General features: G+C 45.1%; 53 protein-coding genes and 1 other annotated feature (2 of these 54 only partly in view). Of the genes, 15 read left to right on the forward strand and 38 right to left on the reverse strand.

All coding sequences use genetic code 11. The annotated features are described in order from the left end of the window. Positions 1–517, reverse strand: the start of a protein-coding gene (locus NX903_RS14305) for a M42 family metallopeptidase (protein ID WP_015251442.1). It extends 557 nt beyond the left edge of the window; only the first 517 of its 1,074 coding nucleotides appear in the window; the start codon lies at positions 515–517; its stop codon lies off the left edge, out of view. A gap of 158 nt (positions 518–675) precedes the next feature. Here NX903_RS14305 and NX903_RS14310 point away from each other — a divergent pair, with 158 nt between their 5' ends. Beyond that, positions 676–993, forward strand: coding sequence for a PepSY domain-containing protein (locus tag NX903_RS14310; protein ID WP_014477682.1), 318 nt, complete (start codon positions 676–678; stop codon positions 991–993). A gap of 52 nt (positions 994–1,045) precedes the next feature. On the opposite strand, the gene NX903_RS14315 is transcribed toward NX903_RS14310, so the two are convergent. The 3 genes from NX903_RS14315 to trmB form a co-directional block, all read right to left on the reverse strand. Further along, a complete protein-coding gene (locus NX903_RS14315) occupies positions 1,046–2,746 on the reverse strand; it encodes an NAD-dependent malic enzyme (RefSeq protein WP_086344205.1) in 1,701 nt (566 codons plus the stop codon). Between the two features lie 82 nt (positions 2,747–2,828). Beyond that, positions 2,829–3,674, reverse strand: coding sequence for a YtnP family quorum-quenching lactonase (locus NX903_RS14320; RefSeq protein ID WP_024572201.1), 846 nt, complete (start codon positions 3,672–3,674; stop codon positions 2,829–2,831). Between the two features lie 69 nt (positions 3,675–3,743). Continuing rightward, complete coding sequence (gene trmB, locus NX903_RS14325) at positions 3,744–4,385, reverse strand: tRNA (guanosine(46)-N7)-methyltransferase TrmB (RefSeq protein ID WP_004398646.1); 642 nt, start codon at positions 4,383–4,385, stop codon at positions 3,744–3,746. Positions 4,386–4,591: 206 nt separating this feature from the next. Between trmB and NX903_RS14330 the strand changes: the two genes are divergently transcribed. Continuing rightward, complete coding sequence (locus NX903_RS14330; protein WP_003237926.1) at positions 4,592–4,870, forward strand: YtzH-like family protein; 279 nt, start codon at positions 4,592–4,594, stop codon at positions 4,868–4,870. On the opposite strand, the gene NX903_RS14335 is transcribed toward NX903_RS14330, so the two are convergent. The 5 genes from NX903_RS14335 to thpR form a co-directional block, all read right to left on the reverse strand. After that, positions 4,871–5,668, reverse strand: a complete 798-nt coding sequence (locus tag NX903_RS14335) for a phosphotransferase family protein (RefSeq protein WP_009967993.1) — start codon at positions 5,666–5,668, stop codon at positions 4,871–4,873. Positions 5,669–5,847: 179 nt separating this feature from the next. Then, positions 5,848–8,004, reverse strand: a complete 2,157-nt coding sequence (gene pulA, locus NX903_RS14340; protein ID WP_086344206.1) for a type I pullulanase — start codon at positions 8,002–8,004, stop codon at positions 5,848–5,850. 25 nt (positions 8,005–8,029) lie between these two features. Further along, positions 8,030–8,959, reverse strand: a complete 930-nt coding sequence (locus tag NX903_RS14345) for a diacylglycerol kinase family lipid kinase (protein ID WP_003229243.1) — start codon at positions 8,957–8,959, stop codon at positions 8,030–8,032. Positions 8,960–9,007: 48 nt separating this feature from the next. After that, positions 9,008–9,922, reverse strand: coding sequence for a hypothetical protein (locus NX903_RS14350; protein ID WP_086344207.1), 915 nt, complete (start codon positions 9,920–9,922; stop codon positions 9,008–9,010). Between the two features lie 25 nt (positions 9,923–9,947). Further along, complete coding sequence (gene thpR, locus NX903_RS14355; protein WP_029726422.1) at positions 9,948–10,499, reverse strand: RNA 2',3'-cyclic phosphodiesterase; 552 nt, start codon at positions 10,497–10,499, stop codon at positions 9,948–9,950. A gap of 148 nt (positions 10,500–10,647) precedes the next feature. Here thpR and cysK point away from each other — a divergent pair, with 148 nt between their 5' ends. After that, positions 10,648–11,583, forward strand: coding sequence for a cysteine synthase A (gene cysK, locus NX903_RS14360; protein WP_003229237.1), 936 nt, complete (start codon positions 10,648–10,650; stop codon positions 11,581–11,583). 33 nt (positions 11,584–11,616) lie between these two features. Here cysK and pepV read toward each other — a convergent pair whose 3' ends face one another. Further along, a complete protein-coding gene (gene pepV / locus NX903_RS14365; protein WP_086344208.1) occupies positions 11,617–13,008 on the reverse strand; it encodes a dipeptidase PepV in 1,392 nt (463 codons plus the stop codon). Between the two features lie 96 nt (positions 13,009–13,104). Here pepV and pbuO point away from each other — a divergent pair, with 96 nt between their 5' ends. After that, the gene (gene pbuO, locus NX903_RS14370; RefSeq protein WP_003229234.1) at positions 13,105–14,403 is read left to right on the forward strand and encodes a hypoxanthine/guanine permease PbuO; all 1,299 of its coding nucleotides are present in this window, start codon (positions 13,105–13,107) and stop codon (positions 14,401–14,403) included. 39 nt (positions 14,404–14,442) lie between these two features. Here pbuO and NX903_RS14375 read toward each other — a convergent pair whose 3' ends face one another. Together NX903_RS14375 and NX903_RS14380 are read right to left on the reverse strand one after the other, a co-directional pair. Beyond that, positions 14,443–15,600, reverse strand: coding sequence for an ABC transporter permease (locus tag NX903_RS14375; protein ID WP_086344209.1), 1,158 nt, complete (start codon positions 15,598–15,600; stop codon positions 14,443–14,445). Continuing rightward, positions 15,597–16,307 (reverse strand): ABC transporter ATP-binding protein, encoded by a 711-nt coding sequence (locus NX903_RS14380; protein ID WP_086344210.1) that lies wholly within the window; start codon positions 16,305–16,307, stop codon positions 15,597–15,599. Before NX903_RS14380 ends, NX903_RS14375 begins: the two co-directional genes overlap by 4 nt. A 290-nt stretch (positions 16,308–16,597) precedes the next feature. On the opposite strand from NX903_RS14380, the gene NX903_RS14385 reads away from it, so the two are divergent. Beyond that, complete coding sequence (locus tag NX903_RS14385) at positions 16,598–16,819, forward strand: DeoR family transcriptional regulator (RefSeq protein ID WP_003152337.1); 222 nt, start codon at positions 16,598–16,600, stop codon at positions 16,817–16,819. Between the two features lie 122 nt (positions 16,820–16,941). On the opposite strand, the gene NX903_RS14390 is transcribed toward NX903_RS14385, so the two are convergent. Further along, on the reverse strand, positions 16,942–17,661 hold the full coding sequence (locus NX903_RS14390; protein WP_017695479.1) for a pseudouridine synthase: 720 nt from the start codon (positions 17,659–17,661) through the stop codon (positions 16,942–16,944). Between the two features lie 68 nt (positions 17,662–17,729). Next, positions 17,730–19,364, reverse strand: coding sequence for a lipid II flippase MurJ (gene murJ, locus NX903_RS14395; RefSeq protein ID WP_014480588.1), 1,635 nt, complete (start codon positions 19,362–19,364; stop codon positions 17,730–17,732). Between the two features lie 202 nt (positions 19,365–19,566). On the opposite strand from murJ, the gene NX903_RS14400 reads away from it, so the two are divergent. Then, on the forward strand, positions 19,567–20,829 hold the full coding sequence (locus NX903_RS14400) for a BaiN/RdsA family NAD(P)/FAD-dependent oxidoreductase (RefSeq protein WP_086344618.1): 1,263 nt from the start codon (positions 19,567–19,569) through the stop codon (positions 20,827–20,829). A gap of 188 nt (positions 20,830–21,017) precedes the next feature. After that, positions 21,018–22,556 (forward strand): glycine betaine transporter OpuD, encoded by a 1,539-nt coding sequence (opuD, locus tag NX903_RS14405; RefSeq protein WP_015384403.1) that lies wholly within the window; start codon positions 21,018–21,020, stop codon positions 22,554–22,556. Between the two features lie 36 nt (positions 22,557–22,592). Here opuD and NX903_RS14410 read toward each other — a convergent pair whose 3' ends face one another. From NX903_RS14410 to rmgP, 6 genes are all read right to left on the reverse strand, one after another. Continuing rightward, entirely contained in the window at positions 22,593–22,775 is a 183-nt protein-coding gene (locus NX903_RS14410; protein WP_003223398.1) for a sporulation protein Cse60, read from the reverse strand. 67 nt (positions 22,776–22,842) lie between these two features. After that, positions 22,843–23,511, reverse strand: coding sequence for a YesL family protein (locus NX903_RS14415; protein WP_015251427.1), 669 nt, complete (start codon positions 23,509–23,511; stop codon positions 22,843–22,845). Positions 23,512–23,532: 21 nt separating this feature from the next. Continuing rightward, entirely contained in the window at positions 23,533–24,819 is a 1,287-nt protein-coding gene (locus NX903_RS14420) for a Gfo/Idh/MocA family protein (RefSeq protein WP_015251426.1), read from the reverse strand. A gap of 11 nt (positions 24,820–24,830) precedes the next feature. Next, positions 24,831–25,334, reverse strand: a complete 504-nt coding sequence (rmgS, locus tag NX903_RS14425; protein ID WP_086344211.1) for a rhamnogalaturonan transport/degradation protein RmgS — start codon at positions 25,332–25,334, stop codon at positions 24,831–24,833. Continuing rightward, entirely contained in the window at positions 25,331–26,452 is a 1,122-nt protein-coding gene (rmgQ, locus tag NX903_RS14430; protein WP_124058949.1) for an unsaturated rhamnogalacturonyl hydrolase, read from the reverse strand. Before rmgQ ends, rmgS begins: the two co-directional genes overlap by 4 nt. Positions 26,453–26,459: 7 nt before the next feature. After that, complete coding sequence (rmgP, locus tag NX903_RS14435) at positions 26,460–27,425, reverse strand: polygalacturonan/rhamnogalacturonan ABC transporter permease (RefSeq protein WP_014665041.1); 966 nt, start codon at positions 27,423–27,425, stop codon at positions 26,460–26,462. 215 nt (positions 27,426–27,640) lie between these two features. Between rmgP and NX903_RS14440 the strand changes: the two genes are divergently transcribed. Next, a complete protein-coding gene (locus NX903_RS14440) occupies positions 27,641–29,959 on the forward strand; it encodes a helix-turn-helix domain-containing protein (protein ID WP_086344213.1) in 2,319 nt (772 codons plus the stop codon). 40 nt (positions 29,960–29,999) lie between these two features. Here the strand turns inward: NX903_RS14440 and NX903_RS14445 are convergent, their stop codons facing one another. The 10 genes from NX903_RS14445 to NX903_RS14490 all read right to left on the reverse strand — a co-directional run bounded on the left by NX903_RS14445 (position 30,000) and on the right by NX903_RS14490 (position 40,764). Continuing rightward, positions 30,000–31,496 (reverse strand): extracellular solute-binding protein, encoded by a 1,497-nt coding sequence (locus NX903_RS14445; protein WP_024573266.1) that lies wholly within the window; start codon positions 31,494–31,496, stop codon positions 30,000–30,002. Between the two features lie 24 nt (positions 31,497–31,520). Then, entirely contained in the window at positions 31,521–32,381 is an 861-nt protein-coding gene (locus tag NX903_RS14450; RefSeq protein WP_015251420.1) for a carbohydrate ABC transporter permease, read from the reverse strand. 206 nt (positions 32,382–32,587) lie between these two features. Further along, positions 32,588–33,349: an NAD-dependent epimerase/dehydratase family protein gene (locus NX903_RS14455; RefSeq protein ID WP_041351158.1), complete on the reverse strand. Its 762-nt coding sequence runs from the start codon at positions 33,347–33,349 to the stop codon at positions 32,588–32,590. A gap of 76 nt (positions 33,350–33,425) precedes the next feature. Further along, positions 33,426–34,613, reverse strand: coding sequence for a biotin biosynthesis cytochrome P450 (gene bioI, locus NX903_RS14460; RefSeq protein ID WP_086344619.1), 1,188 nt, complete (start codon positions 34,611–34,613; stop codon positions 33,426–33,428). A 68-nt stretch (positions 34,614–34,681) separates the two neighbouring features. Next, positions 34,682–35,689, reverse strand: coding sequence for a biotin synthase BioB (bioB, locus tag NX903_RS14465; protein ID WP_086344214.1), 1,008 nt, complete (start codon positions 35,687–35,689; stop codon positions 34,682–34,684). Between the two features lie 2 nt (positions 35,690–35,691). Further along, positions 35,692–36,387 carry a dethiobiotin synthase gene (gene bioD, locus NX903_RS14470; RefSeq protein ID WP_024572242.1) on the reverse strand — a complete coding sequence of 232 codons (696 nt, stop codon included), beginning with the start codon at positions 36,385–36,387 and terminating at the stop codon, positions 35,692–35,694. Then, positions 36,384–37,553 carry an 8-amino-7-oxononanoate synthase gene (gene bioF, locus NX903_RS14475; protein WP_086344215.1) on the reverse strand — a complete coding sequence of 390 codons (1,170 nt, stop codon included), beginning with the start codon at positions 37,551–37,553 and terminating at the stop codon, positions 36,384–36,386. Before bioF ends, bioD begins: the two co-directional genes overlap by 4 nt. Next, on the reverse strand, positions 37,543–38,889 hold the full coding sequence (bioA, locus tag NX903_RS14480) for an adenosylmethionine--8-amino-7-oxononanoate transaminase (protein WP_086344216.1): 1,347 nt from the start codon (positions 38,887–38,889) through the stop codon (positions 37,543–37,545). The genes bioF and bioA overlap by 11 nt, the downstream gene beginning before the upstream one ends. Continuing rightward, positions 38,879–39,655: a 6-carboxyhexanoate--CoA ligase gene (gene bioW, locus NX903_RS14485; protein ID WP_086344217.1), complete on the reverse strand. Its 777-nt coding sequence runs from the start codon at positions 39,653–39,655 to the stop codon at positions 38,879–38,881. The genes bioA and bioW overlap by 11 nt, the downstream gene beginning before the upstream one ends. Positions 39,656–39,864: 209 nt before the next feature. Further along, on the reverse strand, positions 39,865–40,764 hold the full coding sequence (locus tag NX903_RS14490) for a dienelactone hydrolase family protein (protein ID WP_014480608.1): 900 nt from the start codon (positions 40,762–40,764) through the stop codon (positions 39,865–39,867). A 218-nt stretch (positions 40,765–40,982) separates the two neighbouring features. Between NX903_RS14490 and NX903_RS14495 the strand changes: the two genes are divergently transcribed. Genes NX903_RS14495 through melA form a run of 5 tightly spaced genes read left to right on the forward strand, consistent with a single transcriptional unit; the run spans position 40,983 to position 46,380 of the window. After that, entirely contained in the window at positions 40,983–42,017 is a 1,035-nt protein-coding gene (locus NX903_RS14495; RefSeq protein WP_086344218.1) for a LacI family DNA-binding transcriptional regulator, read from the forward strand. Positions 42,018–42,050: 33 nt separating this feature from the next. Then, positions 42,051–43,331, forward strand: a complete 1,281-nt coding sequence (locus tag NX903_RS14500) for an ABC transporter substrate-binding protein (RefSeq protein ID WP_144486741.1) — start codon at positions 42,051–42,053, stop codon at positions 43,329–43,331. Further along, positions 43,324–44,235, forward strand: a complete 912-nt coding sequence (locus tag NX903_RS14505; RefSeq protein ID WP_015251409.1) for a carbohydrate ABC transporter permease — start codon at positions 43,324–43,326, stop codon at positions 44,233–44,235. Before NX903_RS14500 ends, NX903_RS14505 begins: the two co-directional genes overlap by 8 nt. Beyond that, positions 44,232–45,062: a carbohydrate ABC transporter permease gene (locus NX903_RS14510; RefSeq protein ID WP_014480612.1), complete on the forward strand. Its 831-nt coding sequence runs from the start codon at positions 44,232–44,234 to the stop codon at positions 45,060–45,062. Before NX903_RS14505 ends, NX903_RS14510 begins: the two co-directional genes overlap by 4 nt. Positions 45,063–45,081: 19 nt before the next feature. Beyond that, the gene (gene melA, locus NX903_RS14515) at positions 45,082–46,380 is read left to right on the forward strand and encodes an alpha-galactosidase MelA (protein ID WP_024572927.1); all 1,299 of its coding nucleotides are present in this window, start codon (positions 45,082–45,084) and stop codon (positions 46,378–46,380) included. Between the two features lie 21 nt (positions 46,381–46,401). Here melA and NX903_RS14520 read toward each other — a convergent pair whose 3' ends face one another. From NX903_RS14520 to NX903_RS14530, 3 genes are all read right to left on the reverse strand, one after another. Beyond that, positions 46,402–46,713 carry a rhodanese-like domain-containing protein gene (locus NX903_RS14520; protein WP_004398993.1) on the reverse strand — a complete coding sequence of 104 codons (312 nt, stop codon included), beginning with the start codon at positions 46,711–46,713 and terminating at the stop codon, positions 46,402–46,404. 115 nt (positions 46,714–46,828) lie between these two features. Further along, positions 46,829–49,243 (reverse strand): leucine--tRNA ligase, encoded by a 2,415-nt coding sequence (gene leuS, locus NX903_RS14525; RefSeq protein WP_017695459.1) that lies wholly within the window; start codon positions 49,241–49,243, stop codon positions 46,829–46,831. 107 nt (positions 49,244–49,350) lie between these two features. Beyond that, positions 49,351–49,565, reverse strand: a binding site (T-box leader). Between the two features lie 102 nt (positions 49,566–49,667). After that, on the reverse strand, positions 49,668–50,003 hold the full coding sequence (locus NX903_RS14530; protein ID WP_003246114.1) for a DUF4257 domain-containing protein: 336 nt from the start codon (positions 50,001–50,003) through the stop codon (positions 49,668–49,670). A gap of 404 nt (positions 50,004–50,407) precedes the next feature. On the opposite strand from NX903_RS14530, the gene NX903_RS14535 reads away from it, so the two are divergent. Continuing rightward, positions 50,408–51,193 (forward strand): blue-light photoreceptor, encoded by a 786-nt coding sequence (locus tag NX903_RS14535; protein ID WP_004399022.1) that lies wholly within the window; start codon positions 50,408–50,410, stop codon positions 51,191–51,193. Positions 51,194–51,224: 31 nt separating this feature from the next. Here the strand turns inward: NX903_RS14535 and NX903_RS14540 are convergent, their stop codons facing one another. Continuing rightward, on the reverse strand, positions 51,225–52,418 hold the full coding sequence (locus tag NX903_RS14540) for an MDR family MFS transporter (RefSeq protein WP_017695458.1): 1,194 nt from the start codon (positions 52,416–52,418) through the stop codon (positions 51,225–51,227). A gap of 188 nt (positions 52,419–52,606) precedes the next feature. On the opposite strand from NX903_RS14540, the gene NX903_RS14545 reads away from it, so the two are divergent. Further along, on the forward strand, positions 52,607–53,353 hold the full coding sequence (locus tag NX903_RS14545) for an LMBR1 domain-containing protein (protein WP_086344220.1): 747 nt from the start codon (positions 52,607–52,609) through the stop codon (positions 53,351–53,353). A 36-nt stretch (positions 53,354–53,389) separates the two neighbouring features. On the opposite strand, the gene bceB is transcribed toward NX903_RS14545, so the two are convergent. From bceB to bceR, 4 genes are all read right to left on the reverse strand, one after another. After that, complete coding sequence (gene bceB, locus NX903_RS14550; RefSeq protein WP_086344221.1) at positions 53,390–55,330, reverse strand: bacitracin ABC transporter permease BceB; 1,941 nt, start codon at positions 55,328–55,330, stop codon at positions 53,390–53,392. Next, entirely contained in the window at positions 55,320–56,081 is a 762-nt protein-coding gene (gene bceA, locus NX903_RS14555) for a bacitracin ABC transporter ATP-binding protein BceA (RefSeq protein WP_029946123.1), read from the reverse strand. The genes bceB and bceA overlap by 11 nt, the downstream gene beginning before the upstream one ends. Positions 56,082–56,182: 101 nt before the next feature. Beyond that, positions 56,183–57,187 carry a two-component sensor histidine kinase BceS gene (gene bceS, locus NX903_RS14560; protein WP_024573099.1) on the reverse strand — a complete coding sequence of 335 codons (1,005 nt, stop codon included), beginning with the start codon at positions 57,185–57,187 and terminating at the stop codon, positions 56,183–56,185. Then, positions 57,180–57,671, reverse strand: the 3' portion of a protein-coding gene (gene bceR, locus NX903_RS14565; protein ID WP_048655237.1) for a two-component response regulator BceR. 204 nt of this gene lie beyond the right edge of the window; only the last 492 of its 696 coding nucleotides appear in the window; its start codon lies beyond the right edge, outside the window; its stop codon occupies positions 57,180–57,182. The genes bceS and bceR overlap by 8 nt, the downstream gene beginning before the upstream one ends.

Genomic DNA, 57,671 nt, shown 5'->3' on the forward strand with positions numbered 1-57,671 from the left:
TCTTTTCATTCGCCATCGTCGTAAACGGACAAACAGGCACGATCTGCTGTCCCGGTCTAATGCCGATTTTGATGGCGTCTTCCTTATCATCCGCTCCAATGTCGATCATCATGTTCTTGATATCCATCGGACGGTTTCGCTGCGCATCTGTCAATAAATGCGGCGGTATGCTTGAAATCACACCCGGAACCGGCCCGTTATCTGTTTGAATTTCAACCCGCTGCGCAAGCAAAACTTGGCTCCACCAGCCTCCGAGCGTCTGGAATCTGAGCAGCCCGTTGTCTGTAATGGATGTCACCATGAAGCCGACTTCGTCCATGTGCCCGGCTACCATAATTCTCGGTGCGTCCTCTGCGCCTCGTCTGACTCCGAAAACACTTCCCAGTCTGTCCTGAACGATGTCATCGGCATATTTGGCTAGCTCCTGCTTCATAAAAGCACGAACCTGATGCTCATTGCCCGGCGCGCCGGGAAGCTGCGTCAGTGTTTGGAAAAGCGCTTTCGTTTCTTGATTCATGTTTTCCCCTCATTTCTATGTAGTCCTTTTATTTTATTAGAAACAATGAAGTTTTCCAAGCACCCTGACCGAATCTGCTCGATCAGCCGCGTATTGCTTAACAGGATTTGGCTGTTTCTGTATAATGAAAAGTACGATCAACCAGGAGGTGCTTTATTTTGAAATTGCGTCATCTTCTTTTAGGAGCAGGACTTGGAATTTGTACGGCTGTCGTTGTGAAACAATATGTGATGAAGCCTTATATTTCTTCAGAAAAAGCGCTTCGAATTGTAAAGTCTGCTTTTAAGCAGCGGGGCCCGATTGACGGATCATGGATTTATACCCAGCCGGAGCCCTACAATATTAACGGAGAAACGGTACAGGTATACAAAACCGGCATTACACGATCAGCTTTCGGAGAATTAGAACAGTATGAAGTCATGGTGGATGCGAAAACGGGAGAAATTGTTGATGTCATTGATACAATCGCCTCTTAACACCGGACAAGCAAAAAATAGAAGCCGCTGCCTACGCAGCGGCTCTTTTTTATTATATCGCGCGAATCGGTTTGTATACCGGATACCACATCGCATCCTGCACTGCCTGTATAATGTCTTCAGGCTCTTCCGTAGCGACGCCTTCCTTCATTGCGGTTTTTGCAACTTCAACAGCAACGGTTGCCGAAACAGTGCGCAAATCTTCAACTTTTGGAAGCATCGGCGCGCCAGGCACCCCGACATTGACCATACCTGCGATTGCCCGGGCACATGCTTCAAACATGCCGTCGGTAATTAATTTTGATTTGGTAACAATCGTTCCAAGACCGAGACCAGGGAAGACAAGCGCGTTGTTTGCCTGCCCGATATGATACGTAACTCCGTTATATTCAACTGGCGGGAACGGGCTTCCTGTCGTGATCAGCGCACGGCCTTCTGTCCATTCGATTAAATCCTCCGGCTTTGCTTCAGAAAGAGTTGTCGGATTTGACATTGGCAAAATCGCCGGCCGTTTCACATGTGACGCCATTTCTTTTACAATTTCTTCAGTGAAAGCGCCGGAAACCGTAGATGTGCCGATCAGGATCGTGGGTTTTGCCTGCCGGACCACTTCAAGAAGATCAATGCCTCCGCCGTCTCCGTTCCGCTGATAATCCTTCACTTCTTCAGCCGAACGGGCATACGGCTTTTGGAAATCAAGAAGCTGATCCATATCATCTGTTAACAGCCCGTTTCTGTCTATGCACCAGAAGCGCTTGTATGATTCTTCTTCACTCAGTCCCTCGCGCACCAATGCTTCCCGCAGCTGTTCGGCAATTCCGATTCCTGCCGTTCCCGCTCCGAATATAACAACTCTGTGATCTCTCAGCGGAACTTTAGACGCTTTTGCACAGGATAAGACTGCGGCCAAAGAAACAGCGCCAGTTCCTTGGATATCATCATTGAAGGTACACACTTTATCTTTATAGCGTTTCAAAATGCTTCGCGCGTTTTTCGCCCCGAAATCCTCCCAATGCAGCAATGCATTCGGAAATGTTTCTCTCGCCAGCGCAACGTAGTCGTCAATAAATTGGTCATAACGTTCCCCGCGCACTCTGGAATGCTGGTTGCCGACATAAAGCGGGTCGTTCAAGAGGCTCTCCTGATTTGTCCCCGCATCTAAAACAACAGCCAGCACTCTGCTCGGATCAATGCCCGCAGCCGCTGTATAAACCGCCAGCTTGCCAATAGAAATCGCGATTCCTCCGACGCCCCAGTCACCGATTCCTAAAATTCCTTCCGCATCAGTTGCAACAATTAAATCAATCGTATCACTTTGATCTTTATACTGTTTAAATGCTTCTTTCATACCGTCCGGGTCATCGATTGACAGATAGAGCCCTCGTGGTTTTCTGTATTCATGGCTGTATCTCTGGATTGCCGTTCCGACTGTCGGTGTGTAGACAATCGGGAGCATTTCCCCTAAATGGTCATTTAACAGGCGGTAAAACAGCGTTTCATTCCGATCGTGCAGCGCCGTTAAATAGACATTTTTGCTTAAATCGTCAGGCTGTGCGGAATATTGTTCATACGCTCTTTTCGCCTGATCATCAATTGTTAATACCTTGGGCGGCAGAAAGCCTTTTAAACCAAGTTCTTTTCTTTCTTCCTCAGTAAAAGCAACACCTTTGTTCAAAAAAGGAACAGAGAGCACTTCAAGGCCTCTTAATGTTGTTTGAATGTCTCCTTCGTTTGTTACTCTGAATTGTTTCACCCTGCCTCTTCCTTTCTGAGCATAATTAGTACTAGGTTTGCATTATTAGCCGGAAAACATGCAGGGTAAACATAAAAATATGCTATTGCTTCATTCGCTTAACTGACTTTTTGATGCTTCCGTCCTCCTCCCATTGAAGGGCGCGATACTCGGCATCATGGTAAAAAATAAACCAAGCGTCTTTTTCTGCTGCGAACGCCTGCCATTTCTGCTTTTGCGGGATAGAGGTCATCGGATAATCATCGTAAGCCAGCACCCATAGCGGATTGCGGTGGGCATGTGTCGGCATCAGATCTGCCATATGTACGGCAGTTTCACCCGCATCCTCGCATATCAGGACGCTGTGTCCGTCGCTATGGCCTCCGGTGTGATGCATTGTAATACCCTCTGTGATCGTTAAGGTGTCTTCAAAGGTTTTGACTTGGCCAGCTACAGCCTCCCAATTTTCTTTCCAATACGTATTTTTCGACCTGATATTCGGATGGCGCATTTCGTCCCATTCAACAGCTGATGTATAAATCACTGCATTCGGAAAGACAGAGACGAGCCGTTCACCTTCATATTCCGTTAAACCGCATGCATGATCAAAATGAAGGTGTGTCATTGCGATCACATCTATATCGGCAACCGTTAATCCGAGTGCTGCTAATGATGGTTTCACATTCGACTCTTGTGTCACGCCATAGTTTCGTTTTTGTTTATCAGTCAGCTTGCCGTACCCAATTCCGGCGTCAACGATGATATTGAGCCCATCCTTTTGAATCAAAATAGGGTCTGTCCTTAGTTCAATCTGGTTTTTTTCATTGACTGGATATTTTTTAGACCATAGCGGCTTTGGAACGACGCCGAACATGGCGCCTCCGTCCATATGCGTCACGCCTCCGTCAAGCCAGGTCAACGTGATGTTTCCAATCTTCATTGTTTCCATTTTCATCCCCCCTGTCATCATGGTAGCAAACGGCCCATAAAAAAAACAGACTCCTGTCAGAGTCTGTCTTTACGTTCTCCATTCAACCTCAGCCCGATAGATCGGCTGGCCGAGTGCAGAGAATTTTTCTTCATATTCTGTCATAATATTGCCTTCGAGATTGCTGTTATGCAAATCGAGGCTGACGTATGTCAGCAGGAGGCCGTACTCAGAGAAGCTCTTCAAAGAGTACTCAAACAAACCTCGGTTGTCCGTTTTAAAATGAATCGATCCGCCTTTGCCCATTACTTCTTCATATTTTTTGAGGAAGTGGGAATATGTCAGGCGGCGTTTTTCATGCCGTTTCTTCGGCCAAGGATCAGAAAAGTTCAAGTAGACCCGTTTCACTTCCCCCGGCTCAAACACATCCGTCAGCGTGTCCGCATCTATATTCAGAAGCTTTACATTCTGCGCTTCGCTGTCTTTTACTTTTTGGACGGCTGTCACGATGACGCTTTTAAATAACTCAATACCAATATAATTGATGTCGGGATTTTGTTTGGCCATACCAGAAATAAATTGGCCTTTTCCTGTACCAACCTCGATATGGATCGGATTGTCGTTGCCAAACACTGTGTTCCATTTCCCTTTATAATCAGCAGGATTGCTGATGGCAATATCTGCGTTTTCAGCCAAAAAGTCATCAGCCCAAGGCTTGTGGCGCATTCTCATATGATTGACACCTCTATCTATTATTTCGACTAACAACATACCATGAATTAAAAAGACCCGCAAGCTCGTTTTTCCAGTGTATCTCTCTTAAGGCCGAGCGCATAAAAAAAGAGGGTCCCGTCTGCTGGAACACTCCTTTCACATGTATAAAAACGCTCTGTTTTGAACAATTTAACCCGTATGATACTGAAGGGATGTGTACCGTTATGGGTTTACATTATGAGCATCAAGTTCATTTATTGAAGGATATCTTGACTGACCATCAATTGGACTGCTGCGGAACAGTCGCAGAGTACGAGCAGCTTGAGCGTGTGATTAAATCACTGATGGCAAACACCGAGCTTGATTCAAATTTCAAAAACGTGCTTGAAGATGTTTACCGCTACAGCCAATCAGGAATATCGTCCAAATCCATCGACTCACACATACAAGAGCATCAGAACAGCCTGTCTCAATGGGTAGAGCAAATGGATTCGTATTCCTGATTAATCAACAATTCGTTTCATGAGGATATGCAGCTCTTCCATTGCATCATGAAATTCCTTGTCATTGCCTTTTGCTTTATGCCAGGCAATGAAAGTAATTGTTTCAGATAACACATACCAAGCCATTCGCAACCGAAGGCTTTCTGTCAGCTCTATGCCGTACATGCTCAGCCAGCTCTCCCAAGCTGGCTTTTCGACGTAGTGGTACAGCAAAGGCCCGAGGTCCATCGCCGGATCAGCGATCATGGCGCCGTCCCAGTCAATTAAATACAGCTGGTTGTCTTCAGACAATAGCCAGTTATTATGATTGACATCACAATGGCAAACGACTTTCTCACCGAAATGCACTTCATGCAGGTGTTCTTCCAAATACTTGATCCCTTCTTGAATCAGCGGCGAAGATTGCTGCACAGCAAATACAGCCTGCTTCAGCTGAGACAAAAGAGCCCCCGGGTTCAGCGGTTCTTTTCCAAGTCTCTTCAGCATGTCCAGCAAGGCTTTTGATGTGTGTATTTTACGAAGCAATTCAGCAACGGGCCTTCCGCTCATGTCTTTAGGCTTCAGCTCTCTGCCGGTCATCCAGTGCTGGGCCGTAATGACGTCCCCATTTTCCATCCGTTTTGTCCAAACCAGCTTCGGAACAATGCCTTCGGCGGATAAAACAGCTAAAAAAGGTGAGCTATTACGTTTTAAAAAAAGCTGCTGCCCGTTATGTTTCGCATAATATGCATCTCCTGTAGCTCCTCCGGCGGGGAAGATCTCCCAATCGCTACCTAGTAATTGTCCCAACCAGTTCATATCAATGTTCAACCCATCATTTCTTAAAATATTTTAGAATTAAGGCTAATCGTCTCTAGTCTATCCAGCGAATGCCTTTTTCGTACGAATCGTATAAAAATAAAAAAGACAGCTATTGAGAGTCTCATATGCTAATCAATAGCCGTCCTTTAAATTTTAGCGCTATAGCACAAACTTCGTCAAGCAAAACTCTTAAGATCTGATGCTAAATATAAGATAACCGTTCCGATGCCGTTTACTGCAACCGTTTTCTTGATTTCTGTTGGGTCTTCCTGAAATCCTGATGGATCACATAAAAGCCGATAAGGTATGTCGTTTGGCAGCCTCCACTCGACGGAGTCTGGACTCGCGTGATGGATAACAATGATATCTTTCCATTCGTCAACCTCGTCAAGATCATAAAGCCTGTATGCGATAAGGTGTTCTTTTAGCGTCAAGCATTCAAGATGGCGCTGGATGTCTGCAGCGGACCTAAGACGGAATGCAGGATGCGCTTTTCTCAGCGAGATCAGCCTGCGGATATAGTGAACATCTTCTTTGAATGTTTCACGGCGATCCCAGTCGAGCTGGTTGATGCTGTCACTGGATTGATAGCTGTTTTCCACTCCCTGCTTCGTCCGGAAAAATTCCTGGCCGCTGTGAATAAACGGCACCCCTTGGGCAAGCAAAATAATCGCGGCTGCAAGCCTTTGCCTGCTTCGCTTTCGGCTGTCATTTTCTTGAGGAAGCGCGAAGCTCATTTTATCCCAAAAGGTGTGATTGTCGTGTGATTCGACATAATTGATGGACTGGCTTGGTTCCGGAACAATCGGTGCTAATGCCTTCCATCCGGAAGACCCGGCAATTCCATGCATCACAGCTTGTGCTGATTCACTGCTGCCGAGCGCAAACCCTGCTGCCATAAGGTGAAAGGTGTTCCCTTTTACAGCGTCACGAAACATATCATTAAAAAAACCGATGCCCGGCATTCTTGGCGCGTTCGCCAAAGCAGCTTTCTGTTCATGCGGCAGCGGTGTAGACAGATCCCACCCTTCTCCAAAAAGCAGGATTCCGGGCTTTGCCTTAGTTGCTTTCTCTTTCATATAAAGCACGGTGTCAATATCTAAAATCCCGAGGAGATCAAAGCGGAAGCCGTCGGCATTGTATTCTTCAAGCCAATAGACCACGCAATCCGCAATGAATTTTCTTGCCATCCTTCTTTCTGATGCAATATCATTGCCAACGCCGGTGCCGTTTGACGGCATCCCACATTCGTCGTGCCGGAAAAAATAACCTGGCACTGTCTTTTCAAAGGGGGAATTCTCCCTCTTATACACATGGTTAAAAACAACATCCAGAATGACTCGCAGACCGTGCTGATGCAGGGTATTGATCATTTGTTTCAGCTCTGTTTTTCTCGTTTGAGGATCATGAGGGTTTGAGGCATAGCTTCCCTCCGGGGCAAAGAAATGAAGCGGGTTATATCCCCAATTGTATGCATCAAGCGGCTTCTCTTCATCAACTCCGGCAAAATCATTCACCGGCAGAAGCTCCACATGTGTAACACCAAGCTCTTTTACATACGCTAGTCCCGAAGAACTGCCATTTGCGGTTTGTGTATCAGTTTCCGTCAGCGCTAAGTATTTTCCCTTGTTTATCATGCCGCTGTTTTCATGGATGGAGAAGTCACGAAGATGCGTCTCATAGATGACGGCATCCACAGGGTGTGAGAATGGTTTAAGAGGAGCAGTCCATTTCATTTGATCCGGGCGCAAGACGACGCCCTTCTCTCCATTTACAGTCACAGCCTTGGCATACGGGTCAACGGTTTCCATCCATTCTGAATTGTTGCAGATGCAAAACAAATACTCATATCCGTGAAGGTCACCTGTGACCGTAACGGCATAGACGCCTTTTTCCATCCGAGTCATTTGGAATGTGCGCCCGCTTTTATTGGGGTGTGAAAGCTTGACAGCAGCTGAGGTTGCAGCAGGCGCCCATACTTTAAATACGGTATGATCCGCGGTATAAACGGCGCCCAGCTCTCCGTCATAATAAAATTCGTCATCAAACGCTGCCGTCCGGATGACCGCGCCAATTTGGAGATCCGTTTTGTGGCCGCTGGATGCTCTGACGCAATGGATTTTTCCAAATGTCACAGGATGGTCGGATACGCAGACGTACTTGTATTTTGCTTCAAGGGAGTATTCCTCCCTGACAGCCAGAGGAAAATCTGTTATTTCTGTCTCAAGCCGAAACGGCGGTGTCATGATTTCCTTTTGTTCAGCAGGAATCAGAACAGTAATGATATTCATGTCATCGACATACGCTTCGAAGCTGCGGCGGATGCTGACCATCGGAAGCTCTCTCCTCCAAACACGTTTATGTTTTGATTCTTAGGGGTGAAGGACTAGATGCCAGACGAAACGGGGTAGTGCCCATGATTTCTCCGTCAGCATGGAACGGGATTTTGTCCTTCGTGTAAAATGTAATGTCCTTCGCTTTAAACATCGTAACGCCATCCATCTTTGTATGTTTTCCAAATGCCATGAGACATAAAAGCCAATATTTTTTCAAAAACGGCTGGTTTTCAACGATTACGATATCAAATGTCTTCTCGCGCGGATTTGCTAGGGGCGCCGCCTTCATGCCTCCCCCGTAAAACGGATGGTTGGATACAACGGCAAACCAGACATCATGAAATTCGCGCGTCTCGTCTTCCGTCGTACAAGCTAACGTAAACGGCTTAAAGGTTGCCGAAGCGTGCAAATGAGAAAGCGGATACACAAGAAATCGAAGGCGGAGAAAAAGAAAAACCCGTCTCAACGGAAATTCCATCGCCTTTTTATTGACATATGCGTCAAACCCGATCCCGATATGATTCATAAAATAAAGAATCTGTGATTTATCCTGAAGGAAATTGACGCTCCCTAAATGAAAGGTTCTTGTTAACGGGCGCTTTACCTTCTTGATTTCCTGTATCAGATCGATTTTTTTAATAGAGAACCCTCGCGAAAAATCATTATACGCGCCCGCCGGCACAAAGCTCAGCTCAATATCGTCAACATCTTTCAGCCCGTTGACAACTTCATGCATGGTTCCGTCTCCGCCAATGACGATCAGGCGCTTCAGCTTATATTCCTGTATCGTTGAAATCTGTCTGGCGAGCACCTCGGCGTGTCCCGGATGTTCAGTTAAAAATGAACGGTGCTCAACCTTTCGTTTGATCAATTCTTTTTGAATGGACTTCCAAACACGCAGGCCGTTTCGATGTCCTGCTGTCGGATTAATAATAAAAAACCAATGGCTCATCTTTCTCACCTGCTTATGTTATGAGAAAACCGCTCAAATCGTTCTCTTTTACTCCAGCCACTCCTGTCTGCGATAGGAGTCAGACATGCAGTAAGACAATAGAGCCTTTGCAGCCTTTACCTGATGATGTTTGATCGGAGCAGTGTTTTTCTTCTGCCGCTCAATCCATTCTTCCGCGCTCCGCTTATCCGCTATTTCTAAGCCGTATGGCGGCTCCGGGTAATCGATGTACGACGTTCTGCTCAGAAGCAATTTTCGAACCGGAATCTCAGCCTGTTTTTCCTTTACGATCTTTGACACAACCGAGTCCGTACGAAACAGGCTAAGCCCTGGATTTAACACTGATGCAGTCTGAGAGGCTGTTTTCTTGTCCCAAAAACGATTTTTAGACCCTATGTAGACACTGTCTTCCTCAGCCTCTAAAAAAGAAACGCAATAAATTTCCAGAGGAGAAATAATCACAATGCTTAATTCAACCGCCGCATGCTGAATTTTCAGCACAGGCTTATACATAATAAAATAAGAATCAGGCAGCTGCTGGGTCAGATAACGCAAAATGCGGTCCTGCTTCACTTGGTTTGAGAGTTGAGATATTTCTGAAAGAGTAGAGCTTGCCCATTTGAGCTGAAAATCATATAAATGCCTTTTATAAAAAGAAGCAAGCGCCACCCTGCTCTTCGGGAGCCTTACATGAATATCTTCTTCGTCCTCAAACCATTGGTGTCTCTCTTCTTGTATATCGGCTTTTATCTCTTCTTTTCTTCTTTTCAATGAAAATTTTTTTCGTTTCTGCACCGGTTCCGGTTCTTCAGCACTGGCTTGCCTTTCTTCATGCTGGCGCTCCGCTGCTTCTACTAGTGAAAGCCAGCGCTCTTTTTTCAGACGTACAAACTGGTTGATATAATGGTACGGATCAAGCTCATATCTCGATATATAATCATGAATTTTGATGATTTGTGCCATGTTTGTTTCTCCACTCCGCAATGAATTAAGATAATTGAAATTTGAATATTTCCTCGTATTTTGGTGATTGGTTCAAGTGTATTTGAAAGAGCGAAAATCGTTCAGCCATCATCGAAACCTCGCCGCTTTCAAACGGAACATGAGCTGGAAATCCATTTTCGCCTGTCCATTTTCTTGCCAGCGTCATATGAGGATGATACGGTCTTTTTTCCACTTGAAAGCCGGCCTGAAGGACAGCCTGCTTCGTATGTTCCCGCAGTCTATCAAGCGTTTTGTTTTTCTTTGGCTCCAGATGTAAAACGCGCGGCCTTCTGCGGTCGCCGAATACATCTATCTTGTCAAACTCAATTGAAAATGGGTCAATTTCTGAAGCAATCTCTGCTAGCGAACCTTCAAGCTTCTTTATTTGTGTCTCATCCGCCGCTCCGAGAAAAATTAACGTGATATGATAGTCAAGCGGGTGCACCCATTTTTGAAACGTCAATACCGGTTCGTTTTTCGCAGCCTGGTAGATCGGATTTGCAATTCCCTCAGGTATGGGAACGCCGATGAAATAATGAGGCCGTATATCTGGCATCCGTCTGACACTCCCTTCTTTGACAGCTATTATTTTATCAATAAAGAGGCTGTGCGGATAGAGGAACAGTGTATGAAAACACTCTCGCACAAACGTTTATTATGTTAGGATATTATATGACACTTGTTTTATTCAGAAAGGAATGACAATGTTGAAAATCGTTGCAAACACAGCTGATCTGATAGGAGATACACCGCTAGTGAGATTGAATCGGCTTCAGCCGGAAAATGCGGCACAAGTCTATTTAAAGCTTGAATTTTTCAATCCGAGCGGCAGTGTGAAAGACAGAGCCGCTTATCAAATGATCATAGAAGCTGAACAAAACGGTTTACTCAAGCCGGGATCAGTTATTATAGAGCCGACAAGCGGAAATACCGGCATCGGGCTCGCCATGAATGCGGCAGCACGCGGATATAAAGCAATTTTAGTTATGCCTGATACAATGACGAAGGAACGGATCAACCTGCTTAAAGCTTACGGCGCAGAGGTTGTATTAACTCCCGGAGAGGAAAGAATGCCGGGCAGCATCAAAAAAGCGAAGGAGCTTGCCGAACAAATTCCGAACAGCTATATTCCAATGCAGTTCGATAACACTGCCAATCCTGATGCGCACCGGAAAACAACAGCGCCTGAAATCGCCCGGGCAATAGAGGAAATCGGAAAACCGCTCGGCGCTTTTGTCGCCTCCTCTGGAACGGGCGGAACCATTACCGGAACAGGTGAGGCGCTCAAAGAGCTTTTTCCGGATATCACGGTTCATGTTGTTGAGCCAGCGGGTTCGCCTGTATTATCCGGCGGAAAACCTGGCGCGCATAAACTTGTAGGAACGAGCCCAGGCTTTATACCGCCGATTTTAAATGAAGACGTTTATGATGAAATTATCAAAATCTCTGATGAAGACGCGTATACGACGACAAGACGGCTTGCTGCTGAAGAAGGAATTCTTGTCGGTCCTTCATCAGGCGCTGCCTGCTTCGCGGCAATCGAAACAGCGAAACGCCTCTCTCCTGACAAAGTTGTGGTCTGCATGACAGCTGATACAGGAGAACGGTACTTATCAACTGATTTATGGTCATTTATTTAAAAAAAGGACTGGCTTCAGCAGAAGCCGGTCCTTTTATTTTGCAAGCTCGTAAATGGCCTGAGCATATAACGCTGTCGATCTCAGCAGGTCATCAATTTCGATATATTCATCCTTTTGGTGTGCGCTGTCAGGGCGTCCGGGGAACAGCGGGCCGAACGCGACACCGGCTTTTAAGGATCTCGCATATGTCCCCCCGCCGATTGAGATTAAGTCAGCTTTTTTACCCAGCTGGCCTTCATAAACCTTTTGCAGGGTTTTGACTAACGGATGATCTGCGGACACGTGATGCGGCTTGCTGTCTTTGAATTCTCCCAGCTCAAATTCAGATGCGCTTTCGAATGTATCGCGGATCACTTTGCTTTCTGCTGTCACAGGATAGCGGATATTGATCCCGAGCTCGCCTCCTTGCCCTTCTTTATAGCGCAGTGTTCCGACATTTAATGTCAGCTCTCCGCTGATTTCATCCTCACAGTCGATGTCCAGTTTTTTTCCTCTTGTATCACCTGAGAACTTATCTGTCACAACTTGCACAAACCGCTTTCCTGCATCGTCAAGCTCAGTCTGCTGGAGAAATTCGCACAATAAAATGCCGGCATTGATCCCATTGTTCGGTTCCATCGCATGGCAGGAAAGACCGTACATACGCAAAATGAGCTGTCCGTTCTCTATTGCAGCTTCCCCTTTTTGGTCCGTCGTGCGGAGCATGTCTTTAAATGAAGACATAATCTCTTCTTTTTTCAGCCCTTCAATGACAGCTTCCGCAGCGTCAGGCACCATGTTTAAGCGAAGGCCTGATTGAAACGAGACAAGCACTGCCTTTGGTTCTGCTTGATTTGGGCGGTGCGGAATAAGTAAAGAAGCATCGATGATCCCTTTTTCCGCATTAATGATCGGAAAATCGGCGTCAGGCGCAAAGCCCATTGTTGGCATTTCTTCATGCTTGAAATAATGCTCTACGCATCTCCAATCACTTTCTTCATCTGTTCCGATAATCATTCTGACTCGCTTGGACAGGGGCAAATTCATGTCTTTCACGATTTTCAGCGCGTAGAATGCCGCCATTGTCGGGCCTTTGTCATCAATGGCGCCCCTTGCATAAATCCGTCCGTTGCGGATTTCAGCTGAAAATGGATCACTCGTCCACCCATCTCCCGGCGGCACGACGTCAACATGGCAAAGTACGCCGATAATGTCATCGCCCTCCCCCCATTCAATATGACCTGCGAAGCCGTCAAGATTTTTTGTTGTAAAGCCTTCTTTTTCTCCAAGCTCCAGCAATGAAGTCAGGCTGGCATTTACCCCTTCTCCAAACGGTTTACCGGGTCCGGCGGTTGTTTCGTCCATGACACTGTTGATTCTCAAAAATTCCTGTGTATCACGAATTAAATCCTCTTTTTTTCTGATTACTTCAACTTCCCAGTTCATAATGATCCCCTTTCCGCAAGAAATGACTTGCAAAAACCAAATAAAACGAATAATATTAATGGTGTTTTGTTAAAACGTTCGTAATTGGAGGATACTATGTTTCATCTAAAAGAGCAGCAAACATCCATAAAGCAAGAAATCATAGCAGGGCTGACGACCTTTTTCACAATGGTCTATATCGTCGTGGTCAATCCGGTCATTCTGGCTAACGCCGGGGTTCCTTTCGACCAGGTTTTCACCGCAACGATTATTGCCTCCATTGTCGGAACGCTGTGGATGGCCCTGGCAGCAAATTATCCGATTGCTATTGCGCCCGGCATGGGCTTGAACGCTTATTTAGCCTTTCATGTCGTAAGCGCAAGCGATGGCGGCATCACGTACGCAACAGCTTTCAGCGCAGTATTTACAGCAGGGGTTCTCTTCATTATTCTATCGTTAACGCCTTTAAGAAAACAACTTATAGAAGCGATTCCAAACAATTTAAAATACGGGATCACAACAGGGATCGGGCTGTTTATTGCTTTTATCGGTTTGCGTCAAGCGGGAATTGTGGCAGCTGATGAGTCAAACCTGGTCACTCTCGGCAATCTGCATTCACCTGGTGTTATCTTAACGCTGGTCGGCCTTTTGATCAGCGTGGTCCTGATGGTGCTGAATGTAAGCGGCGCTTTATTTATCGGAATGGCAGCTACCGCTTTGATCGCCTTTTTCACCGGTCAGCTCCATTTTTCAAAGGGATTTATGTCGCTTCCTCATTTGCCGGAAGGATTGATGATCTCAAATCCATTTACCGCTTTTGGCGATGTCATTCATCACGGCCTGTACGCTGTCGTCTTTTCTTTTCTATTAGTCACCATTTTTGATACGACAGGCACGATGATCGGAGTTGCCGAGCAAGCCGGGCTGATGAAGAACAACAAGCTGCCGAACGTGCGAAAAGCGCTGCTTGCTGATTCAACCGCGACGACAGTAGGAGCTGTTTTCGGCACAAGTCCAACGACTGCATTTATCGAGTCTTCCGCCGGTGTTGCAGCCGGGGGAAGAACGGGGCTTACGGCTTTGACTGTCGCGGTGATGTTTGCGGCTTCAATGTTTTTCAGTCCGCTTGTCAGCGCCTTGTCAGGTATAGCCGCCATCACCTCGCCTGCTTTGATTATCGTCGGCAGCCTGATGATGGGCTCAGTTTCCAATATGAACTGGAAAGAGATGGACGAGGCATTTCCTGCGTTTCTCGTCATTCTAGCCATGCCTTTGACCTCGAGCATTTCTACAGGAATCGCGCTTGGCTTTATTTCGTACCCAATTGTAAAAGCGGCGCGGGGAAAATGGAGAGAGATTCATCCGCTCGTCATCGTTTTCGCCATTCTGTTTTTCATCCAGCTGTTTATTTTATAAGGATAGACCAGAAAACCCAAACGTCGCCGTTTGGGTTTTTTATGTAAACAATAAAGAGACAGCGGCCGCTAAAGAACAACAGGCGGCAAACGCATAGTGCAGGATGTTGATACAGCTTTTTCTGGCCCGATAATATTCATCACTTTCCTTATCGGTGCCAATTAAAAAAGGGGCATCCATGACCTTGTCAAAAATAAGCGTCAGGATATAACGGCAAACCCCTGTGTATACCAGCAGCGCAATCACCTTCAGCCAAATTGGGGAAACAAATATGAGAACAGTGAAAGCTGACAGTAGCATGTACATCTGCCTTGCATACTCGCCATTCCTCAGCATAACTTTAAAAAACAACTCCTTATAGCCTGTGCAGATCGTTCGTCTTTTAAATATCCTTTTTGAATTTCGGTATAATAATGGTTTTCTTCTCATCCTGTCTTTTACTTTTGGCATTCCCGCCTCCTGACTCATCATCATCACAAGTCCTGCAAGGGCAAGCCTGCTTTTTTTCTCTTCAGTCACCTCAGCTTCAAAAGCCGTGAACGAGGCTGTCTTTTTCAAACTGCGGATAACTGAGAAAAACAAAAATAAAATGCCAATAAGCGCAAGCAAGTGCCACTCAGTAAAAACAATCAGGATAGCAGAACCAGCAAAAAGAATAGCTCTGACAAGGGTATCGCCAATCCATCTCGAAATAGAGCGCGGCTTTCTGATCCTGTCTTGCTTTAAGGATAAAAAGAATATATGAAGGCCAAACAAATAACACAATAGAGCAGTGCTTTCTGCGAATGTGATGTGAACAAAATGACTGATAAGGGGAAGGACAATAAAAAAGAGAAGCAGCCATTTAGCCAGCGTGACCAGAAAAGAATACAAAAGCGTGTACCGTTTGAGCTGATAGATGATTTCTTTCTTTTGCAGCAAAAACACTTTGTCCGCTTCCATTAAAAATGTACGAATCGAACCTGTAAACATGATCAGCACACACACAGCATACAGCCATCTCCATTCCGCCACTTCAGACCACTCATAAAGAAGGCCTCTTCCGTTCATCAAATCAATATACTGATAGATGACAAAAGCAATCGCCGGCAAAACGATATAGAGAGCGACTGTCCAGTCAATGACCGCATGCAACACTTTAAACTGATACTTGTAATAGTCAAACAGCCTTCGAAAAAAGAGCGTACGCCCGTTCATGGCCGATCACCTTGAACTGCCTTATAAAAACAGTCAAGCAATGACTGCCCCTCTAATCCGGTCTTGTCCTGAATATCTTTTAACGTGCCTTGGAGAAATAATGAACCTTTCTCAATCATATAAAACCGGTCACAGATTTTTTCCGCGGTATCGAGTACATGCGTGCACATCAGAATTCCGGCTCCACGTTCTTTTTCAGCCTTAAGCATGTCCACAAAGCGTTTCGTCGATATCGGATCAAGGCCGATAAACGGTTCATCAATCACATACATATCCGGCTTAGAGAGAAAGGCCTGGATAAGCATTAGTTTTTGCTGCATGCCCTTCGAAAAGGTGACAGGCAGCTCATGTTTGACATGATCTAGCGAAAACGTCTGCAGCAGGCTTTGGGCCCGATGCGCAAATTCACTCTCTTCAATGCCGTGGAGTGTGCTGATCAGATCCAAATGCTCCCACAGCGTCAGTTCTTCGTAGAAGGACGGATGCTCCGGAATATATGCAAATGAACAGTCGTTCCAGGCAATATGCCCTTTAAAATCTTCTGAAAGGCCGAGTATCGCCTTGATTGCGGTGCTTTTTCCGGCGCCGTTGGCTCCGATCAGTCCAACCAGTTCCCCTTTTCTGACTTCCAGAAAAACATCGGTGAGCACTTTTTTTCGGCTTGTATACCCGGCCTGTTCTATTGAAGCTTCAAGCAAATTTGTCAAAACTCACTCACCTCCAAAATTTACTACGAAACAGAATAAAAAAAGTTTCTTTAACCATAATAATATTGAGCCGAAATACATAGTAATCCAACAAGGATGGCTGCCCAACGCGAAATTGGAAAAAATTAATAGGAGTTATCCCTAGATTCATCACTGCAATATCGTGTATAATGAGGGCGAATTATTTTAACAATTACAGATGTCTGCCTTTGTTGCTATTTCGTACGCAGTTGATAGTCGTGAGTTGTGGTTAGTCAAGTCCATCCGATCTTATGATAGGGAGTGGTTTTTTGAAACCTTCAACAAACCGTATGCTAACTCGAATCAAATCAGTTTACATGTTTATCCAAGAAAAAGGTCTTGTGACAACACAGGAACTGGTTGACGAATTCGGCATTACACCTAGAACGATTCAAAGAGACTTAAATGTGTTGGCATATAATGATCTTGTTCATAGTCCAAGCCGTGGCAAGTGGGAGACAACGAGAAAGAAAGTAAAGATTACCTCATAAATTGAAAAATTACATAGGGCCGCCTGAGAGCGGTCCGATAGATAACAGGGCGAAGAAACCTACTGAGCCTTGTTTTTGTGTGCTTATAAATAAAACCCCGCATTCGGTATGCGGGGTTTTTGTCATGCTTGCGGCTCATTGAGCAAATGAAGCTCTTCCTCTGTCAGCTCACGGTATTCTCCGGGTGCCAGGGCCGGATCTAGGGAAACGCGTCCCATCGAAAGCCGCTTCAGATAAACCACTTCATTGCCGACTGCCTTTGCCATTTGCTTGACCTGATGGTATTTTCCTTCTGTAATTGTCAGATATATAACGGTATTGCCACTGTCGTTTGTTTTGATTTCCGCTTTTGCCGGCTTTGTTTTATAGCCGCCCTCTATGTAGACACCCGTTTCCAAATCGGAAATGTCTTCCCGAGAAATCTGTGATTTTAAATGGACTTCATACGTTTTTGGAACATGCTTTTTAGGAGAAAGGAGCCGATGTGCGAGCTGGCCGTCATTTGTGAGCAGCAAAAAGCCCTCTGTATCTTTATCAAGCCTGCCGGCCGGAAATGGCTCAAATCTCATCTCCTCCGGCGTCAGCAGATCGACCACTGTTTGCTGCCGGCTGTCCTCAGTCGCCGACAGCACGCCCTGCGGTTTATTCATCATAAGATAAATGAACTCTCGATAATCAACCGGTTCCCCGTATACGGTCACCTCCTGCGTATCAGGATCAACGTGCGCCTTTACATCTTTGGCAGGTTTGCCGTCGATCATAACAGCTCCAGCCTTCACAACGGCTTTGACTTCTTTTCTGGAACCATACCCGCTGTTGGCAAGCAGCTTATCAAGTCTCATTCCCAATCTCTCCTTTATAAAAGAAAGCCCGCAGCATGCGAGCCCTCAGTTTCATCATATCTAGTTCATCAGCCTGCATGTCTGCCTTTCCTTAAGAAACCTGGCAAACGGCGGCCTAAAATTTTCTGTAAAAATCCTAATCGGTAGCCGCAATACAGGTAGACTGCTCCGCCAACAGCGGCCGCGATCACCACAACAATCGCAGCTTGCAGCTGGCCATCCTGATAGGAAATAAAGAAGCCTAATACCCACTGCACGATTTTCACGGCAATACCCATAATGGCTGATAAGACCAGCATCAAAACAGTTCGTTTAACAAGTATCTTATACGAATAGCCTGCATGGCGCTTAATCATGATAAACCCATATAAAAGGGAAGCGATATATCCAAGCGCCGTCGCTAAAATCGCTCCGTCAGCCTGCATCAGTTTGATCAGCGGAACATTCAGCACAAGCTTGATCACGACACCGATCACAAGGCTGACAACCGCAAATTTTTGCTTATTGATGCCCTGCAGAATAGCTGCGTTGACTGTAAACAAAGAGAACAAAATCGCGACTGGCGAATACCATAGCAAAATGTTTGCCCCCAGTTCAGGATGAAGGCTCTCTGACCCGTAAAAGAACGTATACGTCGGTCCTGACAATAGAGAGATCCCGACAACAGCCGGAATAATTAAAAACAGGATCGTCTGCATCGTTTGATTAATCTGCTGATTTAACAGCTTATAGTTTCCGCTTGTAAACGATTCAGTAATCGTTGGAATTAATGTCAGTCCAAAAGCAGTTGCTAGGGAAACCGGGATCATCACGAGCTTCTGAACATACAGGGTTAGAATCGCAAGCATGTCCTGGCTGATGGCTTGATGACCGGCTTCAATCATCGCTTTGTTAAACGTATTTGTATCAATATAGTTATACAAAGGGATGGCTAGTCCGACAAAAACGTACGGAGCAGCATAGCTGAACAGCTCGAAAAACATTTTCTTGTAGCTTAGGTTTGCTGTCGGACCCGTATTCGGCATCATCGCCAGCAGGCTGCCCTTCCGTTTGTTCCAATAAATATAAAGCACGACCAGCCCTCCGAAGGCACCGATCAGCGCTGCGAAGGTTGCATAGCCCACAGCGATGACAAGGCCGCCGTTGAAAACCTTCAAAATCAAGAATGTCGCACTCAATAGAAAGATGATGCGGACAATCTGTTCAACGACTTGGGAAACAGCTGTCGGACCCATCATTTGGTGCCCTTGAAAGAATCCGCGGACAAGGCTCATAATCGGTACGACCAATAGCGCTAAGCTTACCATGCGGATGACATAAACGACATGATCAATTGTCAGGCCGTTATTATCCTTGCCTCCCAGCGATATTTCCGCAAACATCGGAGCCGATAGATACAGAATGAAAAAGGCTATCATTCCTGTGACGAGCATAACCGACATGCCCGCCTTGAGCATTTTCCTGCTTGTCTCATAATCCCCTTTTGAATTATATTTGGAAACAAATTTAGAAACAGCGGCCGGAAAGCCCATCGTAGCAATATTCAAAAATAAAGTGTATTGGTTGTATCCGTATTGAAATAATGCACCGCCTGTCGCCCCGACCATAATGCTGAAGGGAATTAAATAGACCATCCCCAGAATCCGCGATATATATGTACCGAGCGTTAATACAAACGTGCCTCTTAACAGTTTGCTTGACATGTTTCTTCATCACCATTTTCTACGAAGATTCAACTTTTCTATTTTACCACAACTGGGCATTTAGACGGTAATAAATACAAAAGCAATCCTGTGAACATTCATGTCCGCGGCAAAAGACGTTTAAGGAGCGGCTTTCTTTCGCTATAATAGTACTGCGGACGGGGTGTCCGCACACGAAATGAAAAGAAAGTTGATGATAAAGATGAAACAATATGACGTTATCGTAATCGGCGGAGGCCCTTCAGGCTTGATGGCTGCGATTGCAGCAGGAGAACAGGGCGCTGGCGTGTTGCTGATAGATAAAGGAAATAAATTAGGACGGAAACTCGCGATTTCCGGGGGCGGCCGCTGTAATGTGACGAACCGCCTTCCTGTGGAAGAAATTATCAAGCACATCCCCGGCAACGGGCGTTTTTTATACAGCGCGTTTTCTGAATTTAATAATGAGGACATTATCAAGTTTTTTGAAAACCTCGGCATTCAATTGAAGGAAGAGGATCACGGCCGGATGTTTCCTGTGACCGACAAAGCCCAAAGTGTCGTTGACGCGCTGTTAAACAGGCTGAAGCAGCTTCGCGTAACAATCAGAACGAACGAGAAAATTAAATCTGTTTTATATGAAGATGGACAGACAGCAGGGATTGTGACGAATAATGGCGAAATGATCCATAGCCAGGCAGTCATTATCGCTGTAGGCGGTAAAAGCGTGCCTCATACCGGAAGCACGGGAGACGGCTATGAATGGGCTGAAGCCGCGGGCCATACCATAACAGAGCTGTTTCCGACAGAGGTTCCCGTCACTTCTGCTGAACCGTTCATTAAGCAAAAAACACTTCAGGGCTTATCACTAAGAGATGTAGCCGTCAGTGTGTTAAATAAAAAAGGCAAACCGATTATCACACATAAAATGGACATGCTGTTTACCCATTTCGGCCTCTCAGGACCTGCCATTCTCAGATGCAGCCAATTTGTCGTAAAAGAGCTGAAAAAACAGCCTCAAGTGCCGATCAGAATCGACTTGTATCCGGATATCAATGAAGAAACGCTTTTCCAAAAGATGTATAAAGAACTGAAGGAAGCACCGAAAAAAACCATTAAAAACGTGCTGAAGCCTTGGATGCAGGAGCGCTATCTCCTATTCCTGCTCGAAAAAAACGGCATCTCTCCGAACGTATCGTTTTCTGAGCTGCCGAAGGATCCTTTCAGACAATTTGTAAGGGACTGCAAGCAGTTTACTGTCCTCGCAAATGGCACACTGTCGCTTGATAAGGCATTTGTCACGGGAGGCGGGGTATCTGTAAAAGAAATTGACCCGAAAAAAATGGCTTCTAAAAAAATGGAGGGGCTTTATTTTTGCGGTGAAATTCTGGATATCCATGGCTACACAGGCGGATACAATATTACCTCCGCCCTTGTCACAGGCAGGCTTGCAGGGCTAAATGCCGGGCAATACGCCCGTTCTTAATCATTACTCTTTAAATCTCTTGCCGTCAAACTCACATTTGAACATTCCCCGCATTCATGTTAGGGTGAGACTTGTTTTGTTTCACCTGATTGCGGGGTAATTTTAAGAGAGGAATGAGCTGCCATCGTACGACCATACTAAGCCTGCGAGCAAGATATAGGCGTACACAAAAAATTAGAGGGTGAGAAATGTTGAAACATATATCTAGTGTATTTTGGATTGTGATTGCAATCACAGCTGCAGCTGTATTATGGGGTGTTATTTCTCCTGACAGCCTGCAAAATGTGTCTCAATCGGCACAAGCATTTATTACCGATTCATTTGGTTGGTATTATCTTTTAGTTGTCTCTTTGTTTGTCGGGTTTTGTCTCTTTTTGATTTTCAGCCCGATCGGAAAAATCAAACTCGGAAAGCCTGATGAAAAACCGGAATTCGGGTTATTATCATGGTTTGCCATGCTGTTCAGCGCAGGCATGGGAATCGGCTTAGTATTCTACGGTGCGGCTGAACCGATCAGCCATTACGCAATTAGCTCTCCATCAGGTGAAACAGAAACCCCCCAAGCCTTCAGAGATGCACTCCGCTATACGTTTTTCCACTGGGGTTTGCACGCTTGGGCCATTTATGCCATTGTGGCATTATGCATTGCCTATTTCCAATTCCGCAAAGGCGCACCCGGGTTAATCAGCAGCACACTATCACCGATTCTCGGGGATAAAGTAAACGGACCGATCGGAAAGGCCATTGACTGTATTGCAGTTTTCGCCACTGTTGTCGGGGTGTCAACAAGTCTTGGTCTTGGCGCAACCCAAATTAACGGCGGTTTGAATTACCTGTTCGGCATTCCGAATGCGTTTATCGTCCAATTGGTTTTAATCATTATTGTGACAGTGCTCTTTTTACTTTCTGCGTGGAGCGGACTCGGAAAAGGAATTAAGTATTTAAGCAACACAAACATGGTATTGGCCGGATTGTTAATGTTGTTTATGCTCGTTGTCGGGCCTACAGTGCTGATAATGAACTCATTTACAGATTCTATCGGACAATACATTCAAAATATCGTTCAAATGAGCTTCAGACTGACACCGAACGATCCTGAAAAACGCGAATGGATTAACAGCTGGACGATTTTCTATTGGGCATGGTGGATTTCCTGGTCTCCATTTGTCGGCATTTTCATCGCCCGTGTATCCAGAGGCCGGACGATCCGAGAATTTTTAATTGGCGTCTTGGTGACACCTTGTATTTTGACATTTCTATGGTTCTCCATTTTCGGCGTTTCAGCCATGGACCTCCAGCAAAAAGGCACGTTCAATGTAGCAAAGCTGTCCACTGAAACGATGCTGTTCGGAACACTTGATCACTATCCGCTGACAATGGTGACATCGATCCTTGCATTGATTCTGATCGCAGTATTCTTTATCACGTCTGCTGATTCAGCTACATTCGTGCTGGGCATGCAGACGTCGTACGGTTCTTTAAATCCGGCGAATTCTGTGAAACTCAGCTGGGGTATCATTCAGTCCGCCATGGCGGCTGTGCTCCTATATTCCGGAGGGCTTGCCGCTTTGCAGAACACAGCGATTCTGGCAGCGCTGCCGTTTTCTATCGTTATCCTGCTGATGATTGCCTCTCTCTATCAATCGCTCTCAAAAGAAAGAAGAGAGATCAAAAAAGCGGAGAAACTCGATAAACCGAGAAGTCCAAGAGTGAAAAAAGCATATTAACAAAAAAGATCTTTCCGCGCCTGCGGAAAGATCTTTTTATTTGCGATATAAAATAAGGGCGGAAAAACAGTAAAGCTGCTCGCCGTCTGGGTCGCACGCCGCCGAAACCGTATATTTGATATCAATCAGCTGCTCCTCCGATATCCCTTTTAAAAATGAATTGATTTCCGTTTGTAAGTCTTTTTCATGCTCTTCATCAAATACCGCTACCTTCAGCATTTTATCCGCTCTCCTTTCTCTATCAATCTATTCCGTTTGGAACAGCGTTATGATAGAGAAATGATGATTATCTCGTTTCCGGATAAAAAGCTTTCCGTATATGGGATTTCCTCTGTGGCTCGCCGCCGTGCTGCTCCACTTTCAGCAGCACGGCATAAACAATGCGCATATGACAGTAGCTGATAAGGCTGACGCTGAAAAAAGGGACAATGCCCGGCAGGTACGCAAGCAAGAAAAAGAGAGCAACAGTCAGCGCAAGCATAGCAAGCGTATATTGCAAATACGCCACACTGAGCAAGAGCGAAAATTTCACATACAGACGTTTTTTCCAGTCAAAATGGACAAGCAGCGGAAACACATAAAAAAGCATGGATACGAACAAAAAGCCAAATATCATAATGGCGAAGCGCAGGATGTGCAGAAGGAAATGACTTGGATAGATGAAGGCCAAATCAATATAAATGATCACTCCGATGAGCGCCAGTACAGCGCCGAGCAGATTTGAACGAAAAAATTCACCCTTATATTCCTGCCAAAACGTTTTGAGCACCGGAACGTTGTCCTGCCCCTGGATCCACTTCCGCATGACAGCGAATAAAGCCGCGGTCGCGGGCATGATGCCAAACACGCCGAGACCGAGTAACGTAAAAAACAGCCACAGCAAGTTTGTATACGCAAATCTCATAATCCATTCGCAAAAACGCAGCATCCGTCCCAGTGAGCCATCATGTTCCATGGCGCCCCCTCCTTTTTTGCATTATACATTCTGCATCTGAAAAAGCTCTTTCATGCCGATCGGCTTCTTTTCGGCAACCGAGCGCCACATTCCCTCACCAACCGCGATGGAGTAGGCTCCAGCTTCAGCCCCGGCTAAAATATCATAGCGGCGCAGCGGGTCTTTTCCTAAAAAAAGATCCTCAAGCAAAAGCGGATCACCTCCGCCATGCCCCCCTTCATTTTTGACCACTTGTATCGTCTGCTTTGATTCAAAAAGCGGATAGTAATCGATTGTCTGCTCAGGAAAAGCAAACGGAATTCTGGAAGGTTCGTGAAATTCATTTGATTCAATACGCCCTTTTGTGCCGTTGATCGTCAGCCGGTAGCCTTCATACGGGGCCGAAAAAATAATCGAGTAGCTTAACAGTGCGCCGCCATCATATTTGACTGCCGCCACGTACGTATCCTCGATGTCAATTTCCTCGTCAAAAATACACGCGTCAGGCCTGTATGCAGTATATAAGCTGGACTGGTCTCCTGCTTCGAGATGATCATCCTTTATAGAAGCTTTAGAGGAACGGGGATGCCACCTTGAATAGTAGTGGCATTTTTCTTTGACCCGGCACGTCCCGCAAAAACGCCCGTCTTCTTCCGGCAAGGGGTTCCACTCACTGTCCGGCCCATAGTAATTCAAGGCGCCATAAGCAAATACCTCTTCCGGATTTTGCCCGAGCCACCAATTGACGAGATCAAAGTGATGTGTTGATTTATGGACAGAAAGGCCCCCGGAAAACTGTCTCGACCTGTTCCAGCGTTTAAAATAGCTGGCGCCATGATACGTATCAATATACCAATTTAAATCAACGGAGGTGACCCTGCCTATTTTTCCGTCCAGAATCATTTCTTTTATTTTCCGATGAAACGGGCTGTAGCGATAGTTAAACGCGACGGTGACTTTTCCTTCGCTTTTGGCCTCCGCTTCAAGCACCCGATTCGCATCCTGCACTGTTGTCACCATTGGTTTTTCAGTAATCACATCTGTATTCCACTGAAGACTTTTTACAATATATGTGACATGCGTATCGTCCCTGCCTGCCACAATGACGATATCAGGCTTTGACACGCGCATCATCTCGTCAAAAGCATCTTCGCTAAACTCGGGCACGTGGGCCAGCTCGGGAAATTTCTTCTTGCAAACGGCAAAACGTTTCGGATCGGCATCCAGCAATCCCGTAATCTCATAATGAGTTGAAAACCGCTCCAACAGCGGTTTGATAAACATACTGAATGCTCTGCTGCTCAATCCGCAAAAGACGATGTTCTTCAATATCCTCACCTCTATCGGGCTTCAGTTAGTTGAGAAATCAGCTGCAGCGCTTCCTCTGTTTTTTCAGCATACACAGGGATAAACGCCGCCATATCGCGATTCAATTGAAAAGAATAGCCGTTCAGCTGTTTTTTCCCTTTTTCGATCTGAACGGCATAGATCGTTTTTTCTCCTGTTTTATTATTAACAATTGTATAAGGAGATGTTTTTTCAGGAGCCAATCCGTTTAACGGCTGAAAATTTTCCGGATCATCGTAAGCTTGAAACATGTCTTCAGGCACGATGAAAACATCTCCCTCATGGGCGGTAATTTCAGTCAGCAGTTTTTCCTGAAAAGCTGGTAAAATATCGACCTTCCCGGCATTCTGCTCAGCGGCTTGTTTTATTTTTTCCTGTACGCCAGCCTGCATATCAGAAAAGAGAATGACATGCATTCCGTCCGGCCTGCTTGAGCATGATGCCAAAAAGAGCACTGAGACGATCACACACAAAGCCGTACGTATACCTGTCATCATTTCTCTGCTGTCCTAAAAAGAGTCTCCAGCTCTGTCATAGCCAAAATAAACGCACCAGCCCCGTGCAGATCGTTTGTGCTTCTTTCGCGGCTGACATAATAGTCATAAAAACCGGCTGACGTTCCGACACATATGTCTTTGACGAGAAACGCGCCGTCTTCTGATGTTTCGGTTTTATGCTGAATCAAGCCTTGATACGCTTTTAGCAGTGTTGTTTCGTAAGCTCTGTCTAAATAGCCTTTATTGATTCCCTTCGCAAATGCGTACATGTACAGGCAGGATCCTGAGCTTTCCAGCCAGTTATCAGACCTGTCTCCCTTATCAACAATCTGATACCATAGCCCCGTCTCTTTGTCTTGATAGCGGCAGATGCTTTCCATCATGTCCTGCAGCGTGTTTTTCCACACATGACGGTTTGGATGCTTCTTCGGCAGCTCTTCAATCATGTCAGCAAGAGACATGACGTACCAGCCGATGGAACGTGCCCAAAATTCCGGTGAACAGCCTGTCTCTTCATTGGCCCAAGGCATTTTTTTCGCTTCATCCCAGGCGTGATAAAAAAGTCCGGTTTTTGAATCCTTCGTATGCTTTCTCATTAATGACTCCTGCAGCACGACCTGATCAAACAGCTCCGGCTCCTGCTTCAGATTGGCATATTTCAGTGCGAACGGCCCCCCCATGTATAAGCCGTCAAGCCACATTTGGTAAGGATAACCGTCTTTGTGCCAAAAACCGCCCTCAGACGTCCGGTTCAGTGTTCCATATAAGCCGCGCAGCCTTTTTGCCGCTTTGACATACCGTTCATCCTTCGTCTGCTCGTATAATGGAAAAAGAATGAGACCCGCTTGAATGGCATCCAGTTCATCTCTTTTAAATAATAGATTGCCATAATCATCGATTAAGAGATCTGCATAAGCCTTCGCATACTCAAAATACCGCTTTTCCCCAGTTGCTTCCCACAGCCGCAATACACCGCATAAGAAAACACCCTGATGGTAGTGCCAGCGGTTTGCAGGAGGCAGCTCCTCGACTGTGTACGTATTCATAATGGTTTTTGCCAATGCCTCCGCGTACGTAAGAGGCGATTTTACAGCGATTGATTGATCCATTGATCCCATCCCTTTCTTAATAAATTCCTTCCTCGCCAAATTTCTTCGCCAAACGATTCGCTAGCATGACCAAAATCAGCCCGACCGCCGCTTTAAATACGCCGACTGCTGTACTGTAGCTGAATTGGCCCTGTTTCAGCCCTGCAGTATAAACATACGTATCAAAAATTTCCGCCACTTCCCTGTTAGTCGCATTTAACAGCAAATACACATGCTCGAAGCCAAGCTCCAGCGTGTCTCCGATTTTCAAAATCAGCAAAACGACGATAACGCTTTTAATGGCGGGCAGCGTAATATGCCACATTTGCCGCAGCCGTCCCGCTCCGTCCATTTTCGCCGCTTCATACAGCTGGGGGTCAACCGCTGTAATGGCCGCCAGATAAATGATCGTCGACCAGCCTGCTTCCCTCCAGATAACCTGCAGAATATACAGGGGCCGGAACCATTCTTCGTTCAGCAGAAAATTGATTTTTTCACCGCCAAAAAACACAATCAGTTCATTAATCAAGCCTCCGTCTACCGTTAAAAGCACAAACGAAAGCGATACAACAATGACCCAAGACATAAAATGCGGGATATAAATCAGCGTCTGAACAAATTTTTTAAAGAGAGCAATCCGCACTTCGTTCAAAAGAAGCGCCAGCAGTATCGGCACCGGGAAAAATATGGCCAGGTTCAAAGCAAATAACACGAGCGTGTTTTTTAACAAGAGAAAAAATGTAGGCTCAGTAAACAGCCTGATAAAATGCTTCAGCCCCACCCACTCACTGCCCAAAATGCCGAGGAACGGCTGATAATCCTGAAACGCAATCACAATTCCCCACATCGGGACATACTTAAAAAGCAAAAAATAAATACACCCCGGCAAAATCATCAAGTACAAATATTTTTGCTGAATCAGCTTACTTAGTAAGCGCTTTCTTTTTTCTTTTTTAAAAATGACTGCATCAACAGCCGGCGCTTGCGCTTCTGCTGTTTTCATTTTTTCCCAGCCTCCTTTCACGGGTTCTTGCATTCACTGTAGCGCAGCAGGCAAAAGTCCGTCTACAATCATATGATCACATCCTGTTTTATCCCTTTATAATCAAGGGTTCAGCCGGTCCACCTGAAAAAAAGACACCAATATTAGAAAATGATTATTGACAATATCTATCAATCTTTGGATTAATTGTATTAAGGTGAAGTGGATGTTATGAAATGGGGGGTTTTATGAAAAGAAGCCAATACAAGTTTTACTACAAACTGATCACGTTTTTCTGCCTGCTCAGCACCATTCCGGTTATTTTGGTCGGATTGTTTTCGTACGAGCACTCTCAGAAAACGGCTATTTCCAACGTTTCGGAGGAAAAATTCGACACACTCCAGCAGACCCAGCAAAGCATCGAACATATATTGAAAACCGTCGATCACTCTTTAACCCACTATGTGAGTTCGCCGCCTCTCCTTCGCACATTGTCCGAGCCTTTGCACTCAGACCAATTTCAAATCTATAACCAAGTGAACCAAGAGCTCAATTATCTGCAAAGCTTTGATACCGACCTGTCCAACATGACGTTAGTCAGTTATACGAAAAAATGGTACATGAACAATTCCGGTTTGTACCGTTTGAATACAGATACTCTTCATGAAGCAGCCTCAGCATACACGAAACACAAAGCGAGCCGTTCATATTGGACGCTTGAGGAAAACAATCATTTGATTTCAACCAAAGAAGGCACAGCAGAAAACTGCCGCTACAATATTAATTTAATTAAGCAGCTTCCTTTGAACAGCACAAATACAAAGGGATTGGCCGCCGCAAGCATCCCGAGCTGTTCGCTTGTCAAAAATATGCCCGGCTATTCAAACGCCAACAACCTGTTTATCATCGATGAAAAAGGCCGCATCATCCTTCATAACAACATGTCTGACGTTGGTGAAACTCTTCATAACGACGGCTTTGTCCAAAAAGTGCTGGCGCAAACCGCCAATAGCGGACAGTTTGAAACAGTTATTGATCGGATTCATTATAAAGTCACCTATCAAAAATCTGACTATAATACATGGACTTATTTTTCTCTCGTTTCCCTGCCTGAGCTAAAAAAAGAAGCCAAATCAATCGGCTGGATCACTTTTGCAGTATGCCTTATTTTGTTAACGCTTTCATTATTGTTCTCTTGGCTGGGCTCCCGCCATTTTTACAAGCCGATCAGGGTGCTTTACGAATCATTCGCAAGACATGGAGCCATACAAGAGAAACAACAGCCTCCTCAAAATGAATTTGAGTTAATTGAACAGAGCTTTAAACAGCTGAAGGACCGAAATGACGACCTTGAGGAAACGATGAAGCAGCAGGCCACTCATCTGCAGCAATATTTTATGGTCAGGCTTATGCTTGGAAAACTGACGGATGAGGAGGTTGATAACCGTTTTGAAAGTCTCGGTTTAAAGCAAAATTGGCGGCACCTTGCCTTGCTTGTGCTCCAAATTGACACACTGAATCATACGCCTTATGAGAAAAAAGATATGGATCTGCTTTTGTTTGCCGTCAACAGCCTGATTGAGCGCAGCATCCCGACGGACAAACATCTTGCCCCCGCCGTAGTTGACAAACAGCAGGCGACGATTTTGATCAACCAAAGCGGGACAAAAGAAGAATTCATAGCTGAGCTGAATGAGACTGCAAGAATGATTCAGGAAAAAGCGGAAGCTGAGCTGCAGCTGTCTGTCAGCATCGGCATCAGCCAGCCGTTTAATGTGCTGGCAAAAGCGAAAACAGCCTATGCGGAAGGCTCAGAAGCGTTGAAATACCGGCTTAAAGCGGAAAACAAGTCGATCATTTTTTACGAAGACCTTGACCAGAAAAAAACCTTCAAAACCCATTTTCCAAAGCAGCTTCAGCATGAGCTGTTCGATGCCGTTAAAGCAGGAGACAAGGAGAAAGCGGATAAATGCCTGCACGCGATTTTGCAAGCCATTTTCACCCAGAACACCAACCCGTATCAATTTCAAATCGCCATCGCCCGTTTTTTGAACCATGTGATTGAGCTGATGCATGTGCTCGGGATCGAATTGTTTGAGCTTGAAGAAAACAAAATGCTATATGACCAAATTTTTGAGCTGAAAACGTTCGAGGATACCGAAAACTGGCTAAAGAATGAGTTTATTGATCCGATGACAGACAAAGTGAACGCCCGCGCGGATGCCCAGTACAAAAATATTTCCGACAACATCATTCATATCATCCATCATGAGTTTGAATCCGAATTGACACTGGACGAAATCGCGCGCAGGCTGCATTACAACCCAAATTATTTAAGCAGCATTTTCAAAAAAGAAATGGGTATTTCATTCAGCGAGTATGTCTCAAGCTACCGACACCATATGGCGAAAAGCTGGCTTGCCGAAACCGACATGGCGGTCAAGGACATTGCCGAAAAGCTGAAATATAAAAACTCGCAAAATTTCATCAGATCATTTAAAAAGCTGGAAGGGATTACACCGGGAAACTACCGCCAGCAAAAAAGAAGCATGTAAAAAACCCAAAACCGCTTGCGCGTTTTGGGTTTTTCCAATGTTATTTTGCTTGTTTAAACGCTTCTTCGTATTCCTGAATAATTTGTTTTCCTCCGCTTGACTCCCATTTTTCCACTTCTTTATCGAACTGGCTTTCTGTGATGTCTCCAATCATATATTTGTAGGTCGCGTCATCAATGATTTTCTTCAGTTCATCACCCCGTTCCGACTCCGATGCGGAATACAGGCTTTCAGCCGGGTTTGAGACGATAATCTTTTCATTGTCCTCGGTCAGCTCCTCGTACGCCGTCCGAAGCGGATCTCCAGTGTTTTTTAAGTAGGCTTTATCAATGGCAATTAAAGCGGACAGCGGCTGAATATCAGTCTGCCAGTCTTTTACCTGGCTTTCTTTGCGTGTAAACGTTTTGTCCTCACCTTTGTTGTAATGAACGCCGTCAATGCCATAAGTCATCAGGCTATAGACATCTTCTTCGGCAATTCGGTCAAAAAACGCCAAGATCCGTTTAAGCTCAGCTTCCGTTTTCACACTCGTTTTCGGGAAAGCAAACACGCCGTTATGGCCTCCTGATGCCCATACCCGCTCTTTCCCATCTGGGCCTTTTATGCGGTTGATGATCTCGAGCTTCATCGATTTATCAGAGGCATGGTCGCGCAGATTGACCGCATCTACCATATTGCCAATATAAATTCCGGCTTTTCCTTGAGAAAACAGCTCCTGCTGCTGGGTTTTGCTTGTGACGGGAAAATCCTTATTCATATACCCGTTATCACGCAGCTTTTTCATATAGTTCATCGTGTCTTTGTATTCCTGTGTCATGAAATCAGGCGTGAATTTGCCGCCCGATTCCTTCCAATCTGTCGGCATGCCTTCATACGAGCCAATCGTTTTAAACGCGCCGTAAATCAAGTCATTACGGTCTGTCAGCCCGATCGTATCATCTTTCCCATCCTTGTCCGGGTCGTCCTCCGTAAATGCTTTGGCCACTTCATAAAGCTCATCCAACGTTTTCGGGGTTTTCAAATTTAAATTGTCCAGCCAGTCCTTCCGAATGACGATCCCCTGTCTGGAAAGCGGGCGCTCTCTGTATATCCCGTAAAGCTTGCCGTCAATTGTCACATTTTTATTAATGAGTTTGTTCATTTTGTTTAAGTTGGGATAATCCTTGATATAATCACCGATTTCCCAAAACATTCCTGACCGGAAGGCATTCATGACTGACGAATTTTTAATATCCTGGATGGTCACGATTTGCGGAAGATTCCCGGCTGCAAGCGCTGCATTCAGCCTGTCTTCTTTCACCGCGTCTGGAACCCAGGTGATGTCGAGTTCTGTATTTGTCAGCTTTTCAATTTCTTTAATCGCCCTGTCTTTCGGCGGCTGCTGGTGATACAAAATCGCCATCCAAGACAGCTTTACCTTTGAATCCGGGCCAGCTTTGCCTTCAGCCGAAGACTGATCAGCCCCTTTACAGCCCGCCAGCACTCCGCCGAGTGCCAGTACAAGCACAATCAAAAGCACCCTCCATTTGTTTCCCATCGTACCCCTCCGTTTCATATTTCTTTATCCTTTGACAGATCCCAGCAAAGCTCCTTTTGCAAAATGCTTTTGTATAAACGGATAGACAAGCAGAACCGGGATGGTCGCCACCACTATGACCGCCATTTTAATGGTTTGCTCAGGCGGCGGGCTGCCCGACCCCATTTCAGACATATCCCCCTGCATACCGCTTGATACAATGACGATTTGGCGCAGAAGCACCTGAATCGGCCATTTTGCTGAATCATTTAAGTACAAGATCGCTGTCATATACGTGTTCCAATACGTGACCGCATAAAATAGTGAAATCGTTGCGATCGCAGGAAGAGACAGCGGCAGCACAATTTTAAAGAATATGCCCAGATCATTGCACCCGTCAATTTTCGCGGACTCTTCCAAGCTTGACGGGATATTTTGAAAGAAGTTTTTCAGAATGATCAGGTTAAAGGCATTAATGGCTGTCGGCAAAATAAGCGCCCAGTAAGAATCGAGCAATCCAAGCGATTTGACCACAAGGAAAGTCGGAATCATGCCGCCGCTAAACAGCATCGTAAATACGACGAGAAACATGAGCGGCTGCCGGCCGATTAAATCACGGCGGGATAACCCGTAAGCCATCAGTGACGAAAGAAACATGCTGACCGCAGTGCCTATCACTGTCACAAACACAGAAACAAGCAAGCTCTTATAAATAATATCTGTTGAAAAAATGTAGCGATAAGCATCTAGCGAAAAAGTGGTCGGTATTAAAATAAATGTTTTCGACACGACTTCTTCTACTGTGGCGAAGGATGCTGCGATGACATGAATGAACGGAAGTACGCATATTAAAGCGAACATCAGCAAGAAACCATAAATCAACATATCAAACAGACGGTTTTTCAGTGAATGTGCGATAGCTTCCACCTCTCTTTGTAAGCGTTATCATATTTTTGAAAACCGAGCTCAGCATGTGACGATATCGTGTCTAAAATGTAGCAAATCTGTGATTGCCATGTCTATAATCATTTGAACAGTGTCCCCGGCCGGGCGGGGGCTGCCGCGAATTGAGACCGATAACAAAAGAAAAAGAGCATAATCTTAGAAAATGATTATGCTCCGTTCTCCTCCTCGTTCAGAAGTTCAGCCGTATTGATTTGTGGCGAAAACCCAAGTTCATTCACGGCAGATTCAATGGACCATGGCCGGCCCGGATTATCAGAGACGGCGTAATAAGTGCCGTACCGGATATTGGTCTCAATAGCGGCTTTGAAAATCGACAGCAGATCGGGGTGAGAAAGCAGTGTCTTTTTCGTCCGTTCTTTTTCATGCAGCGTATCCATTTCATCTGTGACGACTGTTCCGATTCGCAGGTTGATTACTGATAGCTTATTTTCCAAATAAAACAAATGGCCGATCTGTTCAGAGGTCAGCTTTAATACACCGTACAAGTTTTTTGACAGCGGATAATCGCTTGTTGTGATTTCCCGTCCTAAGAGCGAGCGCCCGTCTTTTTCGTAGACATCTGTGACATGATTACTGCTGGCGAACACGAGCTTTTGAATGCCGAGCTCCGCTGCCGCACGGCACAGATAATAGCTTGCCCTATAGAAAACATCCGTCATTTTTTCAAACTCAGCGATGTCCATAATATCGTATTTGATTTTAACAGCGAGTAAATTCAAGATGACATCCGTATCTTTTGGAATCTTCTTCAACAGCTCCTCATAGTTTGCCGCGTCAGCCTGAATGGAAGAGGCTTTGCCATCGAAATGATCTTTATCAAGCACTGTCACTTCATAGTCTGAAATAAGCCCTTCAGCAAGCAGTCTCCCAATCACACCATTTCCGCCGGCGATCAGCACTTTTTTCACTATGTTCACTCCCCTTTTTTATAGATTGCCCATTTTCGGCGGGGCTGACACTTTTTTGGCACTCACATTCTTAGGCTTATTCAAAAGTCACCGGCAGCTCCTCAAGCGCCCGAAATCCAAAAAGCGGCCGATACCGCCATTCAAAATCCGCGAGCTTAAGGCTGGGCATTCGCTGCAGAAGGGTGTTAATCGCAATTTGCGCTTCTAATCGTGCCAGCGAGGACCCTAAGCAAACATGATGGCCATGCCCGAATGAAAGATGCGGATTAGGACTTCTCGTAATATCGAAGACATCGGGGTTCGTGAATATGCTAGGGTCTCGATTAGCCGCTCCTAACAAAAGATAGACTTGCTCTCCTTGACGGATCGTCACCCCGCAGATGTCAATATCCTCTGACGCAACTCTGGCTGTCATTTGCGTGGGGCTTTCATAGCGTAAACATTCCTCGACTGCGGTATCAATAAGATCTGGATTTTCTCTCAGTTTCAAAAGCTGTTCTGGATGCTGCAGCAGACAAAGGACTGAATTGCTGATGAGATTAACCGTTGTCTCATGTCCGGCGATCGCCAGCAATATGCACGTAGATGCCGCTTCCTCTTCCGTCAGCTTATCCTTTTCTTTCCCCTTCAAGAGCATGCTGATCATATCCTGTTGAGGGTGGCGTTTTCGCTCTTGAATCAGCTCTCTGAAATATGCCATAGCCTGCACAGCCATATGATTGCCCTCTGTTAATGCCTTTCTTGACCGGGTAAAATCAATCGTTTGAATGAGACTCCCAGCCCACTCCTTTAATTGCTCCCTATCTTCCTCCGGTACACCTATAATGTTAGCTATGACAAAGCTTGCTAAAGGAAAAGCAAAGTCCGAAATGACCTCCATCTTTTTTTTACCTTGCACTTGATCAAGCAAATGATGGACAGTTTCAATGATATACGGCTGATAACTCTCTGTCGCTCTCGGCGTAAACGCTCCGCTGGCAAGCGTCCGCAATCGTCTATGATCAGGCTGGTTCTGAAACAGCATCATTTGATTTTGCACATGTGAAAGGTCCTGATATTTGGTTGAGCTCTCAGGCAGCGGGGTGCGGACTTTGAATCTCGCATCTTTCAAAATAGCAGCCGTTTCTTCATATCCTGTGACATACCAGCCCGGATATTTTAAGAAACTCCCTTTATAGATAGGATGAACAGCTCGCAATGTGTCGTAAAAAGAATATGGGTTTTTCAAAAACTCAGAAGATGCAGTTGATGATGCAATTGTCACGTGATTTTCTCCTTTCTGTTCAAAAATAAAAGCAATCGACATCATACCGATTGCTTTTATTGATTCTTTCAGCTTTTCGCACTTAAACTGGCCTTCATTTCTTCGACTGATTCAACTTCAAAGCCTAAATCACTCAGCATTTTATGATCCTCCGTCTCCTCTTGCCCGGCAGTTGTTAAGTAATCTCCGACAAAAATGGAGTTTGCGGCGTAAAGCCCTAATGGCTGCAACGAGCGGAGATTGACCTCTCTTCCCCCGGAAATGCGAATTTCTTTTGATGGATTGATAAAACGGAACAGCGCCAGCACTTTTAAACAATACAGCGGGTTTAATTCGTTGACGCCTTCTAACGGCGTGCCATCAATTGCATGCAAAAAATTCACAGGAATGGAATCCGCGTCAAGAGCCTTCAAGCTTTTGGCGATGTCAATGACATCCTGTTTCGTCTCCTTCATCCCGATAATGGCGCCTGAACACGGAGACAGCCCCGATTCTTTTGCGATTTCAACCGTACTGACTCTGTCATCGTATGTATGTGAGGTCGTGATGTTTGAATGGTTTCTCTGTGACGTATTCAAATTATGATTATAGCGGTCTACTCCGGCATCTTTGAGCCGCTTCGCCTGCTCTGGCTTCAACAGTCCAAGACATGCACAAATCTTCAGTCCATACGTCTCTTTAATTTCCTGAACCGCATCTACGACCTGATCCACTTCTCTGTTAGACGGCCCTCTGCCGCTTGCCACGATACAATATGTGCCGATATTCAGATCGTGCGCCCGCTTCGCGCCTTCAAGCAGCGTTTCCTTATTCACCATCCGGTAAGACTCAATCGGCGCTTTCGAAATCGCAGACTGTGAACAATAGCCGCAGTTTTCCGGGCAGAGCCCGGATTTCGCATTCATAATCATATTGAGCTTTACTTTTTTTCCATAAAAGTGTTTTCTGATGTGAAAAGCTCCATGCATTAATAGCAAAATATCTTCATCAGGACAATTTAATATTGAAAGCGCCTCTTCGTCAGTCACTTCTGCTCCAGCCAGCACCCGGTCTGCGAGTTCCATCCATTGATTCATTCTCATACCCCCACTTGATTCATCAGTAATGATAGATTGATATGGTCTTTTACCATATGTAGAACCGTTTCTTTCGTAACGTTGGCAAGCTTTGGCGTAACCCCTAAAATCGGAACACCGCATAAGCGCTCAATCATCTCAGGATTGGTTTTTTCATCTTCATCAGGAGAGTCACTGATTCCATTGATGATAATTCCGGCAATTGGAAGCCCCATGCTTTCTGCATATTTGACAGTTAAAAAGGTATGATTAATGGTTCCAAGGTGAGGACGTGCCACAATAATCATGGGAAGCTGCAACGCTTTTATGACATGACTGACCAAATAGTCCTCTCCCAATGGCACAGAAATACCGCCCGCACCTTCTACGATGAAGCATTCATGTTTTTCTCTAATCCGTCCCCAATGGCTTAAAACCTCTTCCATGGTGACAGTCTTTCCCTCAAGTTTCCCTGCAACGTATGGTGCAAGCGGCGCTTTGAAGGCAAAAGGCGTAATGTCTTCATGAGAAAGACTGGTCTGCGACATGTCTTTCAGCAGACTTGTATCACTATCTGGATGATGACGCGATATCCCGCTTAAAAATGGTTTATACACACCGACATCTCTATTATGTTCTTTCAATAAGGCAGCAAGACCGCTGGATATAACCGTTTTCCCCACTTCTGTATCAGTTCCCGTCACAAAAAAACCCCTCAAATGATATGCAGCTCCTTTCCGATTGAATGAAATGTTTTCAGCAAATCATCAATATCACCCATACTGTGGTCAGACGTGATTGTAATTCGAATACGGCTTTCACCCGGCGCAACGGTCGGAGGCCGAATGGCAGGAGCATAAATTCCCTTGCCCTGCAGTTTTTCAGCAAATATGACCGTTTTATGGGCATCGCCAATGACTACAGGAATAATCGGTGTGTGATCTCCTTTCACCACATACCCCATATTCATCAGACTGGTTCTGATCGTACTGATATAAGAAAATACAAGCTGCCGTTTTTCCCTGCTGGCTTCAATGATGTTGAAAGCCTCATGAGCAGCCGCACAGCTAGCTGGCGGAATAGCGGTTTGAAAGATAAATGTTCTGGCATGGTTCAGCAAAAAGTCGATGAAGACCGCTGATCCTGCCGCAAAACCTCCTTCCGCGCCAACAGCTTTGCTTAAGGTGCCGATCACAATGTCAGGATAAACACCAAAGTATTCACTCGTTCCTCGTCCCGAATCGCCCAAAACTCCTGTTGCGTGGGCATCATCAACGACCACGAAGGCATGATAGCGTTTCGCAAGTGAGATGATCTGATCAAGAGGGGCGATTGTGCCATCCATGCTGAATACCCCGTCTGTTACGATAAAACGGCGCTGATAACGCTGTGTTTCATTCAGCTTGTTTTCAAGATCATTCATATCAATATGCCGATAAACAACTGTATCAGCCTTAGAAAGTCGGCAGCCGTCGATAATACTTGCATGATTGAGCTGGTCACTTAAAATGACATCTTCCTTTTCTGGCAAGGATGAAAGGACACCGACATTGGCCAAGTAACCGCTCGAAAACAGCAGGGCCGCTTCTGTCCGTTTAAAGCTGGCAATCTTCTTTTCTAGCTCTTCATGCCAGACCGAATTGCCTGTCGTTAAACGTGAACCGCTGCTTCCTGTCCCAAATTGCTGCAATGCTGTTTGGGCTGCATCGATCAAGCGTCTATCACTTGCGAGCCCTAAATAATTGTTTGAGGACCAGACGGTTTGATTCTTGCCATCAATGTTCCGCTCTGGAACCGGTGCCCCATTCATTGACCGCAGATTACGGTGTGCACCGGCTTCCTTTACTATGTCTAACCGCTCGTTTAACCAGGAATCAATCTTCAAGGCTCGTAACCTCGTGGATCGCTTGTTTCATAATGGCAACCATTTCCGTGAGCTCTTCAGCTGTGCTGGCGAGAGGAGGCAGAAATGCAATCACGTCCCCAAGCGGTCTTGTCAGCATTCCTAACTCTCTCATTTTTAAGGAAACTTTGTATCCAATCCGCCGATCAGCCGGGTAAGGTTCTTTGGTTTCCTTTGACCGGACAAGCTCTGCACCGCACATAAAGCCAAGCTGCCGAATATCCCCAACATGAGGAAGAGCGTGCAGATCTTGAAGAAGAAAATGGAGCTTTTTACTTTTTTCCGCTACTTGTTCCACAATGTTTTCAGATTCAAATAATGCCAGATTTTCAAGCGCAACCGCACAGCCAAGCTGATTGCCTGTATAGGAATGGCCATGGAAAAAGGTTTTTAGGTTTTCATAATCATCATAGAATGCCTTATAGATGTCTTCAGTGGCAAACGTAACGGCAATTGGCAAATAGCCTCCTGTAATGCCTTTACCGGCAGCCATCAGATCAGGCTGGACATTCTCGTGCTCGCACGCAAACATTTTTCCTGTACGGCCAAAGCCTGTAGCGACTTCATCAACGATCATTAAGACATCGTATGTTGTACATAGCTCGCGCACGCCTGCCAAATATCCTTCCGGCATCACGATCATACCGGATGCCCCTTGTACCATTGATTCAATGGAAAGCGCGGCAATTTCCTCATGATGTTCCTCAAGCAGCTGTGCAAGCTCTCGCAGGCACTGATCACGGCATTCATCAGGATCACCGCTTTCAGAGCGATACACATAAGGAATCGGGGCCTTGTAACTCTCGAACATCAACGGGCCGTATACGTGGTGAAAAAGCTCAATTGAACCGACACTGACGGCGCCAATCGTATCACCGTGATACCCGTTTTTCATTGCGATGAATTTTTGTTTCTCGGGCTTCCCGATGTTCTTCCAATACTGAAACGCCATTTTTAGGGCTATTTCCATCGCTTCTGCACCGCTGTCTGAATAAAAGACCCGCGTGAGCTTTTTTGGGCTGATGTCGATTAATGTCTCGGCAAGCTGGGTTGCTGGAACGTTGGTCATGCCCAATAACGTGGAGTGCGCAATTTTTCCGAGCTGTTTTTTTATGGCGTTATCTAGTTCTTTTTTGCGGTGTCCGTGGACATTAAGCCAAACTGATGAAAAACCGTCATAGTATTCCTTGCCATTTATGTCTTTGACTTTGATTCCAGTCCCGCTTTCGATGATTAAGGGGTTTTCATCATAATCTTTCATTTGGGTAAATGGCAGCCAGAGGTGCTTTTTACTTTTTTCTATCAAATCATGAGTCATGGTCTTCCTCCCACTCTATTAAAATAGGCTGCTTCTCCAGATCATGTATGTACGTGTTTACATCATTGGATCCATCAATAAAAAAGACTCGGCAGCCCTCTTCAGTCCCGTATTCTTTCATTGCTGTAATACGCTGATAGCCCATTTTCTTACCCGCAACATAGCCTGTTATGTAATCCGGATCGTCCGACCAGCATAATTCTGCAATGGCTGCCGGGTGCCGGCTTACCTTTGAAGCGAGCGCAAGGGCCTCTTTTATTCTTGAATGAGCTGGCACGTGACTGTGAAGCGCCCATTTTTCAAAATTAGCGTCCGGCCAATCCATTCTGGAGACCCGCACCCCTTTTTCTTTTGTTTGATCCATTCGCTTGCCTGTATGAATATCAAACAACACCGCACCCCTGACATCTGACCATTCTGGGATTTGTTCATACGCTTTTTCAATCACGTCTCGTGAAACGCCTTCTTTTTCCAATAACAATCGGGCAAGCTTTTGTCCTTCTCCCGGGCAGCTCACTTCATTCGTATACACAGGCAATGGCTGAATGGTTTTTATCGATTCATGTACCTCTTCAAATTGAATTTGCATAAAATCAGGTTTTCCTCTTGAATGGGATAACCCTTTTTCTAATAAAGCATTGACTGTATGCTTCATCTCATGGAAAGGAATAAGCCGTTCTCCGCCGGATATATGCTTTCCGCCGTCTTCATGAGATCCATTCATAGAAGCCCTCATTCTGACACTATAAAAAGTTTCTTCTTGCATCATTTCTCGCCCTTTCACTGATAACTGAAGAACGTGTAGCGCTTCTCACCTCAATTGTTAACCAATTATATTTAAAGGTTAACAATTAGAATATATTATTCTCTCCTGTTTCTGTCAATAGAAGAAAGGATCGATTTATGGCAGTTGGTTAAAAGGAAACAAAAAGACCGTTTTCACACAAAACGGTCTTTTTCGATTTCTTTTTACAGTCACAGCCACTTTTGCAAAAACCGGACAGCTTCATGCCTCATAACTGCTGTTTCGAAATGTCCCGAAGCAGAACGGACCACTCGGTAGCAATCAGCAGCTCCCTGTCCAGCATAGACAGCTGTCAATTCTTTTTCGATTTTGTCCACGCCCTCAGCCGGCGTTAACCGATCGTGTACACCAACAAGACTAAGGTGCGGGCGCGGCGCGATCAGGCTTTGGATCTCCGATGCGGAAAAATGCTTTGCAAGCGATGGGACGTAATAATAAAAGCCGTGCCTGTCAAGATTCTGTGTTTTGATCAGCACGTGATGATCCACCTGGCTGCACAAATCCACACACACCTTAATCCGGTCATCGAGCGCCGCTGTCCACCACGCCATCAAACCTCCCATAGACATGCCGATGGTTCCGATCCTGTCAGGCTGAACATCAGAGCGTGACTGCATATAGTCTAACGCACTTAAACTGTCATAAATCATCATCCCCCACATCACTTTTCCGGTGAGAAGCATTTCTTTAAATATCTCGCTTTCCGCTTTTCCCCGCCGATCTCCAAATCCCCAATGATCAATCGCAAGAACGCCGTATCCGAGTGAAGTAAGCTCATCAGAAAAAGAAGGCGTTTTCAAATAATCCGCTCCCTCAATCAGCTCACTTTTTCCCCTATCATACTGGCCCCCATGCGAATGCTGAAACAATACGGCTGGGCACGGTCCTTCTGTTTTCTTCGGCTTCACAAAATAAGCGGGCACCTTTTCATGTCCATTTAAATCGAGCAGGAGCGTTTCAACGATATTTTCTTCTCTTTCTTCAATACGTAATGTCTCAACACTGATTGGCCTCCGATCAGGCAAATCACCAAGCAATCGAAACAGTTGCTTTCTTCTTTCGGCTCTCATCCCATCACCCTTCCTTATTCGCTTACTTCACATTTACGAGACAGATTCTGGGTTCCCCTTTATTTTTCCAACATAAATCACATCATTTACTAAATATTTAGTAAATATAACGAAATATTCCGAAAACAATTATTGTAACTGTTTACTTTTATATGATAGTATCAATTTATCAAAAACAGATGAGTTAATATTTTACTAAATAGATAAGAGGGATACCCATGGTTCGTATTAAAGATATCGCCTTGAAAGCTAATGTTTCCAGCGCAACTGTGTCCAGAATTTTAAATGAAGATGAGTCGCTTTCTGTTGCGGGCGAAACGAGACAAAGAGTCATCAACATCGCTGAAGAGCTTGGTTATCAAACCGTTGCCAAACGCCGAAAATCCCGCGGGCAAAAACAGCGGGCCCAGCCGCTGATCGGTGTGCTGAGCTGTCTGTCCCCTGATCAGGAAAGGCAGGACCCTTACTTTTCTTCCATTCGGAAAGGCATTGAAAAGGAATGCTTTGAACAGGAAATTTTCATTACAAATTCGATTCATCTCGGCTCATTTCAGGAACATATCTTTCGGGAATTGGATGGTGTCATTGTCATTGGCCGTGTTCATGATGAAGCGGTTAAGCATATCAGCGGAAGGCTGGAGCATGCCGTATTTATCAATCATTCACCAGATCCGCAAGCATACGATTCGATTGGAATCGATTTTGAATCGGCTTCACGCCAGGCGATTGATCACCTTTTCGACTTAGGCTACAAACGTTTAGGCTACATTGGCGGACAAGAAAAAGAGCATACGCTGAAGGACGGCCAAAGCATTCGCAGAACGATTGAAGACAAACGCCTGACCGCTTTTTTGGAGTCAGCCACCCCCCAGCCTGAGCATGTGCTGATCGGAGAATACAGCATGCGTGAGGGCTATCGCCTGATGAAGAAAGCAATCGATCAAGGCCATCTGCCGGAAGCATTCTTTATTGCCAGCGATTCTATGGCGATCGGCGCATTAAAAGCGCTGCAGGAAGCCGGACTGCAAGTGCCGCGGGATACTGCAATCGTCAGCTTTAACGGCATTGAGGAAGCTGAATTTGCCAGCACGCCTTTAACAACGGTGAAGGTATACACAGAAGAAATGGGCCGGACAGGCGTAAAACTGCTGCTTGACCGTCTCAATGGCCGAACGCTTCCTCACCATGTCACCCTGCCTACAACATTAATTGTAAGACAAAGCTGCGGATGTACAGCAAAGGAGGTGACATAAGCAAAGATTCATCACGATGATAAGGAGGAAAAGATGAAACACACTTTTGTTTTATTTCTCTCTCTTATTCTGCTTGTTCTGCCCGGGTGTTCAGCAGAGAAAAGCTCAGCAGATACCGCAAAAAAGACGTTAACCATTTATTCTACAATGTCAACCGACAGTGAAAGAGATACGTTCAGAAAACTGGCAGCAGCATTCGAAAAGGAACACAGTGACATTCATGTCAGCCTTCATTTCCCAGGCAATGACTATGAAAATATGATGCGTGTCAGAATGGCGGCCAATGATTTGCCTGATCTATTCGATACGCATGGCTGGGGGAAAATCAGGTACGGAGAATATACAGCCGATCTCCGGGATATGGAATGGACTCAAGATCTTGATCCTAATTTAAACAGCATCCTCAAAAATAAAAGCGGAAAGGTGTATGCCTATCCAATCAATCAGGCAAAAGACGGTCTGGCGTATAATCGCAATATTTTAGACCGTTACGGCATTGCTCCGCCGGAAACCATGGATGACTTTATCAAAGCACTGAGAACGATTAAAGAAAAGAGCAAGGGAAGCATTGTTCCCTTCTGGTTTGCCGGCTATGACAAAAGCTCATTCGCTCAATATTACGACCAATTCGCTACACCTCTTCTCATCACAGACCCTGCCCATAATGAAAAAAAACAGCTCACCAATGGCACTTTCAAATGGAATAAATTTACTTACTTATCGAAAATCCTCAAACAAATGCAGAAAGAAAAATTGATTAACATCGACGCCGTCACGGCAAAAAAATCACAGCTCATTGAATTAATGGCCCAAAACAAAATCGCCTTTACAATGCAAGGCGGCACACTCGGCCAAGACGTTGCCCAGATCAACTCTAACGTCGAGGTCGGCATTATCCCGACACCTGCCATACATCCCGGTGATGACCCGATATGGATCGGCGGTGAACGCTACACGCTTGCAGCATGGAAAGATTCGCCTCAATTAAAAGAGGCAAAAGATTTTATCGCATTTATGGCCCTTCCGGCCAATGCCAAACAAATGGCTGAAGCCACATCGCTTCCTTCAGGGCTGACCAATGTGAAAGCTGATATTTTCTACGCAAACGATTATGAGCATTATCAAGATGTCAAAGTCGAGCCTTACTTCGACCGGTTATACTTGCCAAACGGAATGTGGGATGTCCTGGGCACGGTTGGGCAGGAGCTCGCGGCTGACATTTTGGCGCCTCAAGACATTTCGCAGAAGCTGGGAAGAGAATATAAACGACTCCGGGAGCAATCGGAAACACAGGGAGCTGAAAACAATGAGTGAGATCGCAAGGGACGTTCATGTGAAACAGGTTAAGCCAAAAAAGCAGTCCTCACTTTGGTGGATGTACATTCCTGCTTTGCTCTCCGTTCTGGTCTTTATGATTTATCCGTTTGTGAAAGGCACATTGATTACCTTTACAAACTGGAACGGCTTTTCACAAGTCTACCAATGGGTTGGATTCGCGCAATATGAAAGGCTGTTTTCTGATCCTGACACTTGGCATATCTTAAAAAACACGCTGCTTTACGGGCTTGGCAGCACTTTTTTTCAAAATGTGGTCGGGCTTCTATACGCTCTGCTCTTAAATCAAAGCATTAAAACGAAAGCGGTAACAAGAACAATTGTGTATTTGCCGGTGATGATCAGCCCGCTCATTATGGGCTACATTTGGTACTTTTTCTTCTCCTATGACGGAGGCGCGCTCAACGATTTGCTCGGGGTCTTCGGCATCAGCCCTATTAATGCGCTCGCCAGTCCATCACTCAATCCATGGATCATTGTCATGATTAACACCTATCAATATGTCGGGATCGCTATGGTTGTCTACTTAGCCGGTCTGCAAAGCATTCCGAAAGACTACTATGAAGCGGCGCAAATGGATGGCGCGAAACAAGGCCAGCAGTTTTTTACCATCACGCTGCCGCTGTTAATGCCCTCCATTACCATTAATATGGTCATCAACATTATCGGAGGCTTAAAGCTGTTTGACGTCATCATTGCACTCACCGCAGGCGGCCCCGGAAATGCGTCACAATCCATGTCCACGTTTATGTATGATTTGTATTTCAAACGGCAGGATGCCGGCTATGCCGCAACGCAAGGCATATTTATGGCATTTGTCATTTTGATCATCAGCTTTTGCGCGCTTGCGTACTTTAAAAGAAAGGAGACGGAAATGTCATGAGAGCCGCCCGTACAAAAAGCATGCGGATCATTACGCTTCTTGCAGCCATTGTGGCCTGTGCGCATTTTATTCCTTTTTATATCCTGCTGACCACTTCATTGAAAGCAAAAGGAGACTACAGTTCGAAATGGATATTTCCAGCCGACATCTCCTTTCATAATTTTTCAGAGGCGTGGGAGCGCGCTTCGCTAGGTAACTCTTTTATAAACACCATGATCATCACAGGTTTTTCTGCCTTGTTATTAATTATATTCGGCTCACTTGCCGCCTACCCGCTTGCCCGGCGGGAAACGAAACTGAATAAAGCTGTTTTTGCCTTGTTGATTTCCATTATGATCATCCCTCCGTTAACGTCCATGGTTCCTTTGTATCGAATGGTCGTGGACGCCGGAATGGTCAATACACACGCAATCGCCATTTTCATCAATACAGCGGCTTACATGCCTTTAACCGTATTCTTATATTCAGGCTTTATCCGATCGACCATTCCAAAAGAGCTTGAAGAAGCCGCAAGAATTGACGGCGCAGGCATGCTGAAAATCTTTTTTACGATTGTGTTTCCTCTGCTGAAGCCGATCACTGCGACCATCTGTATCATTTCTTGTGTCTTTATTTGGAACGACTATCAATTTGCCATTTTCTTTTTACAAGATCAAAAGGTTCAGACATTAACAGTAGCCATGGCAGGTTTTTTCGGAGAAAACGCAAACAACCTTCATTTAGTTGCCGCAGCGGCACTTATGGCAATGCTGCCAATGGTTGTTCTGTTTTTGGCGCTGCAAAAATACTTTATTGCCGGCCTGTCTTCCGGAGCGGTAAAGGGTTAACATTAAAGGAGGAAGCAATATGAAAAAGATTACATTTATCGGTGCAGGGAGCACGATTTTCGCCAAAAATGTTTTGGGAGACTGCCTGTTAACAGAGGCACTGAATGGATTTGAGTTCGCGCTTTATGACATTGATCCCAAACGCCTGCAGGAATCCCAGCTCATGCTCGAAAATCTAAGAGACCGTTATAACCCAAGTGTGGCCATCAACAGCTATGATGACAGAAAACTCGCCTTGCAAAACGCAGGCTATGTCATCAATGCGATTCAGGTTGGAGGATACAAACCGAGCACAGTCATCGATTTCGAGATTCCTAAACGGTATGGGCTGCGCCAGACGATCGCCGATACAGTCGGCATTGGCGGGATATTCAGATCTCTCAGAACAATCCCGGTCTTATTTGATATCGCAAAAGATATGGAGGAAATGTGCCCTGACGCATGGTTCTTAAACTATACAAATCCAATGGCCACTCTTACAGGCGCCATGCTCCGCTATACCAATATCAAAACAATCGGGCTCTGCCACAGTGTTCAAGTGTGCACGAAGGATTTATTTAAAGCTCTCGGAATGGAGCATGACGGAATTGAGGAACGCATTGCGGGCATTAATCATATGGCTTGGCTTTTGGAAGTCAAAAAAGACGGCACAGATTTATATCCAGAAATCAAAAGGAGAGCGAAAGAAAAACAAAAAACAAAGCATCATGATATGGTGCGGTTTGAATTAATGGATAAGTTCGGCTATTATGTCACAGAATCGTCCGAACATAACGCAGAGTATCACCCGTACTTTATTAAACGGAATTACCCTGAACTGATCAGCGAGCTGCAAATCCCGCTCGACGAATATCCGAGAAGGTGCGTCAAGCAAATTGAAAATTGGGAGAAAATGCGGGATGATATCGTCAATAATAAACACCTTACGCACGAACGCTCAAAGGAATATGGTTCAAGAATTATAGAAGCAATGGAAACAAACGAATCATTCACCTTCGGAGGAAACGTCTTGAATACAGGGCTGATCACCAACCTTCCTTCAAAAGCGGTTGTGGAAGTGACATGCGTCGCCGACAGAAAAAAAATTACACCGTGCTTCGCCGGAGAACTGCCTGAGCAGCTTGCCGCCTTAAACCGGACGAATATTAATACACAGCTGATGACAATCGAAGCGGCTGTCACACGGAAAAAAGAAGCGGTTTACCAAGCTGCAATGCTTGATCCGCATACAAGCGCGGAGCTTTCCATGAAGGACATCATCTCCATGTGCGACGATTTATTTGCAGCACACGGCGATTGGCTTCCGGAATACAAATAAAAACTAGGGGACCGCTCTCCCCTAGTTTTTTGGTTTTGTTTCGCCTTCCCAGGCCATCATGCCGCCTTCAACATTGACTGTTTTAAAGCCTTGCTCATCCAGGTACTTGCAGACGTTCATGCTGCGCATTCCTGAGCGGCAGATAAATACGTACTCTTTGTCTTTATCAAGGGTTTCCATTTTTTCAGGAATATCCCCCATGCGAATATGAACGGCTTGCGGGATCATGCCTTCCGCTACCTCTTCATCTTCTCTGACATCAATTAAATATAATTCTTCGTCCGCCTCAATTTTTTCTTTCAAAGCGGCTGTGCTGATTTCTTTTATTTCCAAAGAAAACACTCCTATTCACAGTGATCATGTTCAGTATATCAAAGTCAGCCGAACGATTGCTATTCTGAGACTGATGAAAAAAATCCCCTTTTGGCAAAGGGGATTTTTTCTAGGCTTAGTTTGCCACAATATTGACAAGCTTCCCAGGCACCGCGATGATTTTCCGAATCGTTTTGCCTTCAAGCTGCTCTTTGACCTTTTCATCTGCTTGAGCAAGCTGTTCCAGCTGTTCTTTCGTTGCATCGGCAGGAACCTGTAATTTCGCTTTTACTTTTCCGTTCAGCTGAACAACGATTTCAACTTCATCATCCACAAGTTTTGTTTCATCATATACAGGCCAAGCTTCGTAGGCAATTGTGCCGGAATGGCCAAGCTTCTCCCATAGCTCTTCCGCTAAGTGTGGCGCGACAGGAGAAAGAAGCTTCACGAAGCCTTCCATATATTCTTTCGGCAGTTCTGTTGCTTTATAAGCTTCATTAATAAAGACCATCAGCTGGGAAATACCCGTGTTGAAACGAAGGCCTTCATAATGGTCTGTGACTTTCATGACCGTTTCATGATAGACGCGCTCCAATGTTTCACCCGCGCCTTCAACGATTTTTCCATTAAGCTCACCGCTGTCTTCAATAAATAGGCGCCATACACGGTCAAGGAAACGGCGCGCACCGTCTAATCCTGATTCAGACCAGGCGATTGAAGCATCAAGAGGTCCCATGAACATTTCGTACAATCTCAGCGTATCAGCGCCGTGAGAGGACACGATTTCGTCAGGGTTGACAACGTTCCCTTTAGATTTACTCATTTTTTCGTTATTTTCGCCGAGAATCATTCCTTGGTTGTACAGCTTTTGGAACGGTTCTTTCGTCGGCACTACGCCGATATCATAAAGGAACTTATGCCAGAAGCGGGCATACAGAAGGTGAAGCACGGCATGCTCTGCACCGCCGATATACATATCGACCGGAAGCCATTTTTCCAATTTTTCTGGTGATGCCAGCTGATCCGGATTGTGCGGATCAATATAGCGCAAGAAATACCAGCAGCTTCCCGCCCATTGCGGCATTGTATTCGTTTCTCTTCTTCCTTTTTTCCCTGTCTCAGGGTCTGTGACTTCCACCCACTCTTTAATGTTCGCAAGCGGTGATTCGCCCGTTCCGCTCGGTTTGATTTCATCCGTTTTCGGCAAAATCAGCGGCAGCTCCTCTTCAGGGACAGCTGTTGACGTTCCGTCTTCCCAATGAATGACCGGAATCGGCTCGCCCCAATAACGCTGGCGGCTGAAGAGCCAGTCACGAAGACGGTACGTCACTTTCTTCTCACCGTTTTTCGTTTCTTCCAGCCAAGCGATCACTTTCTCAATCGCTTCCTGTTTGTGAAGACCGTTCAGGAAATCAGAGTTCACGTGCTCGCCGTCGCCAGTATAAGCTGCTTCCTCGACGTTCCCGCCTTTTACGACTTCCTTCACCGGAAGGCCGAATGTTTTGGCGAATTCAAAATCACGCTCATCGTGGCCTGGAACTGCCATGACAGCACCTGTTCCGTATGATGCAAGAACATAATCCGCAATCCAAATCGGCAGTTTTTCTCCGTTCACAGGATTGATCGCATACGCTCCTGTGAATACGCCTGTCTTTGTTTTCGCAAGATCTGTGCGTTCAAGGTCACTCTTTGATTGAATTTCTTTGATATAAGCTTCAACAGCTTCTTTTTGCTCTGCCGTTGTGATGTTTTCCACCAATGCGTGTTCCGGGGCAAGGACAGTGTATGTAGCGCCAAACAGCGTATCTGGTCTTGTTGTAAACACCGTAAAGGAATCATCATGTCCATCTATAGCAAAATGAACGTGAGCGCCTTCCGAACGGCCGATCCAGTTGCGCTGCATATCTTTAATGCTTTCCGGCCAATCAAGCTCTTCCAAGTCCTCAAGGAGCCTGTCCGCATAAGCGGTGATTTTCAGCATCCACTGCTTCATTGGGCGTCTCTCTACCGGATGGCCGCCCCGTTCGCTCTTGCCGTCAATGACTTCTTCGTTGGCAAGAACAGTACCGAGCGCAGGGCACCAGTTTACAGGCACTTCGTCAACGTAAGCAAGGCCTTTTTCGTATAGCTTTAAGAAAATCCATTGCGTCCATTTATAGTATTCAGGGTCAGTCGTATTGATTTCGCGATCCCAGTCATATGAGAAGCCAAGCGCTTGAATTTGGCGGCGGAAGTTATCAATATTCTGCTTCGTAAACACAGCGGGGTCGTTCCCTGTGTCAAGCGCGTATTGTTCAGCTGGCAGGCCGAATGCGTCCCAGCCCATTGGATGAAGGACATCATAGCCCTGCATTCGCTTCATGCGGGACAGAATATCCGTAGCTGTGTATCCTTCAGGATGGCCGACGTGCAACCCAGCTCCAGACGGGTAAGGAAACATGTCCAGCGCGTAGAATTTTTGTTTTTCATTATTATCAAGAGTGGCAAATGTTTTGTTTTCAAGCCAATATGTCTGCCATTTCTTTTCTATCTCTTTGTGCTGAAAACTCAAAGTAAAAACCTCCTTCTGATTGAATACGGCGTGTATGGTTCAAGTATTGACGGGAAGGAGAGGATTATTCAGAATATTCCCAAACTAAAAAAAACTCCCTCATCCCAAAAAGGGACGAGAGACTTTCGTTTTCCCGCGGTACCACCCTCGTTAGCGCGGCATACGCCGCACTCACTTGATACTTTTAACGCAGTTATGCGTCAGCGGCTTTTCACCGCTGCAACTCTGAGGTGAGTTCGGAAACAAACTTGATTGACTTTCACCAGCCGTCAACTCTCTGCAACAATATCTGTTTCTTACTGCTCCTCTTCATTGTTCTTATCGCAACCGTAATCTAACTGTATTTTATAGAATTCTGTTCATAAGTGCAAGCAGGTTTGTATACAATGGGAATGTACCCTGAACGGGCGGAGATTGAGGACAATTATTCGGGTGGAGTTTTGGTTTGACGTTTGGACTCGGCCGGTTCGCCGCCGCTGTTCAGTTCTCTCACAAAGTCAAAACTTCTGAGAACAGCTTCACCGCCGTAGCCTGAGATAATGGATAAGATGACAAGTTGAATTCCTGAATCGGGGTCAGCGGATAATACAAGTAAAATGGAAGCCGTCATGCCGATAAACCAATCTTCCAAAAATCCAAGGTAGATAAACCGCTTCGTCATTCTGGGCTTCTCCAGCCTGCCTCTCTTTTTCACATGACCGAGAATCCCCATGATTCCTCCAATTACACAAGCAATGAGTACCTGATGCAGCATCTTCATCATCACCTTCCTAAAGCCCTTATTTCGTAAAGCGACTTCAGGCCATCCAGCCCCCTTAAACGATTCCGATGATTTTCGATATCTACATACCGGCAAATCTGTAAAAAGCTTGTTTCTTCCATTATATGTGAACACATGATCGGTAAGCTTGATGCATTGGATTCATTTTTCACCCAGTGACATTGACCTAGTCACCTATTTAGCATGTAGAAAACCTTTCCGTTCATATGTTCAAATTCTGTTCTTATTTTTAGTGTATACGAGGACAAGCCCTAATGACAAACAACAAACTGCACTTGCTTGAATCAGAACATGTGTTGTGCTACGGTTACTGTAGAATTCATTTTTAAAAAGGGGAATATCAGGCTTTCGCATAGCAAGCTGACGGCCTAAGGGGGATTTATATGGCTAGTTTTCAATCATTTGGGATACCAGGACAGCTGGAAGTCATCAAAAAAGCACTTGATCACGTGCGAGTCGGTGTGGTAATTACAGATCCCGCACTTGAAGATAATCCTATTGTCTACGTAAATCAAGGCTTTGTTCAAATGACCGGCTACGAGACCGAGGAAATTTTAGGAAAGAACTGCCGCTTCTTACAGGGGAAACACACAGATCCTGCAGAAGTGGACAACATCAGAACCGCTTTACAAAATAAAGAACCGGTCACCGTTCAGATCCAAAACTACAAAAAAGACGGAACGATGTTCTGGAATGAATTAAATATTGATCCAATGGAAATAGAGGATAAAACGTATTTTGTCGGAATTCAGAATGATATCACCAAGCAAAAAGAATATGAAAAGCTTCTCGAGGATTCCCTCACGGAAATTACTGCACTTTCAACTCCTATTGTCCCGATTCGCAATGGCATTTCGGCTCTTCCGCTAGTCGGAAACCTGACAGAGGAGCGATTTAATTCCATCGTTTGCACATTGACGAATATCTTATCAACATCCAAAGATGATTATTTGATCATTGATTTATCCGGATTGGCCCAAGTGAACGAACAAACGGCCGACCAAATTTTCAAGCTGAGCCATTTGCTGAAATTGACCGGAACTGAGTTAATCATTACCGGCATTAAACCTGAATTGGCTATGAAAATGAATAAACTGGATGCCAATTTTTCGTCGCTGAAAACATATTCAAATGTAAAGGATGCCGTTAAAGTGCTTCCGATTATGTAAAAAGATCCCGCTCATCCGGCGGGATCTTTTATTATGAAGAGATTGATGCCTGCTTATTTGTTTCTTTAGCTGATTTTAGCCGTTTGTCATATAGAAGCGTTGTGGCAATACTGATCAGCAGCAATACCAACAGAGATAAAACAAGAGCCTTAATGCCGTAATGATCGACAAGCACTCCTCCGAACAGGGGACCAATCATTCTGCCGCCTGTCGCCGCACTGTTGACAAAGCCTTGATAAAAGCCTTCTTTCCCTTTAGGGGCAAGCTGATTGGCAATAGTCGGCACAGCAGGCCAAACAAGCATTTCTCCGATAGTCAGGATCACCATCGCAGCGAGAAACATCGGAAATTGCTTTGCAGTCAGCAGCATGCTGAAAGACACAATAAAAATGATAAAGCCGATGACCATTTGCGCTTTTAGCGACTCGGCCCATTTTTTCACCACAAAACTGACGAGCGGCTGGCCGAGCACAATGAGAATTCCGTTAACCGTCCACAGCACGCTGTATAAGGAAAGAGATATTCCAATGCTTTGTGTGTACGAAGCAATTGTGGTTGACCACTGAGAATAAGCCAGCCATCCGAGTACATAGCCTCCGCTTAAAATGATCAGTGCGGCAAATTTTGCTTTGCTGTTCACAGCATCATAATCAAGCACAGACGTTTGGGACGCATCTCCCGTCTGAATATTTCGAAATCCGAAATATACAATAAAGAAAAAGACCAGATACAGCGCGGCATTTGCCAAAAATACATATGAAAACGAGAAAGATGCCACGATACCGCCAAGCGCTGAACCGACGGCCACGCCCGCGTTTTGCGCGACATATATCGCATTAAATGCCTTCCTTCCCCCTTCAGGCCATACCGATCCCGCCATTGCGTAGCTGGCCGGAAAAACAACACCGGAGCCAAAGCCCACAATCGTCAGCAGCACAATATAGGCTGGCCAATCATGAAAAAAGACAAGACCCATCAGGCTTGCTAACGTAATGGCTATCCCAAGCATAATCGATTTAAAACCGCCGATTTTATCAAACAAAAAACCTCCGCATAAATTACCAGCCACACTGGCGCCGGAATTCAGCATCAGGACAAGTCCGGCTACTGTTAACGACTTTCCTAAATGATTATGGATATAAATCGTATTCAGCGGCCATAAAAAAGAAGCACCCGTCACATTGATAAACATTCCAATGACTAAAATTTTAAGAGCACGCGGCATACTCATCCCCCTTTCTTACCTAAAAAAGCTCATGAAAAAAACGAAACCTAAAACGGCTCCGTACGAATCCAGTTATCATAGCACATTCATTCTATCTGTCTCTCTCACATTTTTCAACTGATGAGCGTGAAAAAATCTAACAAATATTGTTTGAAAAATGTAAAATAAATAGAAAAAGGGGTCATATTATGGAAATGGTATTAGCATTCTTAGGTTTTCTGGCATGTCTCATTGCACTGGGCTATGGATTATATCACCTTGTCAGATATGTACTGAAAAAGGAAAAACGTTTCTCCAAGAGACTTTTTTGGCCGCTTTTCATTGGAGGCCTTGTGCTGCTCTTTACCGGGGCAGCATTGGCAGAACCTGACACTTCCGCAGCAAATGCCGAGAAAAAATATTCAGCGCTAAACGCCGAATATAAAAACCTCACAAAAGAGCATGAAGAACTTGAGAAAGAATATAAATCTGTCAGCTCCGAAGCAAAGAAATTAAAAGACAACAAAGAAGATCAAGACAAGCTTGAGAAGCTTAAAAACGAAAATAGCGATCTAAAAAAGACTCAGAAATCATTAAAAGCTGAGATTAAAGAGCTTCAAGAAAATCAAAAGCAGCTCAAAGAAGATGCAAAAACGGCAAAGGCTGAAAACGAAACACTTCGACAAGATAAAACAAAGCTTGAAAATCAATTAAAAGAGACGGAAAGCCAAACCGCCAGTTCTCATGAAGACACTGGAAGTTCTTTAAACAATACGAGTAAAAGTGATGAAACCAAAACAGCTGACAAAGCAGAAGGCTGTAATATCAAAGGAAGCAAAAACGGCATCTACCACACGCCAGGCAGTACATACTACGACCGGACAACCGATCCGGCTGAAATGTTTTGCTCAGTTGAAGAAGCTGAAGCCGCCGGTTATCGGGCGCCAAAACGATAAACAAAAAGCTCCAGAATGTCTGGAGCTTTTTCTGTTTCACAACGACGATTTAATGACCTTCTTATAATAAAGAACTGACAGAAAACCAAAAATGGAGTAGAGCGCAGTATATAACACCATCACCATAATCATAGGCGCCCATACCTCTGATCCGAATAAGAACCAGCCGGATTGGACGGCAAAGTAACTGTGGAAGAGGCCGACAACGAGCGGAATGCCGAAGTTGTACATTTGTTTGATGCGTATCCCCTTTATCAGGTCGCCCTGCGTAAAACCGAGTTTTCTTAAAATTGTATAGCTCGGTTTTTCATCTTCACTTTCTCCCATTTGTTTGAAATAAAGGATACAACCTGATGTAATCAGGAACGTTAACCCTAAGAAGCCGACGATGAACATCACCATACCAAACAGTGATTTTTGCGCAGCGCTTGTATCCAGTCTTGATAAATGCTCGTTTTTCTTGTTCACCTGTTGAAAAAGCTCATTTGCTTTTTCCATTTGATCTTCATGTTTCACATTGACGCCGATAAATGTAGATTGCGCCAGCTGAATGCGGGGGTCTTTATCCTTGTCCAGCTGTTTAAACAGGCTGTCATCCACAATGACAGCGGGCATGCCCCCGCTTGTAAACGTGTAGGATACAAGAAACTCTTCTCTTAATCCTTTATATTTTAATGGCTGCGCCTCATGCTTGCTTTTTACTTTAATAACACCAGAGTCCTTGAAAACCATTATTTTTTGCAGCAAGTCGGTGTATCCTGAGAAAACGGCTTCTCCAGCCGCCACATCGACTCCTTTTACATCTTTGTCGCTAACAACAGCAAGCTGCATATTGCCGGGATCGCCCTGCATCTCTTTCGGAGTTCCATCCATGATATTTGCAATGTCAACATTTGCTTGCAGGACAGGTGTTGCTTTTTTTACAAACGAGATGTTGCTTTCACTCAAACTGTTTTCAAATAACTTGGCATCTTTCTCATTCATGAATGAAAAATCAGCCGCTACATTTTGTTCAGCGGTCTTTTCCGACGAGTAATACGAGATGTAAGCAAGAGATAACAGCCCGATGGCGAGCGCTGAAACGGTTGTAATAATCGTCAGCAGCAATGCGTTCGATTTCATTCTGAACATGATCGATGACAGTGACAGAACCTCAGAAATATTTAAGTAGCCGCCCTTGCTTTTTCGAATGATATTCGAGATAAACGTAACTGATCCTTTATAAAACAAAAACGTCCCGATAATGACAGCCCCCAAGATAAAGCTCATCGCGCCAAACAGTTCGTTAATGGTCTTAAATTTTCCGCCAAACAGCTCAGAAGACACATAGTATCCTGTCAAAATCAGCACGATGCCTAAAGCGCCGATCAGCATTTGGAAAAAGGATATTCTCTTCACTTTATCTTCAGTGGAGGACGTTACTTTAAACAAAGATAAAATACTCTGTTTTTTGATAAACGTATAATTCATGATCATGATCAAAAGGTAAATGCCGCAGAACACAATGACCGTTTGGACCAAGGCCTGCTCAGAAAAATGCAGTTTCGCATCCGATTTGACATCGACAATTTTGAACAGAATCATCAAGACCAGCTTCGATATCGAAAACCCGGCCGCTACCCCGATCGCTAATGAACCGAAATACAGCATGACATTTTCTGCACTTAAGATGCGAAAAATTTTATGCTTCGTCATTCCAATTAATTGAAACAGCCCGATTTCTTTACTCCGTCTCTTAATAAAAATCGTATTGGCATATAAAATGAAGATCGCCACCACAGCCACAAGCAAAATCGAAGCGGTTTTAATAGCCGCAGCTCCCTTAATTGAAGCCTTCACTTCGTTAATTGCTGGATCATACTGCAGCGTGACAAAGGCGAAATAAAGCGCCACGCTAAAGATGAGCGCAAACACATACAGATAGTAATTCCGAAGATTCTTTTTCAAATTTCGCAGGATGAGCTGATTAATGTTCATGCTGCACCCCGCCTAACACGCCTTGCGTTTTCATAATATCCTGGAAAAACGTCTGCCTGTCCTGGCCCCCTTTATTCAGCTGTGTATACATTTGCCCGTCCTTAATAAAAATGACTCTGCTGCAGTAGCTGGCAGCGACGGGATCATGGGTAACCATAATAATCGTGGCGTTTCGTTTTTGATTGAGCTGGCTCAGCTTATTTAATAGATCAGAGGCCGATTTCGAATCAAGCGCGCCGGTCGGTTCATCAGCGAAAATAATGCTCGGGTCATGAATAAACGCTCTTCCGGCGGATGTTCTCTGCTTCTGGCCGCCGGAAATTTCATTCGGGTACTTATCCCGCAATTCATATATTCCCAGTTCCTTTGCAACTTCCTCAAACTTGCGATTGGCTTCCTTTTTTGATAGTTTCGTGATCGATAAAGGCAGAAGGATATTCTCTTTCACTGTCAATGTGTCTAACAAATTGTAATCCTGAAAGATAAAGCCTAAATGCTGTTTTCTAAATTCAGCCAGCTGCTTTTCCTTCATAGCTGTCATGTCATTTCCATTAATATGAATGGTTCCGTGACTGACCTGATCGATTGAGGACAGAACGTTGAGCAAAGTGGTTTTTCCCGACCCGGAAGCACCCATAATACTGACGAATTCGCCCTTTTCAATGTGAATATCGATGCCCTTCAGCACTTCCTGTTTATTCAGCTTGTTTCCATAACTTTTTCGAATTTTATTCGCTTCTAAAATCACCATTTACGCAGTCTCCTTTATATTGGATAATCTCATTATAAAAAGGAATGCCGGGCTTTTCCTTCGATACGGCGAACAAAAAAGAAAAGCATGTGACATTTTCGTCACACGCTTATGACATGTTCAAATTGATTCCGTATTGGAAAGGTTAATGTAAAAACTGTCCCCGCACCAAACTCCGACTCAACATCAATATGGATCAATAACGGCGCCGCTGCTTTTTTTGCCAAGTACAGCCCCATGCCAGTTGACGCTTGATCATGGTGATCCGTTGTGGATGTAAACCCTTTATCAAAAATACGCGGTACATCTTTTGGATCAATGCCCCTGCCACAGTCTTTCACTTGGAGCTGCGTCTGTTCCCCTTTTTGAAAGCTTTTGATCTCGATTTCAGAGGCTTCGCTGTATTTCACCGCGTTTGTCAGCAGCTGCCTGATGATAAACGCCAGCCATTTTGCATCGCTCAGCACTTCTTTTGCATCGAGCTGTATGTCAAAACCGATCCCTTTTTGGATACACCACGATTGTAAATCTTTGATTTCTTTAAAGATCAAAGGCTGAAGCTGAATGAATTCTACTGACAGGTCGTTTTCAATAAATGAAATGCGTTTTTGATGAAGCTGCTGATCAAGAAGCAGGTGAATACGCAGCCATTCATATGACAGCTGGGATTTCAGTGCTTTTTCTTCCATTCTATCAATGATTAAATGCATCGCTGTTAATGGAGTTTTAACCTCATGGATCCATGCCATCAGCTCATCTTTTTCATTTTCCAATGCTAAGCGATGCCGTGCTGCGGTCTGCTTCAAGTGTTCTGTTTGCCCGGCAATGCTTCTTTCAACCATTGCTTCAAACGGCGTTTCCGGTTCATTTATGGCTGTCACATCGAGATTGTTCTCCCATGTTTTCAAGCTTTTATAAAACGCTGTTTCTTTCCGATAGCGGAACCAAAGGAATATGATAAAAAACAAGATGCACAAATACACCATATAAAGTACATTCCCGAATGATATGGAAGGATCGACAAAAGCAATGAACAGCATCAAAGCCTGCTGAAACAAAAACGCGGCAATCCAGCTCCGCCTTTCGATAAGGAATGCTTTAATCATAGAACTTGTCCTCTTCCTTCGCGATGTAGCCCTGGCCCACCTTTGTCTCGATATATGCGCCAAGCTGCAGGACGTCCAGTTTTTTTCGCAGGCGATTGACATTGACGGTCAGCGTATTATCACTAACAAAACGCTCATCGTTCCACAAGCTTCTGATCAGCTCTTCCCGGCTGACGATCTTGTTTTTTTGCTCTATTAATTGTTTTAGAATGAACATTTCATTTTTGGTCAGTTCAACAGATCCTTTGTCATTGCTGACGAGGTTCTGCTCCGCGTCTACAGCAGCGCCGCACCACGTTTTAATCGTACTCGGCTCCGTATTATAATGGTGCACACGCCGGAACATTGCTTGGATTTTCGCAATCAGCACATCAAAATGAAATGGCTTTTGAATAAAGTCATCTGCCCCGAGCTGCATGGACATCACCATATCAGCAGGATGATCCCGGGAGGATAAAAAGAGAATCGGAACATTTGACCGGGA

The organism is Bacillus sp. FSL R5-0576 (genome assembly GCF_038004765.1).
GTDB classification, from domain to species: domain Bacteria; phylum Bacillota; class Bacilli; order Bacillales; family Bacillaceae; genus Bacillus; species Bacillus subtilis.

Coding starts and splice junctions, on each gene's coding strand:
- NX903_RS14415 (WP_015251427.1), bottom strand. CDS start 23,511: ATGGAACATGATGGCTCACTGGGACGGATGCTGCGTTTTTGCGAATGG.
- murJ (WP_014480588.1), bottom strand. CDS start 19,364: ATGTCAAGCAAACTGTTAAGAGGCACGTTTGTATTAACGCTCGGTACA.
- NX903_RS14345 (WP_003229243.1), bottom strand. CDS start 8,959: ATGAGCCATTGGTTTTTTATTATTAATCCGACAGCAGGACATCGAAAC.
- bioW (WP_086344217.1), bottom strand. CDS start 39,655: ATGCAAGAAGAAACTTTTTATAGTGTCAGAATGAGGGCTTCTATGAAT.
- cysK (WP_003229237.1), top strand. CDS start 10,648: ATGTTGAAAATCGTTGCAAACACAGCTGATCTGATAGGAGATACACCG.
- bioA (WP_086344216.1), bottom strand. CDS start 38,889: ATGACTCATGATTTGATAGAAAAAAGTAAAAAGCACCTCTGGCTGCCA.
- NX903_RS14505 (WP_015251409.1), top strand. CDS start 43,324: ATGAGTGAGATCGCAAGGGACGTTCATGTGAAACAGGTTAAGCCAAAA.
- NX903_RS14335 (WP_009967993.1), bottom strand. CDS start 5,668: ATGAACTGGTTGGGACAATTACTAGGTAGCGATTGGGAGATCTTCCCC.
- pepV (WP_086344208.1), bottom strand. CDS start 13,008: ATGAACTGGGAAGTTGAAGTAATCAGAAAAAAAGAGGATTTAATTCGT.
- NX903_RS14500 (WP_144486741.1), top strand. CDS start 42,051: ATGAAACACACTTTTGTTTTATTTCTCTCTCTTATTCTGCTTGTTCTG.
- rmgQ (WP_124058949.1), bottom strand. CDS start 26,452: ATGGGATCAATGGATCAATCAATCGCTGTAAAATCGCCTCTTACGTAC.
- pbuO (WP_003229234.1), top strand. CDS start 13,105: ATGTTTCATCTAAAAGAGCAGCAAACATCCATAAAGCAAGAAATCATA.
- opuD (WP_015384403.1), top strand. CDS start 21,018: ATGTTGAAACATATATCTAGTGTATTTTGGATTGTGATTGCAATCACA.
- NX903_RS14410 (WP_003223398.1), bottom strand. CDS start 22,775: ATGCTGAAGGTAGCGGTATTTGATGAAGAGCATGAAAAAGACTTACAA.
- bceB (WP_086344221.1), bottom strand. CDS start 55,330: ATGAACATTAATCAGCTCATCCTGCGAAATTTGAAAAAGAATCTTCGG.
- pulA (WP_086344206.1), bottom strand. CDS start 8,004: ATGGTCAGCATCCGCCGCAGCTTCGAAGCGTATGTCGATGACATGAAT.
- NX903_RS14330 (WP_003237926.1), top strand. CDS start 4,592: ATGGGTTTACATTATGAGCATCAAGTTCATTTATTGAAGGATATCTTG.
- melA (WP_024572927.1), top strand. CDS start 45,082: ATGAAAAAGATTACATTTATCGGTGCAGGGAGCACGATTTTCGCCAAA.
- bioB (WP_086344214.1), bottom strand. CDS start 35,689: ATGAATCAATGGATGGAACTCGCAGACCGGGTGCTGGCTGGAGCAGAA.
- NX903_RS14495 (WP_086344218.1), top strand. CDS start 40,983: ATGGTTCGTATTAAAGATATCGCCTTGAAAGCTAATGTTTCCAGCGCA.
- NX903_RS14350 (WP_086344207.1), bottom strand. CDS start 9,922: ATGGCACAAATCATCAAAATTCATGATTATATATCGAGATATGAGCTT.
- NX903_RS14545 (WP_086344220.1), top strand. CDS start 52,607: ATGGAAATGGTATTAGCATTCTTAGGTTTTCTGGCATGTCTCATTGCA.
- NX903_RS14390 (WP_017695479.1), bottom strand. CDS start 17,661: ATGAGACTTGATAAGCTGCTTGCCAACAGCGGGTATGGTTCCAGAAAA.
- NX903_RS14490 (WP_014480608.1), bottom strand. CDS start 40,764: ATGAGAGCCGAAAGAAGAAAGCAACTGTTTCGATTGCTTGGTGATTTG.
- NX903_RS14375 (WP_086344209.1), bottom strand. CDS start 15,600: ATGAACGGGCGTACGCTCTTTTTTCGAAGGCTGTTTGACTATTACAAG.
- rmgS (WP_086344211.1), bottom strand. CDS start 25,334: ATGATGACAGGTATACGTACGGCTTTGTGTGTGATCGTCTCAGTGCTC.
- bceS (WP_024573099.1), bottom strand. CDS start 57,187: ATGATTAAAGCATTCCTTATCGAAAGGCGGAGCTGGATTGCCGCGTTT.
- NX903_RS14540 (WP_017695458.1), bottom strand. CDS start 52,418: ATGCCGCGTGCTCTTAAAATTTTAGTCATTGGAATGTTTATCAATGTG.
- trmB (WP_004398646.1), bottom strand. CDS start 4,385: ATGAGAATGCGCCACAAGCCTTGGGCTGATGACTTTTTGGCTGAAAAC.
- NX903_RS14320 (WP_024572201.1), bottom strand. CDS start 3,674: ATGGAAACAATGAAGATTGGAAACATCACGTTGACCTGGCTTGACGGA.
- rmgP (WP_014665041.1), bottom strand. CDS start 27,425: ATGAAAACAGCAGAAGCGCAAGCGCCGGCTGTTGATGCAGTCATTTTT.
- NX903_RS14400 (WP_086344618.1), top strand. CDS start 19,567: ATGAAACAATATGACGTTATCGTAATCGGCGGAGGCCCTTCAGGCTTG.
- NX903_RS14510 (WP_014480612.1), top strand. CDS start 44,232: ATGAGAGCCGCCCGTACAAAAAGCATGCGGATCATTACGCTTCTTGCA.
- bceA (WP_029946123.1), bottom strand. CDS start 56,081: ATGGTGATTTTAGAAGCGAATAAAATTCGAAAAAGTTATGGAAACAAG.
- thpR (WP_029726422.1), bottom strand. CDS start 10,499: ATGCCAGATATACGGCCTCATTATTTCATCGGCGTTCCCATACCTGAG.
- NX903_RS14445 (WP_024573266.1), bottom strand. CDS start 31,496: ATGGGAAACAAATGGAGGGTGCTTTTGATTGTGCTTGTACTGGCACTC.
- NX903_RS14440 (WP_086344213.1), top strand. CDS start 27,641: ATGGGGGGTTTTATGAAAAGAAGCCAATACAAGTTTTACTACAAACTG.
- NX903_RS14530 (WP_003246114.1), bottom strand. CDS start 50,003: ATGAAGATGCTGCATCAGGTACTCATTGCTTGTGTAATTGGAGGAATC.
- NX903_RS14535 (WP_004399022.1), top strand. CDS start 50,408: ATGGCTAGTTTTCAATCATTTGGGATACCAGGACAGCTGGAAGTCATC.